Source organism: Mycobacterium sp. E787 (assembly GCF_001668725.1).
Lineage (GTDB): Bacteria > Actinomycetota > Actinomycetes > Mycobacteriales > Mycobacteriaceae > Mycobacterium.
The window spans coordinates 1-56,753 of record NZ_LZKL01000095.1 but is presented as its reverse complement, the minus strand read 5'-3'; the positions used below and the strand labels follow the sequence as shown (position 1 = coordinate 56,753).

The window sequence follows — 56,753 nt, the reverse complement described above, 5'->3', positions numbered from 1 at the left end:
CTGGGCGAGGAATACGTCAACCGAGCGCTGACCAACGCGAACGACTTCACCAAGCCTCTGCAGGATCTCGTCACGGAGTACTGCTGGGGCGCGGTCTGGGGGCGCGAGGGCCTGACGCTGAAGACGCGCAGCATGCTCAACCTGGCCATGATCTCAGTGCTCAACCGGCCCAACGAATTACGCACGCATGTCAAGGCGGCGCTGACCAACGGCGTCACGCGCGACGAGATCCGCGAGATCTTCCTCCAGGTCGCGATTTACGCCGGCGTGCCCGCCGCCGTCGACAGCTTTCGCATCGCGAGTGAGGCGTTCGCCGAAGTAGACGGGGACTAGGCGTCCACGATGCTGATCGGGTCTGTCGGCTTGGGAAACATGGGCCGGGCTGATGGTCAAAGACGTGCAGCTCTACCTCGACGAGGCACACGGGCTCGGCGTCCCGGCACAGATCGCCGAAACGATCGGCCGGCTGTGGGAGGCCACCGCACGCGACCAGGGCGCGGCTCCGACTTCACCGCGGTCATCAAACCCCTTGAAGAGGCGGCCGGCGTGACCGTAGGCCCGTCGCCGGCCTGCCGGGTTGCGGCTCAGGATAGAGGCGGATGGCACTTATCCACGGCCAGGAGAATGGTATTATCCAGTTTTAAGAACCATACTTGCACGACGACCGCGAAAGTGCCCGCGACCAGGGACGATGATTAATCGAAACGCTTACCGGAACCCCGTTGATCGACCGTTGAAGAGAATGTTAGATTATCTATCATATGGCCCGCCTGGGCCCACTTTGGCTAACCGCGCCGAAGGATGGCATTCGTGATCGAACACGCCGACGGAACGCGCACGCCGCTCATCGACGCGAGCGTGCACATCTTCTTCCCGTCCAACAAGGCGCTGCGGAAGGTGCTCCGCGAGCCGTTCAAGAGCCGCGGCTTCCCCGACTACGAGATGGACTGGTACGGCGCCCCGGGCGGCGAGTACGCGCCCAACACCGAGGGCCCGGACCGCCAGTACCCCGGTTCGGATCCCGAATTCGTTGCCCGAGAACTATTTTCGAAGCGCGGTGTCGACGTGGCGGTCCTGCACCCGATGGGGCGGGGCATCATGCCGGACCGGCACCTGGGCAGCGCGCTGCACGCGGCCCACAACGAGATGATGGTGGCCGACTGGCTGGAGTCCGGCGAGTTCGGCGAGCGGTTCCGCGGCACCATTCGGGTGAATCCCGACGACATCGCCGGCGCCCTGCGGGAGATCGAGAAATGGCGCGGGCATCCACGCGTGGTTCAGATCGGCGTTCCGCTGCAGTCGCGAGAGCTCTACGGCAAACCGCAGTTCTGGCCGCTGTGGGAAGCCGCGGTCGACGCCGGCCTTCCCGTTGCCGCGCACATCGAGGTCGGCTCGGGCATCGCCTTCGCGCCGACGCCGTCCGGGAACACCCGCACCTACGAGCAGTACGTGAGTTTCATGGCGCTGAACTACATCTATCACCTGATGAACATGATCGCCGAGGGCGTGTTCGAGCGCTTCTCCGGTCTGAAGTTCGTCTGGGGCGATGGCGCGGCCGACTTCGTGACACCGTTCATCTGGCGGATGGACACGTTCGGCCGGCCGCACCTCGAACAGACGCCCTGGGCGCCGCGGATCCCCAGCGACTACCTGCCCGGTCACGTCTATTTCATCCAGGGCAGCCTCGACGGACCCGGTGACGCCGAGTTCGCCGGCGAATGGTTCGGCTTCACCGGCAAGGACGACATGGTCATGTTCGGTTCCAGTTATCCGCACTGGCAGTGCGCCGACGCCAAAAAGCTGCCCAGTGCGCTGTCGGCAGAACAGCGGGAAAAGTTGTGCTGGCGCAACGCGGCGGGGCTGTACGGCATAGACATCCCCGCCGAGGTGGGCGCACAGTAGAAGTACGACGTGAGACCGAGGAGTTTCAGATGACGTTGACCCATTCGCAGGAGCGGCTTCCCGCCGCCGAGCGCATAGCCGTCCGGTGCGTCGACTCGGATGTCCACCCGTCGCCCAAGCGCGGCGAGCTCGTCCCGTACATCCCCGAGCCCTGGCGCAGCAAGTACTTCCTCACCCGCAACATCGGTGAGCAGATCTACTACGACGCCCCGGACTACGCGCACAGTTACGCCATGCGCGTGGACACGTTCCCCCCCAACGGCGAATTCCCCTGCAGCGACCCGGACTTGGCGTTCCGCCAGCTGATCATGGAGGCCGGCTCCGACATCGCGATCCTGGAACCGGCCGCCTACCCGGCGCGGCTGCCGGAGGCGCAGCACGCGATGTCGCAAGCGTTGAACGACTGGCAGGCCAATCACTGGCTGGACAGCCACAACAACTGGCACGAGCGGTGGCGCGGTTCGATATGCGCCGCCATCGAGGAGCCCGAGGCGTCCGTGCGCGAGATCGAGCGCTGGGCCGGGCACCCCTACATGGCGCAGATCTTGATCAAGGCCGAGCCGCGCCCGTCATGGGGCCACCCGAAGTACGACCCGATCTGGGCGGCGGCGACCAAGCACGACATCACCGTCAGCTGCCACCTGTCGCGCAGCCATTTCGAGGAGCTGCCGATCCCGCCGGTGGGATTCCCCAGCTACAACCACGACTTCATGGTGACCTACTCGCTGCTGGCCGCCAACCAGGTGATGAGCCTGATCTTCGACGGCGTCTTCGACAGGTTCCCGACGCTGCGGATCGTGTTCGTCGAGCACGCGTTCACCTGGATCTTGCCGCTGATGTGGCGCATGGATGCGATCTACGCGGCGCGCAAGTCGTGGGTGGACATCAAGCGCAAGCCGTCCGACTACGTCAAGGACCACATCAAGTTCACCACCCAGCCGCTGGACTACCCCGAGGACAAGACCGAGCTGACCCGGGCGCTGGAATGGATGGAGTGCGAAAAGATCTTGCTGTTCTCGTCGGACTACCCGCACTGGACGTTCGACGACCCGCGCTGGTTGGTCAAGCACCTTCCGAAGGCGGCCCGCGACGCGGTGATGTACAAGAACGGCATCGCGACCTATCACCTGCCCGAGACCGTTCCGGTCCTCGAGGGTCAGACCCGGGTGCTCTGAGTTGACCGAAGAATCCCAACGGCCCGAGCCCCGCCTCGCCCAGGGCCGCGAGCACGTTGTCGCCACCGTGGACGAAATCCCGCCGGGCAAGCACAAGCTGGTACCGATCGGACGGCATGGTGTCGGCGTCTACAACGTCAACGGCAGCTTCTATGCCATCGCGAATTACTGTCCGCACCAAGGCGGTCCGCTGTGTTCGGGACGCTCCCGCGGCCGCACGATCGTCGACGAGACCGCCGCGGGCGACTCGGTCATGGTGCGCGACCTGGAGTTCATCTATTGCCCCTGGCACCAATGGGGTTTCGAGCTGGCGACCGGCACCACCGCGGTCAAGCCCGAATGGAGTATCCGCACCTATCCGGTGCGCGTCGTCGGCAACGACGTTCTGGTGCAGGCCTAACCACAGGAGAATCGGGTGCCTTCAATCGCGATCAACGGGGGAAACGTCGTCTACGAAATCCTCGGCGACTCTGGCGAGCTCATCGCCCTGACCCCCGGCGGCCGGTTCAGCAAGGAGATCGAGGGCTTGCGCCCGCTCGCCGACGCGCTCGCCGCCGGGGGCTACCGCGTATTGCTGTGGGACCGGCCCAATTGCGGCGCGTCCGACGTGCAGTTCTACGGCCAGAGCGAGTCGCACATGCGCGCCGAGACGCTGCACAAGCTGGTGACCGGGCTGGGCTTCGAGCGCTGCATTCTCGCCGGAGGGTCCGGCGGCGCAAGGGATTCCATGCTGACCACGATGCTCTATCCCGAGATGGTCACCAAGCTGGTGGTGTGGAACATCGTCGGCGGCATCTACGGCACCTTCGTGCTGGGGTCCTTCTACATCATCCCGAGCATCCTCGCGGTGCGCGGAACCGGGATGGACGGCGTGGTGAAGGTCCAGGAGTGGCGCGACCGGATCGAGGAGAACCCGAACAACAAGCAGCGGTTCCTCGACTTCGACCAAGACGAATTCCTCAAGGTGATGCTGCGCTGGCTCAACGCCTTCGTTTCCAAACCGGGACAGACGATCCCGGGCGTCGAGGACGAGATGTTCGACCGCATCAAGGTCCCGACACTCATCATTCGCGGCGGCGAGAACGACATGGATCACCCGAAACGGACTTCGCTGGAAGTCAGTTGCCTGATCAAGGGATCGAAGCTCATCGACCCGCCCTGGCCGGAGGACGCGTGGGAGCGCGCGTCCGAGGACCGCGCGGCGGGCAGGGTGCAGCACTTCAACATGTTCGACACGTGGGTCCAGGCGGCACCCGCAATCCTCGAATTCCTGGAATCGTAATGGCCCTACGTCGTTTTTGGAGATTCCTACCGGGTACGGATGTGGACCTCGCAGTTGAGCGACGCCTCGAGGGCGGTGTGAACCCGGCTCTCCGGAATCCGCTCGAGGTCCTCCTCGCGCAGCGTCACGTACACGATGTCGAAGCCGTCGCCTCCCGCGGTCCGCTCGATGTCACCGGCGAGCCCGAACCCGGACAACACACCGCGAGCGTCGTCATCGGTTCCCCGGCTGATGAAGGTGACCACACCCGGCACCGGGGCAACGCCGAACACCTTGGCGCAGAACTCGATCGCGGCGGTCCTGGCCGTGTCGCCGTCCTCGGCCGCGATCAGCAGTTCCACCTCGCGGCGGTCGGCGGGCATGGCCGCGAGGTCGTTGCGAACCACGTCGGCGCCCGACTCGCCGACCACCGCAAGGAGCGCGGCCATGCCGTCTCGTAGTTGCGCAGCGGTCAGTACGCTTTCCGGATCGACGTTGACGCGCACCACCGCAGTTCGCATGCGCGCAAGCCTAACCAAGACGATGGCAGGCCAGCCGTGAACACCGCCCACTCCACGACCGTCACCACCGCCGTCCCGACCGGGTTCGAACCCCGGTTGCTGGCCCGACAACGCGAAGACCTCGCGGCGTATCGAAGCTCGGGCGGATACCACCCCCTCGGCGACCCCGGCGACCTGCTGAGCGAGGTCGACTCCAGCGCGCTGGTCGGCCGCGGCGGTGCGGCCTTTCCGCTGGCGGTCAAGCTGCGTGCGGTGCGCGACAACGGGCTTGTCTCCGGCGGCACCGTCGTCGTCGCGAACGGCGAAGAGGGAGAACCGGCTTCGGTCAAGGACCGGTGGCTGCTGCGTAACCGCCCGCACCTGGTCCTGGACGGCCTGCGGCTGGCCGCGGCGATGGTCGGTGCCGACCGCGCCTACGTTTTCGTGTCCGATCCGGAGTCGGCGCACAACGTCGAGACCGCGCTCGGCGAGCTCGATCCCGTTGCGCTGGGCGGTATCACGGTCGGCATGGTAACGGTGCAGCCCGGATACGTGGCCGGCGAGGAGACCGCCGCGGTCCGCGCGATCAACGGCGGCCCGGCCAAGCCGACCGACAAGCCGCCGCGCCCCTTCGAGGCGGGCGTGGACGATCTGCCCACGCTGGTGAGCAATGTCGAAACCTTGGCCAACCTGCCCTACCTGCAGCGCCACGGTTCGGCGGCGTTCCGCTCGCAGGGCACCGCGCTGTCCCCGGGGACCTTCCTGGCCACCATCACCGGCGCCGGCCGGCCGCCGGTGCTCTACGAGCTGCCGCACGGCCTGCCCTTTACCGAACTGCTTGCGCTGCACCAGGTTTCGCCGGACCAGGTCCGCGGGGCCCTGATGGGCGGGTATTTCGCCGGCCTGCTCAACCGCAGGGTGCTGGAGACGACCCTGGACCACGAGACGATGCGGCGGCTCGGCAGCGGCCTGGGCTGCGGCGCGATCTCGGTCATCACCGACGACTGCCCCGTGGCGGTCGCGGCGTCGGTGCTGGCCTACTTCGACCGCGAAAACGCCGGGCAATGCGGGTCATGCTTCAACGGGACGGCCGCGATGGCCGCCGCCGCCGGCGCGCTGCGGGACGGCGCGGCGACGACGGAAGACGTCGACCGGTTGCGCCGCTGGTCGGTGCTGCTGCGGGGCCGCGGCGCGTGCGCGACGCTGGACGCCGCCACCAACGTGGCCGCCACCCTGCTCGATCAGTTCCCGGGCGAGGTCGCCGCGCATCTCGGCGGCACGTGCCCGGACTGCATCCGTGGCGCCTTCCGCGCCGACCGTCCCTACGAGGCGGAAGCTGTGGGACAAGCATGAGAATTCGTCTGGACCGCACCGTGTGCGACGGCTTCGGCATCTGCGCCAAGTACGCGCCCGGATACTTCTCGCTCGACGACTGGGGATACGCCTCCCTCATCGGGGACGGCACGGTGGCAGAGTCGGATCGCGACGCCGTCATGCGCGCGCTCATGGATTGCCCGGTGCACGCCATCGCCGAGATCGGCGAGCGGATATCCCGCGCCCCCGAACTGCCGCTCGCCGAGGCAGAGGATCCGGCCGAGCACCTCAAGACGGAAAAGAACGAGGCGGAGTGGGGCTTCACGCGCTGACGCGCACGTCCTGGATCGTGCGCACGCGGAAGTGATAACGTAATTCTCCGATTTGTATAACGGCCCTACCAGGACTTCGGCCGACTTCGGAGGTGACGTGTCAGCAGCAGCACCGGGACGGCCGTTGCCCCTGATCACGCTGGACAACGAATTCTTCTGGGCGTCGGGAGCCGACGGCACGCTGCGGTTTCAGGAATGCAGGGCCTGCGACTCGCTGATCCATCCCCCGGCGCCGGTGTGCCGGTATTGCCGCGCCCGCGACGTGGGCGTGCGGGCCGTCTCCGGGAGGGCGACGCTGGCCGGGTTCACGGTGAACCACCGATTCAGCCTGCCCGGCATGCCCGCCCCGTACGTGGTCGCGCAGGTCGCGATCGCGGATGATCCCCGGGTCCGGCTGACCACCAACATCGTCGAGTGCGATCCCGACGGGCTCGAGCTCGGCCAGCAGGTGGAGGTCGTCTTCGAGCACATCGAGGACGTCTGGCTGCCGCTGTTCCGGCCGGTTCCGGCCACCGAACCCGGACCCCTGCCGACCGACGAGATCGCTCCCGAGCGGTTCGGCGAACACGTCAGCCCCATGCTGACGACGGAGAAGTTCGAGGACAAGGTCGCGCTCACAGGAATCGGCATGTCGCCGATCGGACGCCGGCTGATGGAGCCGCCGCTGTCGCTGACGGTGCAGGCGTGCGAGGCGGCGATCGCCGATGCCGGGCTGACGTACGCCGACATCGACGGCCTGTCGACCTACCCCGGCGGCGGCAACCTCGGCGGCTTCGGCGAGGGCGGGGTCACCGCGCTGGAGGCGGCGCTGGGGATCCGCCCCACGTGGCACAACGGCGGCATCGAAACGTTCGGCCCCGGCGGATCGGTGATCGCCGCGATGCTCGCCGTCGCGTGCGGGCTGGCCCGGCACGTGCTGTGCTTCAGGACCTTGTGGGAGGCCACCCACGGCGAGCTGATGAAGCAGGGCAAGATCACCCCCTCGATGGGCCGCATCGCCGGCTGGACGTACCCGTTCGGCGCCACCTCGGCCGCACACACCCTGGCGATGAACGCGCAGCGGCACTTTCACCGTTACGGCACAACGAAAGAGACGCTGGGCTGGATCGCGCTGAACCAGCGTGCCAACGCCGAGCTCAACCCCACCGCGGTCTATCGCACCCCGATGACGATGGACGACTATCTGGGTGCGCGGCCCATCACCACTCCGTTCGGGCTCTACGACTGCGACGTGCCCTGCGACGGCGCGATCGCCGTCATCGTCTCGGCCGTCGACGCCGCGCGCGACCTGGCCAAGCCGCCCGTGTTGGTGGAGGCGGTGGGTACGCAGATCATCGAGCGAATCGACTGGGACCAAAGCACGCTCACCCACGAGCCGCAGGTGCTGGGCCAGGCCGCGCACGTCTGGACCCGCACGTCGCTGCGCCCCACCGACGTCGACGTCGCCGAACTCTACGACGGCTTCACCATGAACTGCCTGTCCTGGATCGAGGCGCTGGGCTTCTGCGGCATCGGCGAGGCCAGGGATTTTCTCGACGGCGGCAAGAACATCGCCCGCGACGGCCTGCTGCCGCTCAACACGCACGGCGGCCAGCTGTCGCACGGCCGCACCCACGGCATGGGGCTGCTGCACGAAGCCATCAGCCAGCTGCGCGGTGAGGCCGGCGACCGGCAGGTCGCCGGCGCCCGTGTCGGCGTCGTCAGCAGCGGCGGCCTCACCCCCAGCGGCGTCCTGCTGCTGCGAGCCCCGGAATGAGGCGAGCATGAGCGCGGTTCGGCCCCGGTTGGTGATCGTCGACGGGGTGCCGATGTCGGCGCTGGTCGCGGAGGCGGCCGACCCGAAGGCCGTCATCGTGGCCATCCACGGGGGCGGCACCACCGCGGTCTATTTCGACTGCCCCGGCCACCCTTCTTATTCGCTGCTACGGGCGGGCGCCGCGGCGGGGTTCACCGTGGTGGCGCTCGACCGTCCCGGCTATGGCAGCTCGGCACCCTATCCCGAGGCGATGGTCGAGGGCGAGCAGCGTGTCAACCTGGCCTACGGGGCGATCGACCGCATCCTCGGCGAAAGATCAAGCGGCGCCGGATTATTCGTGTGGGGCCATTCGGGCGGGTGCGAGTTGACGATGCGGATGGCCGCCGTCGAGCGCGGCGCCGACCTGCTCGGCATCGAGCTCGCGGGCACCGGCCGGCACTATCACCCCGCGGCTCGCGAAATACTGAAAACGGCGACCCGCGAAAGACGCCCGCCGGGCATGCGCGGCCTGCTGTGGAGCCCCGAGGAGCTGTACCCGCCCGAGGTCCTCGGCGGCGCGACGGTTTCCCCCTCGGCGCCGGCCTACGAGGACAAGATGGTGTCGGACTGGGCCCGCCAAACCTTCCCGGAGCTCGCGCCCGCCGTTCGCGTCCCGGTGCACTTCAGCATCGCCGAGCACGAAAAGGTCTGGCAGGCTGATGATTCGGCGGTAGCCGAGATCACCGCCCTGTTCTCCGGTGCGACTCGTTTCGTCGTGCACCGACAACCGGGGGCCGGGCACAACATCAGCCTGGGTCACACCGCCCCGGACTATCACGCGGAGGTTCTTTCGTTCGCGGACGAATGCGTGGCGGCCCGAACGCAAGACGATCTGGAGGCCGGATGAGGGTCGGATTCATCGGGCTGGGCAGCCAGGGCGGCCCGATGGCACGGCGGATCGTCGAGGCCGGCTACCAGACGACGCTATGGGCACGCAGGCCCGCGACGCTCGAGCCGTTCGCCGACACCCCGGCCACCCTCGCCGCGTCGCCGGCCGACCTCGCCGCGGCCAGCGACCTGGTCTGCCTGTGCGTGGTCGGCGACGCCGACATCGAGGAACTCACCGGCGGCGAGGGCGGCCTGCTGGCGGCCATGGAACCGGGCGGCGTCATCGCGGTGCACAGCACGGTGCACCCCGGCACGTGTCGCGGCCTGGCCGAAAAGGCCGAGACACGAGGCATTTCGGTCGTCGACGCGCCGGTGAGCGGCGGTGGTGGGGCGGCGTCGGAGGGGCGTCTGCTGGTGATGGTCGGCGGCGACGCCGACGTCGTCGAGCGCTGCCGCCCGGTGTTCGAAACCTACGCCGATCCGGTGGTTCACCTCGGCGACGTGGGGTCCGGGCAGACCACCAAACTGCTCAACAACTTGCTGTTCACCGCCAACCTGGGCACGGCGGCCGCCGCCCTGTCGCTGTCCGAAGCGCTGGGCGTGTCCGCGGACCGGCTCGTCGACGTCGTCTCGCGCGGCAGCGGAAACAGCTTCGCGCTCAACGCGCTTGGCGATGCCGGTGGCCTCGAGCGGCTGGCCGGCCTGGCGGGGACGCTGCTGCGCAAGGACGTCCGCTTGATCGCCGAACTCGCCGAGCGGGCCGCGGCCGAACCCGGCGCGGTGCTCGATGCCGCCGACGCCACGCTGGCTTCGATGGGGCATCCGCGATGAGAATCGGGTTCATCGGCGCGGGCCGGATGGGGCGCCCGATGGTGGCCCGCCTCGTCGAGGCCGGCCATGACGTCCGCGCCCTGGGCCGCACGGACGAGCGGCGCCGCGACCTCAACGAACTGGGTGCCCGCCCGGTGGGCGACGTCGCCGGGGCCGGCGCGCATGCCGACGCGGTGGTCGTGTGCGTGTTCACCGACGAACAGGTGCGGCGGGTCTGCCTCGACGGCGAGCTGTTGCCCACGATGCCATCCGGTTCGGCGTTGGTGGTGCACACCACCGCAAGCCCGAAGACCATCGAGGCCGTTGCAACCCGAGCCGCCTGTGCCGACGATGTCGGCGTCGTCGACGCGCCGGTCAGCGGCGGCCCGCACGACGCGGCGGCCGGCAGGCTGACGCTGTTCGTGGGTGGCGAAGAAGACGCCGTGGCGCGGGTACGGGCGATGCTGGGCTGCTACGGCGACCCGATACTGCACGTGGGGCCGATCGGCGCCGGCCAAAAGGTGAAGCTGGTCAACAACGCGCTGTTCGCCGGCCAGATCGGGCTGCTGGCGGAGTCGGTCCGGCTGGCCGAACGCCTCGGCGTGCCCGAATCGACCCTGCTGAACGCCCTGCCCCATGGCAGCGCCGCAAGCCGGGTGCTGGACATCGTCGCGGCCACGGGTTCCGTCCGGTCGTTCGTCGAGCTGGCCGGTGAATTCGTCGGCAAAGACGTGGCTGTCGCCCGCGCCGTCGCCGCGGAATTGGGCAGCGATCTGGGGGCTCTGGACGATGTCATCGAGGTCGTCGGCCGCTGTGCGAATAAAGCCTGAGCGTTTGACGAGGCGGCGTTTTGATCTTTCCGGTTCCACACGAAAGCGCTACCGTTAGCGTTACAGTCAGGCAATCCGCTGTAACGGTTCAGCCCGCCGATGAGGAGCACGCAGTGACCAAGCCGAAGGTTGTCTTCGATCCGTTCTCCGAGGAGTATTTCAACAACCCGTTCGACATTTACCGGCGGATGCGCGAGGACGCGCCACTCTATTACGACGAGAAAGAGGACTTCTACGCGCTGACCCGCCACGAGGACGTCGCGGCGGCGTTCAAAGACTTCGAGACGTATTCCTCGGCCCGTGGCTGCGACCTCGCGATGGTGCGCCGCGGCTTGTCCCCCGAACAGAAGTCGATCATCTTCATGGACCCGCCGGAGCACCGGCACATGCGCAGCCTGCTCAACAAGGCGTTCACGCCGCGGGCCATTCAATCGCAGCGCGAGACGGTCATCGAGGTGATCGACAAATACCTGAGCGCGGCCGATCCCGACACGTTCGACGTGGTGCAGGACTTCTCCGGGCCGTTTCCGGTGGAGGTCATCACCCGAATGGCCGGGGTGCCAGAGGAATACCGCCAGCAGGTGCGGCACTGGATCGACACCAGCCTGCATCACGAACCGGGGCAGATCGAGATCAGCGAAGCCGGGATGCAGGCCAACATCGACACCGCGATGTACTACTTCGGCCTCATCCAGGAGCGCCGCGCGGAGCCGCAGGAGGACATGATCAGCAGGCTGATCGCCGCCGAGATTCCCGGCGACGACGGTGCGCCCCGCAAGCTCGACGACATCGAAATCACCGCCTTCGCCACCCTTTTGGGCGGGGCGGGCGCCGAGACCGTCACCAAGTTGCTGGGCAACGCGGCCGTGATCTTCGCGCGCCACCCGGACCAGTGGCAGATGCTGCAGGAAGACCGCGACAAGATCCCCGGCGCGGTGGAAGAGCTGTTGCGCTACGAGGGACCGGTCCAATACAACGTCCGCTACACCCTGAAGGAGGCGCACGTCAGCGGTGGCGTGATTCCCCCGGGCAAGCCGGTGTTCCTCTGCGGCGCCGCGGCGAACCGCGATCCGGATGCCTTCACCGACGCCGAGACTTTCAACATCGAGCGCGACCAGACCGAGGCGCAGCACCTGGGCCTCGGGTACGGGATTCACAGCTGCCTCGGAGCGGCCCTGGCCCGCATGGAGAGCAGGATCGCGCTGGACCGGCTGCTGGACTTCATGCCGCGCTACGAGGTGGACTGGGCGGGCTGCAAGCGGGTGAACATGCAAAACGTCGCCGGCTGGAAGAATGTACCCGTCAAGGTGCTTCGGTAAGGGGGCCGCAATGAGAATCGAAGTCGATTGGGACCTGTGCGAGAGCAACGGCGTCTGCATGGGCATCAATCCCGAGATATTCCACCTGGGCGACGACGACATGCTGACCGTCTTGCAGCCGGAGATCACCCCGGAGACCGAGGGAGATGTCCGCGAGGCCGTGCGCCAGTGTCCCCGCCAGGCGATCTCCATCGTGGAGTAGCGATTCAGCTACCTGCCGAAGGCCTTTCGAACCCGGCGATGATCACCGCGTTGCAGTCGGCCGCCGCTTGGCGCAGCTTCGCCGCCTTCTGATAGGCCTCGGACTCGTACCATTCCCGGGCGGCATCCACCGATTCGAACTCCAGCACGACGGTCTGGTCGCCGTGCCAGGCGCCCTCCAGCAGGGTGGGAGCGGTGTCCACCGCCAGGATGTTGACGCCGCCCATCGCCGCCCCCGCGGCCTGGCCGTAGGCCTTCATGCCCTCGGGGTCTTTGATGGCCTCGGTGAGGATGACATAGCCTTTCGCCACTCACGTCTCCTTCGTCACGTCGCTGATGGCCTGCTCGGGGCAGCATTGGATCGCCTCCTGCGTGGCCGATTCGAATTCCGTTGGCACATCGGCGGTTATCGCCTCGGCGTAGCCGTCGTCGGTCAGGTTGAACACTTCGGGACAGAGCGTCACGCACACGCCGTGGCCCCGACAGCGTTGGTCGTCGACCGAGACCTTCATGCCGGCGTGAACTCCAGGTGCAGTTCGGTCAGGCCGCGCAGGATGTAGGTCGGAACGTATTGGTAGCGGCGGTCGTTCGCCGGCCCGTGCCTGCTCTCGTTGATCCTGATGTCGGACGTCCGGTCGAGCAGGCGCTCGATCGCCACGCGGGTTTCGGCGCGCGCCAGCGGTGCGCCCGGGCAGCTGTGGATGCCGCGCCCGAACGAGATGTGCTGGCGCGCGTTCTTGCGGGCGGGATCGAAGGTGGACGGATCTTCGAACCGGCGCGGGTCCCGGTTGGCCGCCGCCTGCACGATCATCACGGTGGTGCCGGCGGGCAGGTCGACCCCGCCGACGTTGACCGGCCTGCGGTTCAGCCGGAAGTCCCCCTTGACCGGGCTCTCGAAGCGCAGCGACTCTTCGATGAAGTTCGGGATGAGGCTGCGGTCCTTGCGGAGTTGCGCCTGGATGTCGGGCCGCTCCCCCATGGCCTGCAGCGCCGCACCGAGCAAGCGGACGGTGGTCTCCTGCCCCGCCGAGAAGACGTTGCTGGCGACGCGGGCCACGTCTTCCACCTCGGGAATCGAGCCGTCGGGGTAGGTGGCGGTCGCCAGGCCGGTCAGCACGTCGTCCCGGGGTGCGCGCCGGCGGTCGCGGACATACTCGGAGAACAGGCCGTAGAGAAATTCCAGCGGACTGTGGGCCAGGGATCCCTTGGTGCCGCCGATGCCGCCGCCCGCGTGCTGGGCGATGCCCTTGACGAACTTGTCGCGATCCTCCATGGGCACGCCGAGCAGGTCGGCGATGACCAGCAGCGTGAACGGGCTCGCGAAGCCCTTGATGAATTCTCCGCGGCCGGGCGCCAGGAAGTCGTCGAGCGCCTGGTCGGCGAGCACCCACATGGCGTCCTCGTTCTCCTTGAGGCGCTTCGGGGTGATCAGCCGCATCATGAGGGAGCGGTGGTTGGTGTGGGTCGGCGGGTCGAGGGTGGGCAGTTGGTCGCTGAACGGCAGCTCGTCGCGATGTTCCTCGATCAAGTCGGTGATGTCGTCACCTTCGATCGGTACCGGGAATCCCGGGAACGGTCCGGTTACCGAGATGCACGACGACCACGTCTCGGCGTCGTTCAGCACCGCACAGGCTTCGTCCCAACCCGTCACCATGGTGACGCCGTGGTGGTTTTCCCGCGTTACGGGGCATTGCTGCCGCAGCGACTCGTAGTACGGGTAGGGGTCCGCGATGAGCTCGGTTCCCCGAAAGAAGTCCATCTTGGAGAAGTCGTTCGCCATCTTGCTCCGTTCGAATCTCAGCAGTGAGAATGATCCTCTCAGAGATGAGTATTACATTTCCACACGGGCCCGAGCGCAGTCAACGACGGGCCGGACCCGCCGACGGTGAGTCAGGCGAGTCGATCAGCCCGCGGGAACCAGGTCGGCGGCGACCGACGGGCAGGCCAGCAGCCCGCTTCGGAAGGTTTCGAGGCAGCCGATCGATGCCTGCGGCGCGCCGCCGCCTGACAGGGCGGCCGTGAGCGCCTGGGCCTTGAAGATCTTCGCGGCCATGCTCAATCGGTGTTGGACCACGCCGACACTGTCGTCCAGCTCGGCGGGCCAGCTTTCCCCCCACAGCGTCACCTCGGTGACCCCGTGATCGAGGGCCTGCAAGACGCCCTGCCGCACCCGCGGGTCGCATCCGAACAGGTCCGCCGCGGCCGCCAGGGCCTGGGGGCGGGGGTGCGAGTCCACCGCGGCCAGCGCGTCTTCGAGGTCGAGCGGCTGGGCGCCGAGGATCTGCAGCGGCCGGGTGTCGGGGTGGTCGGCCAGGTCGGTGAGCAGCACCGTGACGTCCCAGCCGGCCATCGCCCGGTCGAAGAGCCAGCCGCCGGCGAACCGCACGACGTCGACGACGCTCGAGGCGACGACGTCGAGCCGATACCTCATGTCCGCTCGCTCGTCTTCGGCGGCGCGAAGTCCCGCGCCAACGCCTCCGCGTACTCCTTGAACGCGTCGGTCAGCGGTATCGAAGGGTCGAGCAACCATATTGTTTCCATTCCGTGGACGAAGGCGAGAATTTCTACGGCCTTGACGGCGGGGTCTATGTCGGTGCGATAGCGGCCGTCGGCCTGGCCGCGCCGGATGAGGTCGCCGACGATGTCGATCGCCTCGCGCTGGCGGGACAGCATGCGGTCGTGCAGCGGGGCGTCGGGATCGATGTTCTCGATCAGCAGCACGGTGAACGTGCCCACCATGTCGGGCGCCCGGGTGAAGCGGTCGGCGACTCGGGCGATCTCGACCAGCAGATCACCCGTCCGGTCGGCATGGGAGTCGTCGTCGGCGTCGCGGGCGTCCAGCACCGCGTTCAGCAGCTGCTCCTTGGACTCGAAGTGATGCAGCAGCCCGGCGGGCGTGACACCGGCCTCCCCGGCGATCTGGGCGAGGGTGGTGTTACGCCAGCCGTTGCGGGTGAGCAGGCGCTGGGCGACGTCGAGGATCCGCTGCTTGCGGTCCTCGCCTTTGGCGAGCAACGTGTCGTATCGGCGGGCGACGGGCAAACGGGCTCCCTGGTTCGCGGATCAACCTACTGAACACACAGTAGGTTGGTTTGGTCGCTGTGACAAGGGTCTCGCCGGTCCGCGCGCAGGGCCGTTTTAGGAGACCAGCTCCACCAGGGTGGCATTGGCGGTGCCGCCACCTTCGCACATCGTCTGCAGCCCGTAGCGAATGCCGTTGTCGCGCATGTGGTGCGCCATGCGCGTCATCAGCACCGCACCGGAGGCGCCGAGCGGGTGCCCCAGCGCGATGGCGCCGCCCAGCGGATTCATCCGCCGCGGGTCCGCCCCCGTTTCCGCCAGCCAGGCCAGCGGGACCGGCGCAAACGCCTCGTTGACCTCGAAAACTCCCACGTCCGCCAGCGCGACACCGGCCTTGGTCAGCACCTTCTCGGTGGCCGGAATGGGACCGGTCAGCATGAGCACCGGGTCCGCCCCGGTGACGGCGCCGGCGCGGTAGCGCAGCAGCGGCGTCAAACCCAACTCGACCGCCATCTCCGAGGTGGTCACGAGCAGCGCGGCCGCCCCGTCGGAGATCTGCGACGAGTTGCCCGCGTGGATCAGGCCGTCGTCGACGAAGGCGGGCTTGAGCCCCGCCAGCTTCTCGGCGGTTGTTCCGCGGCGCACCCCCTCGTCGGCCACGACCGTCCCGTCGTCGGTGAAAACCGGGACGATCTGGTCGGCGAACGCGCCGGCGTCCTGGGCCGCGGCCGCCCGCTCGTGGGACTGGACCGAGTAGTCGTCGAGCCGACTGCGGGAAAAACCCCACTTCTTGGCGATCATCTCCGCCGACAGGCCCTGGTTGAACGAGAAATCGTCATAGCGCGCAAGGACTTTCGGGCCGTACGGCATGCCGGTCGCCCTGGCCGCACCGAGCGGGACGCGGCTCATCACCTCGACACCGCCGGCCACGACGACGTCCTGCTGACCGGACATCACCGCCTGCACGGCGAAATCCAGCGCCTGTTGGCTGGAACCGCACGCCCGGTTGACCGTGGTTCCCGGAATGGTTTCCGGCCAGCCGGCGGCCAGGACCGCGTAGCGCCCGATGTTGCTGGATTGGTCGCCGACCTGGGACACGCAGCCCCAGATCACATCGTCGACGATCTCCGGTCCAACCCCGGCACGAGCGAGCAATTCGTTGAGGACCACCGCGGACAGGTCGGCGGCGTGCATGCCGGACAACCCGCCGTTGCGCTTCCCCACTGCCGTCCGTACCGCCTCGACGATGACTGTCTCACGCATGTGCTCTCCGATGGCTCTTGGTCCTTGGATCTTGATATCACCCCGCGGAAGGGGGTCGACCGTCGGTGCGCTGAGCCATGCAATCGGGCTTCTGCGGCGCGCCCTGGTCAATAGCTCCGCGGTAGTTTCAGCACATTGGATCCCAGGAAATTCAGGATCATCTCCTGGCTGACCGGCGCGATCTTCATCAGCCGGGCCTCACGGAAGTAGCGCGTGATGTGGTACTCCTCCGCGTAGCCCATGCCGCCGTGGGTCTGCAACGCCCGGTCAGCGGCGGCGAAGCCGGCGTCGGCGCACAGGTACTTGGCGGTATTGGCTTCGCGCCCACAGGGTTTGCCGTTGTCGTAGAGCCACGTCGCCTTGCGCAGCATCAGCTCGGCGGCGTCGAGGCGGGCCAGGGAATCGGCGAGCGGGAACTGCAGGCCCTGGTTCATGCCGATGGGCCGGCCGAACACCTCACGCTCGTTGCCGTACTTCACCGCCTTGTCCAGCGCCACCCGCCCTATGCCGAGCGCCTCGGCGGCGATCAACATCCGCTCCGGGTTCAGGCCGTCCAGGATGTACTGGAAACCCTTGCCCTCCTCGCCGATTCGGTCCTCGACCGGCACTTCGAGATTGTCGATGAACAACTCGTTGGAGCTGACGGCGTTGCGGCCCATCTTGCGGATCGGGCGGACGTCGACGCGGCTGCGGTCCAGATCGGTGATGAACAGCGTCATCCCGTCGGTCTTCTTGGTGACTTCCTCGTAGCTCTGGGTGCGGGTCAGCAGCAGGATCTTGTCGGACTCCATGGCCTTGGAGATCCACACCTTGCGCCCGTTGACGATGTAGCGATCGCCGTCGCGCTTGGCGAACGTCGTGATGCGCGAGGTGTCCAGCCCCGCACCCGGTTCGGTCACCCCGAAGCAGACGTGCACCTCGCCCGTCGCAACCTTGGGCAGCGTGCGCGCCTTGAGTTCGTCGGAGCCGTGCACCACCACCGGTTGCATGCCGAAGATGGACAGGTGAATCGAGCTGGCGGCGTTCATGGCGCCGCCGGACTTGGCGACCTCCTCGAGCAGGATTGTGGCCTCGGTGATTCCGAGGCCGTGGCCGCCGTACTCGGTCGGGATCGTCATGCCCAGCCAGCCGCCATCGGCGATGGCCTGATAGAACTCCGTGGGAAACTCGTGCGCCTGGTCTTTTTCCATCCAGTACTGGTCGTCGAACTTCCGCGCCAACTCTGCCACCGACCGGCGGATCAGCTGCTGGTCGTCGGTCAGCTCGAAGTTCATTCCGGCGCCGGGCACTGCTGGATCTCCTCTCAGCGCGAGCAGACACAAGTGCCCGACACGCCGACGAATTTGGCGCTTTTGCTGGGGGTACCTCCCGCTTGCGGGGGACTGCTCGGCGCCGGTGCGGCTTAGTCCTTGTTGCCCGTGAGGGCCTTCGCGTTAGCCGCGAATTCCGCGAACGACGAGCCCCCTCGGGAGTCCTTCGCGTGGCCCGCCGCCTTGATGGACACGTCATGCCCCTCGGCGGCCTTGCGCAGCGCACCGACGGTCGCCTGTTCGCGCGAAATGTGCGTGAACGGGTCGAACGAGTACCACCGCATCGCGTTCTCGTGCGTCATCTTGTTGATTTCGTCGTCGGGAACGTTGTTGAGGGACAACACATCCCACAGCTCTTCGGGCGCGCCCGGCCACATCGAGTCGCTGTGCGGGTAGTCGGCCTCCCAGCAGATGTTGTCGATACCGATCATGTTGCGCAGCGCCACGCCGACCTTGTCGCTGATGAAGCAGGTCAGGAAGTGTTCGCGGAAAACCTCGCTGGGCAGCTTGCCCTTGAAGTCCTGGTGCGTCCAGGCGGAGTGCATCTCGTAGGTCCGGTCCGCGCGCTCCAGGAAATAAGGAATCCAGCCCGTTCCGCCCTCGGAGAGCGCGATCTTCAGATCCGGGTATTCCTTGACCGGCCGCGACCACAACAGGTCTGCGGCGGCCTGCACGATGTTCATCGGCTGCAGCGTGATCATGACGTCCATCGGCGCATCCGGCGCCGTGATCGCGAGCCGGCCTGACGAGCCGATGTGCACGTTCATCACGGTGTCGGTGTCCACCAGGGCTTTCCACAGGGGGTTCCAGTACTCGTCGTGGAAGCTCGGGTAGCCCATCGCGGCGGGGTTTTCGGTGAAGGTCAGCGCATGCACGCCCTTCTTCGACACGCGGCGCACCTCGGCGGCGCACGCCTCGGCGTCCCAGATCACCGGGATCGCCATCGGGATGAACCGCGCGGGGTAAGCCCCGCACCACTCGTCGATGTGCCAGTCGTTGTACGCCTGCACCAGCGAGATCGAGAAGTCGTGGTCGTCGGTGACGAACAGCCGCCCGGCGAAGCCGGGGAAAGACGGGAAGCAGATCGAGGCGAGGATGCCGCCGGCGTTCATGTCCTTGACCCGCTCGTCCACGTTGTAGCAACCCGGCCGGATCTCGTCGAGGCCGGTCGGCTCGATGCCGTACTCCTCCTTGGGGCGGCCGGCCACCGCGTTGAGCGCCACGTTCGGGATCACCGTGTCGCGGAACTTCCACATGTCGGAGCCGTCCGGGTTGTGCACGAGTCGCGGCGCATCGTCCAGGTACTTCGACGGTAGGTGATTCTTGAACATGTTCGGCGGCTCGACGGTGTGGTCGTCCACGCTGATCAGGATCATGTCTTCTTTGTTCATGGCCAGTCCTCTCCAAGTCCGATCCAGCTGAGCGATTCGGACGCGCCGCTCCGGCACGGCATCGGCGGGTCACCGCCCGGCGCCAAGATCACTATTTTGAAAACTATCTTCTCGTGCAGAGAGAATCAACATCCAGCACTGCCGCCGGGACAGCGCGCCCGTCTGACCAGCGACTAAGTAACCGGGCCGGGTGCAGTCCCCGAAGCCACGAAGCGCCAACAGAAATGCCGGACTTGCGCGGCCGGCGACGGATCGCCGCAGCGCCGGACCGACAGCATCGCCGCTGACGCAGCACGGCCGATGGGCCGGGGGATATCTTCGCCGCCGGCATTGACCCGCCGACCGAATCGTGCAACTCTGTTAGTTAGAAATGAGAATCTGATTCTCTTTGACCGAGAGTTGGTCGCGAGGACGCCGAGAGGAGACCGCGGATGCGTCTGCAGCCGCTGCCTGCCGATCAATGGGACGACGCCGTCGAGCAGGCGCTGTCGGGCATGCTGCCACCGGAACGGCGTAATCCCGAAGACGCCGGCACGCTCATGTCGACGCTCGCGCGCCACCCGAAGCTGGCGCGCGCATACCTGCGGTTCGGCGGATATCTGCTGCTCGAGTCATCCCTCCCGGCGCGCATCCGCGAGCTGGCCATCCTGCGGGTCGCCCATCGGCGCGAATGCGCCTACGAGTGGTCACACCACGTCGACATCGCCATGAAGGCGGGACTGACCGACGCCGAGATCGCGGCCGCGCGATCCGGCGAAGCCGACGACGAGTTCGAGCGCGCGGTATTAACCGCCGTCGATGAGCTCGACGAGAAGTCGAATATCTCGGACCGGACGTGGGCCACCCTTTGCGAACGGCTTGACGAACGCCAGCGGATGGACCTGGTGTTCACCATCGGCGGCTACATCGCGCTCGCGATGGCCATCAACGCTTTTGGCGTTCAAATCGAGAACACCGAGACCCGGAATAGATAGGTAGAGCCTTGCCCCATTTCCCCAAGCCGGCCGCAGGCAGCTGGACAGAGAACTACCCCGAACTGGGCACCGCGCCGGTCGATTACACCGATTCCGTCGACCCGGCATTCTTCGAGGCCGAGCGCGAGGCGATCTTCAAGAAGACCTGGCTCAACGTGGGTCGGGTGCAGCGGCTGCCGCGCACCGGCAGTTACTTCACCAAGGAGCTGCCCTCGGCGGGCAAGGGCATGTCGGTCATCGTCGTCAAGACCAAGGAGGGGGCGGTCAAGGCGTACCACAACATCTGCCGCCACCGCGGAAACAAGTTGGTGTGGAACGACTTTCCGCACGAGGAGACCGCCGGCACCTGCCGGCAGTTCACCTGCAAATACCACGCGTGGCGTTACAGCCTCGACGGCGACCTCACCTTCGTCCAGCAGGAGGACGAGTTCTTCGACGTGGACAAGAGCCGGTACGGCCTGGTGCCCGTCCGCTGCGAAGTGTGGGAAGGGTTCATCTTCATCAACTTAGACAACAACGCGGCGCCGCTCACCGACTACCTCGGGCCGCTGGCCAAGAGCATCGAGGGCTACCCCTTCGGCGAGATGACGGAGACCTACTCCTACCGGGCCGAGGTCGGCAGCAACTGGAAGCTGTTCATCGATGCGTTCGTCGAGTTCTACCACGCGCCGATCCTGCACCAGGGGCAGTACACCAAGGAAGAAGCCGCGAAGATCCAGAAGTACGGCTATGAGGCGCTGCACTACGAACTGGCCGGCCCGCACAGCCTGCAATCGACCTGGGGCGGTCAGGCGCCACCCGCGGACATGAGCATGGTCAAGCCGATGGACCGGGTACTGCGCAGCGGTTTGTTCGGCCCGTGGGACAAGCCCGAGATCATCGAGAACCTCGAGTTGCCGCCGGGCGTCAACGTGAAGCGGGTGCCGCAGTGGGGCATCGACTCGTTGCTCTTCTACCCGAACTTCATGTTGCTGATCTGGGAGCCCGGCTGGTTTTTGACCTACCACTACTGGCCGACCGCCGTCGACAAGCACGTCTTCGAGTGCACGCTGTATTTCGTTCCGCCGCGCAACGCGCGCGAACGCCTGGCCCAGGAGCTGGCGGCGGTGACGTTCAAGGAGTACGCGCTGCAGGACGCCAACACCTTGGAAGCAACCCAGACGATGATCGGCACCCGGGCCGTCACGGAATTCCTGCTGTGCGATCAGGAAGTCCTGATCCGTCACCTGCACAAGACGACCGGTGACTATGTGGCTAATTGGGCGAAGGAGTACCAGGGCAATGGCAAAGTTACCGTCTGAATTCGCCGACCTGGCACCCTTTTTGGATTGGGACCTGGCCACCGAGCCCGAGCGCTACGCCAAGCGGCTGGCGTCTAGCATGACAGAGATGCAGGCGTTCTACGATGCGGCATTCCCCCGCCTCAACGACGCCATCGCCTACTGCGACAAGTTCCCGCTGGACGATCTGCCCGAGGACGCCCGTACGCTCATGCACATCATGCAGTCGCTGGTCATGGTGTCGTTCCCGATCGAGGCGTGGAAACAGGCGCGGGTACCCGACAGCGGCGCGGCCTGGGTGGAATGCGTCCGGGAACCGGTGATCTAACCGGTGTTGACGCTCAAGGCCACCGGGCTGCTCGACGTCGACAGCGGCGAGATCATCTCGCCCGGCATCGTGCGAGTGGACGGCGACCGGATCGTCGGCATCGGTGGGCAATCCGAGGGCGAACTGATCGACCTGGGCGACCGAATCCTGCTGCCGGGCCTGATGGATATGGAGGTCAACCTCCTGATGGGCGGGCGCGGGGAGAAACCCGGCCTCTCCCAGGTGCAGGACGACCCGCCGACGCGGGTGCTGCGGGCGGTCGGCAACGCGCGCCGCACGTTGCGCGCCGGGTTCACCACGGTGCGCAACCTCGGGCTTTTCGTCAAGACCGGTGGCTATCTCCTCGACGTCGCGCTGGGCAAGGCGATCGACGCGGGCTGGATCGACGGACCGCGGGTGGTACCGGCCGGACACGCCATCACCCCGACCGGCGGGCATCTGGATCCGACGATGTTCGCCGCGTTCGCGCCGCACGTGCTGGACCTCACCGTCGAGGAGGGCATCGCCAACGGGATCGACGAAATCCGCAAGGCGGTGCGCTATCAGATCAAACACGGCGCCGAGCTGATCAAGGTCTGCTGCTCGGGGGGTGTGATGTCCCTGACGGGACCGCCTGGCGCGCAACACTATTCGGACGACGAACTGCGCGCCATCGTCGACGAGGCGCACCGGCGCGGGCTGCGCGTCGCCGCGCACACCCACGGGGCCGACGCGGTCAAGCATGCCGTCGCCGTCGGCATCGACTGCATCGAGCACGGCTTTCTGATCGACGACGAGGCGATCGCGCAGCTCGTGGAGCACGGCACCTTCCTGGTGAGCACCCGGCGGCTGGCCGACGGCGACGCGATGGACGTTTCGCACGCCCCGCCGGAGCTGCAGGCCAAGGCCGCCGAGATGTTTCCCAAGGCGCGCACCTCGATACTGGCCGCCTACCAGGCGGGCGTGAAGATCGCGGTGGGCACCGACGCCCCCGCGATTCCGCACGGCCGCAACGCCGATGAGCTGGTCACCCTGGTGGATTGGGGCCTGCCGCCGCTGGCGGTGCTGCGCGCCGCCACGGTGACCGCCGCCGAGCTGATCAACGCCACCGACCGGGGACGGCTCGCGCCGGGCCAGCTCGCCGATATCATCGCGGTTCCGGGAAACCCGTTGCAAGACATACGGGTTACCCAGAACGTCAGTTTCGTCATGAAAGGCGGCAAGGTCTATGTCGACAAGTCAACCCACCAGAACTGACGACCTGGTCGAGATCCAGCAGCTGCTGGCCCGCTACGCGGTCACCATCACCCAGGAAGACATCGACGGGCTCATCGGCGTCTTCACGCCGGACGGGACCTACAGCGCCTTCGGATCCACCTACAAGTTGGACAGGTTTCCCGAGCTGGTGGCCGCGGCCCCAAAGGGCCTTTTCCTCACCGGAACCGCGTTGGTCGAAAACATCGACGGCGACTCCGCGAGCGGCACCCAGCCGCTGTGCTTCATCGACCATGCCACGCACGACATGCGGATCGGCTACTACCGCGACACCTACTCCCGCACGGCCGACGGGTGGCGGCTGAAGACCCGCGCCATGACGTTCATCCGGCGCAGCGGCGTGCACGATTCCGGGCGCCCGCACGCGGTCGGCCGCCCGCAGCCCTGAAAGCCGAGCCGTGAATGTCGAGGAGTTCCGGGCGGGCCTGCGCGCGTGGCTCGACGAGAACGACCTGACGCCGGGGGCCGACCACTCGCTGCAGGGCCATATGGAGCAATTCGCCCGGGTGAGCCGGGCGCTCTATGACGCCGAGTGGATGCGCTACGGCTGGCCGCAAGAAGTGGGCGGGCTGGGCGGGCCCGCCGTGCTGCGCGCGATCGTCGGCGAAGAGGTCGTCGGCCGGCGTCTCGCCGAGCCGGGTCCGTACTCGATGCTCGAGGTGCTCGCGCCCACGATGATCGATTACGCACCGGCCGAACTCGCCGCCGAGATGGTGCCGCGGCTGCTGAGCGGTCGCGAGCAATGGTGTCAGGGCTTTTCCGAGCCCGGGTCCGGCAGCGACCTCGCCTCGCTGACCACCCGCGCCACGCCCGACGGCGACAACTGGATCGTCAACGGACAGAAGGTCTGGACCAGCTTCGCGCAGTTCTCGACGCGCTGCGTCCTGCTCACCCGCACCGCTCCCGGCCACGATGGCATCACGGCGTTCTTCGTCGACCTGGACACCCCGGGCATCACGATTCGTCCGCTGCGCACTATGCACGGCGTCGACGAGTTCTGCGAGGTGTACTACGACGACGTGGTGGTCCCGGCGGCCCGGATGCTGGGCCGGCCGGGCGATGGCTGGCGACTCGCGATGGACCTGCTGCCCTACGAGCGTTCCACCTGCTTCTGGCAGCGCATCGCCTACCTGTATTCGCGGTTCGACGAACTCATCGCCGAGACTGCGGCAGCCGGGGACACCGACGAATCCGCGCTCGGCGCCGCCTATCTCGCGCTGCACACGGTGCGCTGCCGGTCCCGTGACACCCAGCACCGGCTGGGTGAGGGTGCGCGGCTGGGGGCCGACACCTCCATCGACAAGGTGCTGCTGGCCACCGCCGAGCAACGGCTCTACGACACCGTCCGCGACCTCCTGCCCGCGACGCTTGAACTTGACGACACGCCGTGGCGCGCGGAGTACCTGTACTCGCGCGCGGCCACCATCTATGGCGGAACCGCCGAGATCCAGCGCAACATCATCGCCCGCCGGCTGCTCGACCTCGGGAAGGAGTGATCGTGGACCCCGAGGCGCTGCGCATGCTGGCCGATTCCCTGCGCACCACCATGACCGCCGCGAGCGGCGCCAAGCTCGACGCGGCGCTGTCCGACCTCGGCTGGCGCGACATGCTCGATGAGATACCAGACATCGCAATACCTTTGGTGTTCAGGCTGCTGGGCGAGACCGGCGCGCACGCCCCCGTCCTCAACGACGTCGTGCTGGGCGCGGCCGGCGGCACCCTGCCGCTGCCGTTTGCCGGCCGCGGCTGGGTGGTGTGGGAGCGCAGCGACGGTTCCGGCCCGGCGATCGACGGCGAGCTGCCGATACACCGTGTGGCGCAGGGGGATCCACTGCCGCAGGCCGCACTGGCCGCCGGCCGGCGGGCGGTCGGCTGGTGGCTGATCGGGACCAGCCGGGCGATGCTGTCCCTGGCCCGCCGGCACGCCCTGGATCGCGTCCAATTCGGCAGGCACATCAGCTCGTTCCAGGCGATCCGGCACCGGCTGGCCGAGACCCTCGTCGCCATCGAGGGCGCCGAGGCGACGCTGAACGCCGCCGCTGAGCCGGACGACGCAGACGGTCTGGCCCCCCTGCTCGCCAAGGCCGCCGCCGGTCAGGCCGCGCTGACCGCCGCGCGCCACTGTCAGCAGGTGCTGGGCGGCATCGGTTTCACCGCGGAGCACCCGCTGCACCGTCACGTCAAGCGGTCGCTGATGCTGGATGCCCTGCTCGGCTGCAGCCGGGAATTGACCCGCGAAGCCGGAACGATACTGCGAGCCAACGGCTTTGCGCCACGGCTGGCTCAGCTGTAACCGCCGACCGCGCTCCTGCGCGTACACTCGTCTGGCAACCACGAGGACAGGACGCGATGACTCAGCCCGATGCACCCCGAAACGAGGTCGGAGTCGCTTCGCTGCTTGTGGGCCTCGTCGCGCTCCTCACCTGCTGGCTGCTCATCGGTGTGCCCTTCGGCATCGCGGCGGTGATAACCGGCGACGTCGCACGCCGGCGCGTGCAGCGCGGCGAGGCCGACAATCCCCGAATCGCCCTCGCGGGCATGGTATTGGGCGCGGTGGCGATCGCGGCGGGGCTCGTCGCGATCGGCTACTACGCCTGGTTGGACGCCCGCTAGTTGCGCGGCAGGCCGAGCACCCGCTCGGCGATGATGTTCCGCTGAATCTCGGACGTGCCGCCGGCGATGGTCGCGGCGAAGGTCCGCGCGTATCGATCGAACCAGCTGCGGTAGTGGCTGTCGAGGTTCAGCGGGGCGAACGGGGCGGTGACGGCGTGATAGACGAGCCCGTCGGCGTGCGCGGCATTGAGCGCGTCCTCGGAGGCGCGTTGCAGGGCCTCGGAGCCGAGCAGCTTGAGCACCGACTGCGCGGGCACGTCCTCTTCCCCGCGGGCCGCGCGCGCCAGGGCCGCCGACCCCAACAGCCGCAGCGCATAGGAATCCATCACCAGGGTCGCGTAGCGGTCGCGCTCAAGCGATCCCGACGGGCTGAAATCGATGGTCAGCTCGTGCAATAAGTCGACATAACCCATCCACAGCATGACCCGTTCGTGGCCGAGCGAACCGGTCGCCACGCGCCAGCCCCCGTTGAGTTCACCCACCAGATTCTCAGCCGGCACGCGCGCGTCGGTGAAAAACACCTCGTTGAAGTCGATTTCGTCGTCGTCACACATCGACGCGAAGGGGCGGCGCACCACGCCCGGGGTATCGGTGGGAATCATCAACGCGCTGATGCCCTTGTGTTTCGGCTTGTCCGGATCGGTGCGCACGAACGCCAACAGCACGTCCGCGTCGTGCGCGCCTGACGTCCACACCTTCTGCCCGTTCACCACGAAGTGGTCCCCATCAAGCAGGGCCCGCGTCCGCAACGAGGCCAGGTCCGAGCCCGCGCCGGGCTCACTCATCCCCAGCGATGCGGTGATCTCGGCCCGCAGGATCGGCACCGCCCACCGCTGTTTCTGCTCTCGGGTGCCGAACGTCAGCAACGACGCCGCGATGATGCCCACGCCCTGCGGGTTGAAACTCTGATAGATGCGCCGACGGCCCAATTCCTCCAGATAGACGTACTGCTGCAACAGCGTGGCGTTGCGGCCACCGAATTCAGGCGGGTTCCCGGGCAGCAGCCACCCGCTGTCGAACAGCAGCCGTTGCCAGCGCCGGGCCCACTCGGGGATGTGCGAACTGGACCTTGGCCGCTCGACCGCCTCGGCCTCCGACGGCAGATGTGCGTCCAGAAAGGCCACGAACTCTGCGCGGAACGCCTCGACGTCGGCGTCAAAAGTCAGCTGCACGGCACTCCTTGAAGGACTCTCAGAAAGACTCCCCGAACGGCGGTTCCCGGATTCTCCGGCATGGCGGGGTCTGCTCTTGCGTTTGCGCTTCCATACACGCGTCTAAGAGAATAGTATTCTCGCCGTGAGAAAGTTACAATCTCCGACACGGCGTCCATAGGGGGTCGAGCGAACCGATGGCACGGCGTTCTCCGGTAGAGTCCAACCATGTTCTCCCCACGCGGCAATCGTCTGAGCCGCCCGTGACGAGCCCGAGCGAAGAGCCCGCCTGGAAGCAGCGCGCCGTCGAACGGTCCATCAAAACCGCGAAACTGCGGGCGGCGCAACGCGTTCAGCGCTTCCTCGACGCCGCGCAGGCGATCATCATCGAGAAGGGCAGCACCGACTTTACCGTCCAGGAGGTCGTCGACCGTTCCCGCCAGTCGTTGCGCAGTTTCTACCTGCAGTTCGACGGCAAGCACGAGCTGCTGCTCGCCCTGTTCGAAGACGCCCTGAGCCGTTCCGCCGACCAGATCCGAGCGGCCACGGAGAGCCAGACCGACCCGCTGGAGCGTCTCAAGGTCGCCGTCGAGCTGTTGTACGAGGCGTCGCGCCCCGACCCGACGGCCAAGCGGCCGCTGTTCACCGACTTTGCCCCGCGGTTACTGGTCACGCACCCGGCCGAGGTGAAGGTTGCCCACGCACCGCTGCTGGCGTTGCTCACCGAGCTCATGGAGGCGGCCGCCGACGCCGGCAAGCTGCGCAGCGGCGTCAACGCGCGCCGGATGGCCGCCATGACCATGCAGACCGTCATGTTCATCGCGCAATCCAGCGGCGGCTCCGACGACGCGACGACCCACCCCATCACCGCCGACGAGGTGTGGGATTTCTGCTCACGCGGATTCGTCGGCTGACGCCGCGCGCCGAGGCCCGTCCGCAAGGGATCCGAGCAAATAGCGCACGCCGGTTGCCCAACGAGAATCCTATTCTCTAATATCTAGAACGACGATTGACGGAAACGGATTCGTCGTTGACACCCGCTGTCGGGTGATGACAGAGTCACAGGCGGCACGATCCGCGCTTCCGGGGGAACGCGGTTCCGGCGAGAGGCGATTGACCCCGTGACACTCAGCGCGCCGCACCCATACTGCCTCGGCCCGGCGGGGGCATCGCGCTCGAAGGGACCTTGGAGCGCGTCGAAGAGTGGGGCGCCGACCTCGCCGACGCCAGCTGTCCCCGACTTCCACCGTGCGGGGATGGGAGACCATGCCGGCCGTTCTCGGCTGAGCGAATCAGGAAATGAGGTAGTAGCCAATGACTGGACGTGTCGAAGGCAAAGTCGCTTTCATCACCGGGGCGGCGCGCGGTCAGGGCCGCAGTCACGCGGTGCGGCTGGCGCAGGAGGGCGCCGACATCATCGCCGTGGACATCTGCAAGCCCATCCGCGAGGGCCTCGCTGACACGGCGATTCCGGCGTCGACGCCCGAGGATCTGGCGGAGACGGCCGACCTCGTCAAGGGCCACAACCGCCGGATCGTCACGGCCGAAGTCGACGTGCGCGACTACGCCGCGCTGAAGGCCGCCGTCGACAGCGGCGTGGAGCAGCTGGGCCGGCTCGACATCATCGTGGCCAACGCGGGCATCGGCAACGGCGGTGAAACGCTGGACAAGACCAGCGAAGAGGACTGGACGGAGATGATCGACGTCAACCTCTCGGGCGTGTGGAAGACCGTGAAAGCCGGTGTCCCGCACATCGTGTCCGGCGGCCGCGGCGGGTCGATCATCCTCACCAGCTCGGTCGGCGGCCTCAAGGCCTACCCGCACACCGGGCACTACGTCGCCGCCAAGCACGGTGTCGTCGGATTGATGCGCGCCTTCGCGGTTGAGTTGGGGCAGAAGATGATTCGCGTCAACTCCGTACACCCCACCCACGTGAGCACCGCGATGATCATGAACGAGGGGACGTGGCGGATGTTCCGGCCTGATCTCGAGAACCCGGGCCCCGACGACATGGCGCCGATCTGCCAGATGTTCCACACGCTGCCGATCCCGTGGGTGGACCCGATCGACATCAGCAACGCGGTGCTGTTCTTCGCCTCCGACGAGTCCCGCTACGTCACCGGGGTGACCCTGCCCATCGATGCGGGGAGCTGCCTTAAGTAGCATCCGGTCGGTGACTGGAATTGCCGGATTTGAGGGACGCGGCGCCGTCGTGACCGGCGGGGCGAGTGGCATCGGTCTGGCCACCGCCACGGAATTTGCCCGCCGCGGAGCGCGGGTCGTGCTCGCCGACGTCGACCGGCCCGCGCTCGAACAGGCCGTGGCGCACCTGGGCGCCCAGGGGTACGACGCGCACGGCGTGATGTGCGACGTCCGGCACCTGGGCGAAATGCGTCACCTCGCCGACGAGGCCTTTCGCCTGCTGGGCCAGGTCGACGTGCTGTTCAGCAACGCCGGAATCGTCGTCGCGGGGCCGATCGCGGCGATGACGCACGACGACTGGCGCTGGGTGATCGACATCGACCTGTGGGGCTCGATCCATGCCGTCGAGGCGTTCCTGCCGAGATTGCTGGAGCAGGGCACGGATGGCCATATCGCGTTCACCGCGTCCTTCGCCGGACTGGTGCCCAACACGGGCCTGGGGGCGTACGGCGTTGCCAAATATGGCGTTGTGGGCCTGGCCGAGACGCTGGCGCGTGAGGTCAAGGACAACGGCATCGGCGTTTCGGTGCTGTGCCCGATGGTGGTCGAGACCAAGCTGGTCTCGAACTCGGAACGAATCCGCGGTGCGGATTACGGGCTGGCGTCCTCGCCCGAGGGCGCGTTCGGTCCGCTGCCGGCACAGGACGAGGGCGTGAACGTGGTCGACGTGGCCAGGCTGACCGCCGACGCGATCCTGGCCAACCGCCTGTACATCCTGCCGCACGAGGCGGCGCGCGCCTCGGTCAAGCGTCGGTTCGAGCGGATTGACCGTACGTTCGACCAGCAGGCCGCTGAGGGCTGGGCCCACTAGAGACGCGCACCGGGATGAACAGTGCCGCGGCCGCCAACACGGCCAGCGGCAACAGGATTCCGTTCACGGTGGCATCCCGGGTGTTGTACATCTGCAGCATCGACAGGTGATAAATGCAGTGCAGTGTGTTGAAGACGAGCCACGTCAGCGCGGTGACCCTGACCAGGGTTTGGTTGGCGATCAAGAGGAACGTCACGGCGGTGAGCGTCGCCAATGCCAGAAACATCGCCCCGACGTCTTTGACGAAGTGCTCGTTGTACGGGCCGAGTTGCGGGAGCCAGCTCATGCCCAGACCGGGGAAATCGTCATACCAGTGGCGCGGCGCCACGTAGGCCCACACACCCGTGACGGCGCCGCCGGCGCCAAGAACGGCCAACAAGATTCGATGGAACAGTGCGTTCATACCCTTCAGACACCGCAGCGGTGAAAGATGTGACGACCCGACCGGGACCGGGACCGGCAAGGGCCGCCGTGAGCCCTTCGTACGCCGGCCGGATTCGCCCTACAGTGGACCACGACCGACCAGGAAGGGCACCGGGAACATGGCCGAAGAGCTGACGCCGCATTTCGAGGACGTGCAGGCGCACTACGACCTGAGCGACGACTTCTTCCGCCTGTTCCTCGACCGCACTCAGATGTATACGTGCGCCTACTGGCTTGGGGGCGACGACATGACCCTGGAACAGGCGCAGATCGCCAAGATCGATCTCTCGCTGAGCAAGCTGGACCTCAAGCCGGGCATGACGCTGCTCGACCTTGGCTGCGGCTGGGGAGCGGCCATGATGCGAGCCATCGAGAAATACGACGTCAACGTCGTCGGCATCACGCTGTCCAAGAACCAGGTCGCGCACGTCGAGCAGCTGTTCGCCGCATCGGACAGCCCGCGCTCCAAGCGGGTGTTGCTCGAGGGCTGGGAGCGGTTTCACGAGCCGGTGGATCGGATCGTGGCGATCGGCCCGTTCGAACACGTCGGCTACGACCGGTACGACGCCTTCTTCGAAAGGACTTACGAGCTGTTGCCGAGCGGCGGCACGATGCTGTTGCACACGATCACCGTCCTGTCGGAGAAGGAGATCATCGAGTCCGGCCTGCCACTCACTCCGGCGATCGTCGAATTCAGCGACTTCATGAAGACCGAGATCTTCCCCGGCGGCTACCTGCCGACCATCGACATGGTGAAAGAGTTCTCGGCGAAGGCCGGCTTCAAGCTGAAGCGTCGCCAGTCTTTGCAGCGGCACTACGCGAAGACCCTCGACGTATGGGCCGCGGGCCTCGAGGCACACAAGGCCGAGGCCATCGCGATCCAGTCCGAAGAGGTCTATGAGATGTACATGAAGTACCTCACCGGCTGCGCGAATCTCTTCCGCAAGGGCTACACCGACCTCAACCAGTTCACCCTGCGGAAGCAGTGATTGCGCCCGCGCCGGCGAGCTTTCAACCGCCGGGCTGGTTCACGGCGTGCATCGCGGGTGCGCTGCCGATGACGCCGTCGGCTTCCAGTTGCGCGATCTGCGAGTCGGCCAAGCCGAGCTCCGAGAGCAACTCGCGGTTGTGCTCGCCGAGCAGCGGCGCATGCCGGGTGTGGAAGCTGGCCGGCCCGTCCGAGAACCTCATCGGCACGGTGCTGAGCCTCGCCGGACCGCCCACCGGGTGATCCACCTCTTCGAAGAAGTGGCGAAATGCCAGCTGCTCCAGCTCGGTTTGGCGGTGCGGCTGCATGACCTTGGCCGCGGGCACGCCGGCGTCCCACAGGGTGCCGACGATTTCGTCGCGGCTGCGGGGCCCGCACCAGTCGGCCAGGTGTTCATCGATCAGGTCGTGGTGCGCCGCTCGGCCGGCCGCCGTCGACAGCTCGGGATCCGTTGCCCAAGAGGGCGATCCGAGCGCCTTGCCGAGCCGTTCCCACTGGTCGTCGGTCGCGACCGCGATGGCGACCCAACTGTCCGGGCGGCCGAATTCGTCGATATCGGCGCTGCGGTAGAGGTTTTGCGGCGCCGCCGTCGGTCCGCGGTTGCCGGCGCGCTGCAGCAGCGCCCCGTACGCGGAATACTCGATGACCTGCTCGGCGGAGATGTTCAACGCGGCGTCCACCATGGCCGCTTCCACCAGCGCGCCCTGACCGGTGCGGCGACGGTGCTCCAGCGCCAGCAGCAACGCGTTGAGGGCATGTATGCCCGCGTTGGGATCGCCGATCGAATACGGGTCGTACGGGGTCCGGTCGGCGTAACCGGTCATCCAGCTCACACCGGCCGCCGCCTCGATGACATACGCGAACGCCGGATTGTCGCGCCAGGGGCCGTCCAGGCCGAACCCGGGCATCCGCACCAGCACCGCGTCGGACTTGATCGCCTGAATCGCAGCGAAATCGAGCCCGATCTGGTCCAGCACCCGGGGCGTGAAGTTCTCGGCGATCACGTCACACGTGGCGATGAGCCGGCACAACAGCTCCCGGCCGCGCGGACTCTGCAGGTCCAGCGTCAGCCCCTTCTTGTTGGTGTTCAGCGCCGCGAATATCGGTGACTTCTCCCACCATTGGGCTTCGGTGACCGGTAGGCCGGCGATCAGCCGGGTGCCGTCGGGGCGGCGGGCGGATTCCAGGTGGATGACCTCGGCTCCGAGCATGGCCAGGAAGTGGGTGCCGCACGGGCCCGCCCAGAACGTTGTCATGTCCAGCACGCGAATCCCGCTGAGCGGCAATGGATTTACTGGTCGGGGAGTTCCCGGTGCGGCACGGGGAGCGCGGCGGGCAGCCCGGTAGCGCGACGTGTGCTCGCCCAGCCGCGGCGCGGGGGCCGGCGGACGAAGCCGGGCCGGCCGCATGCGGTACGGATGTCCCGGCTGCGCAAACCCGTCGCGCGGGTTGCGGACGAACGAACCGCGTTCGCGGAAGTGGTCCAGCGTTGCGACGTTGGCGCCGTTGGCAACCGGGGCGTTCGGGATTCGGAACGCCGTCGCCAATTCCCGGATGTCGTCAACCCTGTTGCTCTCGACCCACGCGTAGATCTCGTCGGCATGGATGTTGGCCTGCTCGGTGATCGTCAGCGGGGATTCCTCGTCGATCCATTCGGGGTGACCCACCATCGCGCACAGGTCGAACCACTGCTGCGCGGTGCCGCACCCGAGGTCCACCAGCCCGTCTTTGGCGCGGGCCACGCCCGGCACGGTCAGTCGCCGCTGGTCTCGCCATGGCCGCCCGAGCATTTCGAAGTAGGTGACCGGATAGTAGGTCAGGCTGAGGATCTGCGTTTCCAGCATCGACAGGTCCAGCAGCCGGCCCGGACCGCCGCCGTTTCGGCCGTGCCGCGACGCCAGCAGGGCGACGCTGGCGTAGACCCCGGCCAGGTATTCGCCGACCTGTCCGCCGACGAAGACCGGTGCGCGGTCCGGCTCGCCGCGTCCGAGTCCGATGATCCCCCCGGACCAGGCCTGCAGGGTGAACTCGGTGGCCGCCCGGTCCCGCCAGGGTCCCTCGAGGCCGAAGGGGGTGATCGACATGATGTCGAGGTGCGGGTGGCGGCCGCGGATGGCTACGGGCGTAAAGTGTGGACTTTCAACCACTTTCGAACCGCCGGACCACACCACCGCGTCCGCGGTGGCAAGCAGGCCGTCGACCAGATCGACGTCGTCGTCGACGCCGGGATCGGCGACGACGCTGTGCTTGGCGCCGGCGAGGAAGCTGAACAGCGCACCATCCGCGCCGGGCGGGATGGCGGCGCCGGAGGCCGACCACGAGCGCAGCGGATCACCTTCCGGCGGTTCGACTTTCACGATGTCGGCGCCGCCGTCGGCCAGCAGCTTCGTACAGTAGGCGCCCGCTATCCCGGTGGACAGGTCGACCACCGTGTAGCCGGCCAGCGGGAATCCGGGCGGGGGCTGCGGCACTAGCGCTTTCTCTTCCGCTTGACGTCCTTCTTGCTGCGCCCCTTCTTGCTGAGGCGCCAGTCCGCCGGGAACTTGCCGTCGTTGTCCTTGACCGCGTCGCTCAGGCCCCGCCGGATCGCGTCATCGAGCATGAAGTCGCCGTCGGAATCCGGCCGGACCTTCCCGCCCACCGACTCGAAGAAGCCGCCGAGCATGCTGCCCAGATATTCACCCTGGAACTGCTTCATGATTTCGAAGAACACCTTCTGCATGAAGACCGTGTCGGTGGGCCTGTTGCGCGCGCACGCCAGGGCGTACTTGTGCACCTCCGCCTCGAGCTGATCTCGCGGCACAACCCTGTTGAGAAAGTTGCAGTCGTACATCTCGGCGGCGGTGAAAGCCCTTCCGGTGAAGACCATTTCCTGAAACTTGCGAATGCCCATGGTCTGCGCCCACCACCACATGCGGGGGCCCCAGCCGAAGTATCGGAAGGAGGGATGCCCGAACAGGGCATCGTCGCTGGCGATCACCAGATCGGCGTCGGCCGCCTGGTAGAAGTGCCAGCCGTAGCAGTAGCCCTTGGCCTCGAGGATGCTGATCTTCTTGAAGTCCTGCAGGCCGCGGATGCCGGAGTTCGGGTTGGCATACCACTGGCCGAGGGTGCCGCCGTTGCGAAACGAACCGGGTGGGGGGAAAGTCACTTCGTCGCCGCCTACGCGGTATTCGGCGAGCCGCGGGCCCTGGTCGTCGGAATCCCGTACCCGCATTTCCTCGGTCAGGTCGGCGCCCGACCCGAGGTCGTCACCCTCGCCACGGATCACCAGGACCTTGACGTCGTCGTCGATGCCGGCGCGGTGCAGCAGGTCGGCATAGCGCAGCCGCGCGGCGATCGTGGGCGCGTTGAGGTGGCTCGGCCGGTCGAAGGTGATCGTCGCGATGCGCGTCTTGGCGTCCTTCTCATACCGGATGACCTTGTCCACCTGGTCATCCGGTTCGGATGGCGCGTCAGGGCCGCGAGACATAAGTGGTTGCGAAGGTCATCGGCGGGTCGTCGCAACGGTTTATGTGTCGCGACATCATCCCTGCCGATGCGGGCTGGTGGTCAGCACTTCGGGGCCGTCGGCGGTGATCAGCACCGCCTCGCGCCCGAACACCGCCCCGACGCCCCGCTCCCAGACGTAGCCCGTCACGGCGAGCACCATGCCCGGCTCCAGTCGCTCGCCGGCCGCGGTGCGTGGCAGGTGCTTGGACACCACCGGCGGGTCGAAGCCCATGCCCAGGCCCCGGGCCACCGGCATCGGGGGCTCGGGCTCACCCGCGGCGTCGTAGGCGGCCAGCAGTTCGTTGGCCGCGGCGCCGGGCCGGCATGCCCCTAACAGCCTGGCCCACAGGCCATCCCAGCGCCGATAGAGCGCCGCGCCGCCGGCGCCGTCCGCCGGCCACGTCCGGCCGACCTCGCCCATGTAGCCCCCGGCAAGCACACCCGCCGAGAACGCCACCAGATCACCGCCTTTCACGCGGCCGTCACCGTTGACCCGCCGCCACGAGCTCTCCGGCGAAGTGATCCAGGCGAATTCCTGATTGGACGGCGTACTCACGCCGCCGGCCGCCATGGCCTCAAGCATGACGCCGGCAAGCGTTTGTTCGCGCACGCCCGGATGCAGCTCGGCCACCGCGGCGGCCAGGCCGGATTCGGCGATCGTTATCGCCGCCCGCAGTGCCGCCACCTCCTCGGCCGTCTTGATGCGCCGGGCGGCGCGCATGGCTGGTTCCCCGTCGACCAGCTCGGCATTGGGGAACGCGGTCGGCAGCAGCTGCGCGAAAGCCGGTGAGATGGCGTCGGTTCCGACGCGGTGCGCGGCGGCCGCACCGTCGATACGCTGCAGCGCGGATATGGTGTTCCCCGGGTTCCACGAGATGCCATAGAGATTCTCGTGCGGGATGTCGTCGGGAACGCCTTCGTCCCAGGTGCTGAGCAGGTGGATGGCGCCGGTTTCGCGCACCAGCACGCAGGACGGGCCGAAGGGCCGGGTGCCGGCGACCCAGAGCTGCGGGGCGCCGGTGACGTAGCGGATGTTGGCCTGGCGCCCGAGGACCAGGACGTCGAGGTCGTGGGCCGCCATCTGCTCGAGCACCCGCGCGCGGCGGCCCAGGCGCAGCGTCCGATCGTCAGGGCGAACTTCAACTGACATGGGGGCCATAGGGGGCATAGGGATAGTCGGTCAATCGAGTCGAGCCTTCCTCCGTGATCACCACGACCTCTTCGCTGCGGTAGCCGCCGGTGCCGTCTTCCCAGACCACCGGCTCGAGCACCAACACCATGCCCTGCTGCAGGACGAAGTTGTCGTCGAACTCCTGCCCGAGATCGGTTCCGATCATCGGCATCTCGGCCGCGTTGACGCCGATGCCGTGGCCGAGGTAGAAGTGCGGCAGCCAGGGCCGGCTGCCGCCGTTGGCCGCGATGGCCGCTCGGCCGAGGTCACCGGCGGTTGCCCCGGCGCGCGCCACGCTCTCGACGGCGGTCATGATCTCCTGCCACTTGTCGAACTGGGCCTGCTGACGCGGCGACGGGTCGCGGCCCACCAGCCAGGTGCGCCCGAAGTCCGAGCAATAGCCGTGGTAGGTGATGCTGACGTCGGTCCACAGCACGTCGCCTTCGACCAGTTCGCGCTCGGTGCTCAGCAGCGGCAACGCCAGATCGCCGTGCGTCGTCCACACCCCTTCCGCCTTGCTGGGCGGCATCACCTGCCAGATCGGTTCCAGCATGCTGGCCATGGCGCCCAGTTCGAAGGCTCGCCGCAGAAAGCCGGCGGACAGGTCGATCTGCCGGACGCCGGGCGCCAGGGCCTTGTGCACATCGACCATCGCCTCGTCGGTGATGCGAACGGCGGTGCGGATGCAGGCCAGTTCGTCCGGGGTCTTGATGACCTTGGCGGCACTGACGATGGCCGACGCGTCGGCGGGACCGCCGTTGGGGAACAACGACTTCGTCGCGCGCGACATGGCACCGGTGCACTCGTCGACCGCGACCACCGCCCCTGCCGGAATGAGATCGGCCAGCTTGCGGGCGAAATCGCTTACCCCTTCTTCGAATTCGAGATAGACAGGCCCATGCAGGTGGTCGGGCGGCAGCTCCGACTCGTGGGCCGCGCCCTCGCGGAACGGCAGGAACAGGTGCGGCCACTCATCACCGGCGACCACCACGGCCACGGGCCGCTCGACGTAGGAAAGCCCGGCATCGCCCAGCGGCCAGCTCGTCCCGGTGGCGTAGACCACCGCGCTGTTGCCCAGCAGGATCAGCGCGTCCACACCGCGCTCGGCCATCGCCGCCCGCAGCCGAGTTCCCGTCTCGCGGCGCATGCGCGTCAGGTCGGGCGCCTCGGGGATCGCCAGCCCGCCCGCTTGCGCGAAGGCCGTCACTACAACCCCAGGAACTTCGTGACGTTGCCGCTGACGATGCGCGCCGCGTTCTCCGGCCCGACCGCCTCGACGACCGCGGCGAGCGACTTTTCCGAATAACCGTAGGTGCTTTCGTTGTGCGGGTAGTCGCTGGACCACATCACCTTGTCCACACCGATCTTGTCGATCAGCTGCAACCCCAGTGGGTCGACCATGAACGATGCGCTCATGTGGTTGTCCCAGTAGTAGCGCACGTCGTGCTCCAAAGGCCGATTGAACATGTGTTGATAGGAGGCCACCAGATGCTCGGCATCCTGCAGCGCCCAGGGCACCCAGGCGATTCCGCCCTCGAACCAGCCGAGGCGCAGCGAGGGGTGCCGGTCCAGAATGCCGCCGAAGATGTACTTGGCGAACGTCTCCCGGAATCCGTCGATGTTGATCATCATCCCCACGACGACGCTGTTGAACTCGGTCGGGCTCTTCGGCGGCGTCTCCCCGATGTGGTGAGTGATCGGCAGGCCGGAGGCTTCGATCTCGTCCCAGACGGAGTCCATCGACGTGCTCGAGTAGTCGATCGGGTTGCCGTCGTCGTCCTTGCCCGGGTTCAGCGGCATCAGGAACGTCTTGAGGCCCAACGACTTCAGCTCGTCCAGCGTCCGGCGCGCGCCCTGCGGATCCCACCAGTTGATCAACCCGGCGCCGTAGAAGTGCCCGTCGGAGCGCTCCTGCAGCTCCGCGATGTACTCGTTGTAGATGCGAAATGCGAGCTCGCGAAGCTTCTTGTCCGGGTAGTGGAAGAGCGCGAGCACCGCGTTGGGGAACGCCAGTTCCTTGTCGACTCCGTCGTCGTGCAGCTCCTGGATGCGGGCCTCGATGTTGGTGCTGGCGGCGCCGGGCAGGTCGTCGTATTGCATCAGCACCGCACTGAAGTCACCCGGCAGGAACGACTGCCCCTTGCGCCCGACCTGATAGGCGCCGTCCTCATACCAGATTCGTGGCGCCTTGTCCTTCAGCTCCTCCGGGAAGCGCTCGTAGAAGATGTCGGCGGCCAGCGACACGTGGTTGTCGGCGGAAAAAACCACCGTCCCTTCCGGCAGCCCCACGTTGCTGCCGCTGGCGTGCCCGCGGCGATCCTTCGGTGCGCCAAAGCCTCCGGGCGGGTAAAGCGAAACGGTGCTTGTTTGAGTCGTCATCATTGACCCTTCCATTCGGAATTGAAATCGGCGCGGTTACCAGGTCACCGGCAATTCGTAGACGCCGTAGGCGAGCCGGTCATGCTTGAACGGCACCTCCTCGAACGGGATGCCCAACGCCAGCGTCGGGATTCGGCGGAACAGCGTGCGGTAGACGATCTGCAACTCCGCGCGGGCGAGTTGCTGACCGACGCACTGGTGCCTGCCGTATCCGAACGCGACGTTGCGATCCGCCCCCGACCTGTGCAGGTAGAGCCGATCGGGCTCGGTGAAGACGCGCGCATCCCAGTTCGCCGGGGCCAGGTCGATGATGATGCCCTCGCCGGCGCGGATGACCTCGCCGGCGATGGTGATGTCTTCGAGGGCCACGCGGCGCTGACCGTTCTGGATGATGCTGAGGTAGCGCAACAGTTCCTCGACGGCGTTGGCGACGATCTTGGGCTCCTCGGCGTCGCGGATCACGGCCAGCTGGTCCGGATTCTGCAGCAGCGCAAGCACACCCAGCCCGATCATGTTCGACGTCGTCTCGTGGCCCGCGATCAGCAGCCCGGTGCCCAACTGCGCGGCCTCATTGACGCTGAGCTCGCCGGCCTTGACCCGCTCGGCCAGGTCGGAGACAGCATCTTCGGCCGGGTTTTCCATCTTCGCCTCGACCAGCCGGGCCAGGTACTTGTTGAGGCTCATCGCGCCCTTGACGGTGTCCTCCCCCGTCGCGTAGCGCGCGAGCCCGACGTTGGCGTGGTGCTGGAACATGTCGGCGTCTTCGTAAGGCACGCCGAGCAGCTGGCTGATCACCAGCGACGGGACCGGCAGGGCCAGCGCGGTGACGAGGTCGGCCGGCTGCGGCCCGGCGAGCATCGCGTCGATGTGGTCGTCGGTGATCTGCTGGATGCTCGGGCGCAGTCCCTCGACTCGCTTGAAGGTGAACGGCTTGGACAACATCCGCCTGAATCGCGTGTGTTCCTCGCCGTCGGATGTGAAAACCGATCGCGGGCGCTTGTGCACGGTGGACAACATGCCCGCGTTCCAGTGCGGAAACCCGGGCGTGCGGTCGTCGACGCTGACCCGTGAATCGGAGAACAGTTCCCGCACTTGGTCATAGCCGGTGATGAGCCAGGGGGTGCTGCCGTCCCAGATTCGGACCCTGGACAGCGGCTTCGCTCCGGCGAGCGCCATGACGTCCGGAGGCGGGGCGAACGGGCAGCCCGCGTCCCGCGCCATCGGATAGTCCGGAATCTGGCGATCCGCTTCGGTTCTCGTGCTCGTCAACGTGTCCGACATTTCATTCCTCGATGTGAATGGCCAGCGCGGGGCAGGCCGCGGCGGCGCGGCGAGCGCCCTCGGCCTGCTCGGGTGTTGGATGGGAATTGAGCAAAACGACCACGCCGTCGTCGTCGCGCTGGTCGAACACCTCGGGCGCGTTCATCACGCAGTTACCCGACGATGCGCAGATACCTTGGTCCACGGTCACTTTCATCGCGGTCCCCCTACTCGTCCGCCGTCACGGGCGCCAGCCACAGGCCGACGATCGCGTCGATGAGCCCGGACGCGGCCGCGCGCCAAGACGACTGGTGCATCGACGAACCCGTCGCGAGCGCCCGCTCGCGGTCGGCGCAGGTGTGCATCAACAGGTTGCGAGCCATGATGTTGCGTTCGAATCGCACCTCGGCCGGCAGGTCGGGCAGGCAGGCGTTGATCCCGTCGACGACCTCAACCAGCGACCGAGAGCTGAGCGCACCCTTGACGATGATGTTGTAGTAGGCCGGATCGGTCATCGCCTGCGCGGCGAAGCGCGCGTACCAGGTGGGATTTCCGAGCTCCTCGAGATGGTCGGTCAGCGGGCGCACCAGGCAGGCCACCCAGCCCCGCATGTCGGCCGAGCCGCCCGACTCCAGCAGGTCGGCCACCATGTCTTCGCGCAGCCGCTCGACGGGACCGCGGTGTTTCTGCTCGATGGCGCGCACCAGGTCGGCCTTGGTGCCGAAGTGGTAGCCAACCGCGGCGTTGTTCCCCTGCCCGGCGGCCTCACTGACCTGCCGGTTGGACACCGCGAACATGCCGTGCTCGGCATACAACCGCTCGGCCGCCGCCAGGATCGCCTCCTGGGTGGAGCTGGCCCGCTCGGTGCGAACGGTGCGGCCCGCGGTCGTCATTCCGCCAGTCAACCCCGCCCCGCGCTTTAAGTCAAGCGCTTGATTTAAACGTTTGACGGCGGACGTCGCATCATCAGCCCTCGCGCTTCTTGGAGCGGATCGGCTTGCCCGCGGACGTGCCCCCGTCCACCGGCAGCACGGTGCCCGTCACGTACCGCGACCGATCGGTGGCGAAGTACAGCGCCGCCTCGGCGACGTCCTCGGCCGTTCCCTCGCGCTTCAGCGGCCGGTCGTCCCGCATCGTCTGGCGGATCGCGGCCTCGAACCGCTCGAGCTCCTGCGGGTCCACGTCCGCCGCCGACTTCGCCACCAGCGGCGTCGGGATGCTGCCCGGCGCGATGGCGTTGACGCGAACCTCGAAGTACGCCAACTCAATTGCCGCGCACTTGGTGAATTGGTTGACGGCCGCTTTGGACGCGCGGTAGCTCATCACGCCCCCGCCGGCCTGGATCCCCCCGATCGAGCTGATATTGATAATCGATCCCCCGCCGTGAGCGGCCATGTGCCGAGCGGCATCTCGGGTTCCCGCCATCACGCCCAGGACGTTGACGGCCATGACCCGGTGAAAATCGGCCAGATCGTCGTCGAAGAATCGGCGATGCATCTTGCTCGAGACGCCGGCGTTGTTGACCATCACATGCAGACCGCCGAATTTCTCGACGGCCGCGGCCACCAGGGTCCCGACCTGCTCGGGATCCGAGACGTCCGTCCACCGGAAGACGGTGTCTTGTCCCAACCCTGTCGCGAGCGCCTCGCCCCTATCCGTTTCGACATCGGCGACGACGACCCGCGCGCCCTCGGCCACAAACTTCTCCACGATGCCGCGACCGATGCCCGATGCGCCGCCGGTGACGATTGCTACCTTGCCGGCGAGTTCGTTGACCACACGACGAGTTAATCGGCGACGGTGGGGTTAAGTCAAGCAGTTGATTTAAGCCCTCGCCCGGCACCTGGAGGCATATCAATCCACTTTCGGAAGTGGAAGGCTGAGTGCACCGCTTAATCGGCTACTTTGGGAGGGCTTGATCATGAAGATCTTGGTTATCGGCGGCACCGGACTCATCGGCTCGCAGGTCATCGCCAATCTGACCGCGCTGGGACACGAGGCGATCTCGGCCTCACCGCGTTCGGGCGTCGACTCCGTCACCGGCGAGGGCCTCGCGGAGGCGGTGGCGGGGATGCACACCGTCGTGGACGTGTCCAACTCGCCCTCGTTCGATGACGACCCCGTCATGCACTTCTTCACCACGTCGACCCGAAACCTGCTCGCCGCCGAGCGCGCGGCGGGTGTGCGGCACCACGTCGCGCTCTCGATCGTCGGCGCCGACCGCGCCCCGGACAGTGGCTACATGCGGGCCAAGGTCGCCCAGGAGAAGCTGATCGAGGAATCGGGGGCCCCGTATTCGATCGTGCGGGCGACCCAGTTCTTCGAATTCGTCGGCGCCATCGCGGATTCCGCGACCGACAGCGACACCGTCCGCCTGCCGGTCGGCGCATTCCAGCCGATCGCGGCCAAGGACGTCGCCACCGCCGTCACCGGGGCGACGATCAGCGACCCGACCAACGGCAGGACCAACATCGCCGGGCCCGAAAAGCGCGGCATGGACGAGTTCATCCGGACCGCGCTTGCCGCAGCCGACGATCCCCGCCATGTGGTGGGCGACCCCGAGGCGCAATATTTCGGCACCCGGCTCGATGAGCACACCATCGTTCCCCTCGACAGCGAGGACGCGACGATCTACCCGACCCGCTTCAGCGATTGGACGGCCACCCGGGCGACCAGCGGTGCGCATTAGGCGCCGCGGGACTGACCGGGGGGTGTAGCGATATAAGGCGCCGGGGCGGTTCGACGCCAGACGAGGAGCGCTCAATGCCCGTGCTGCCCATAAGGGGCGTCCCCTTCGACGGGGCTCAGTTGACCAGGCGCGGCTTCATGGCCGCCGGCATCGCCGGCGGCCTGGCGCTGGCGGGCTGCAGCCAATCCGACACCCAGGCATCCGGCGCCGCCGCGAAGATGGCCGCCGCCATCGCCGCCGCCGAGAAGGCGCGGCCGCACAGCGGGCGCACCGTGACCGCCAGCCTGACCCCCCAGCCGGCCCAGGTCGATCTCGGTGGGCCCATCGCCCGTACGTTGGCCTACGGCAACGCCATCCCGGGACCGCTGATCCGGGCCAGGGTCGGTGACGAGCTGGTCGTCACCGTCTCGAACCGGCTCGATCATCCGACGTCGGTGCATTGGCACGGCATCGCGTTGCGCAACGACATGGACGGCGCCGCGCCGGCCACCCCGAACATCCCGGCCGGCCGGGACTTCACTTACCGGTTCTCCGTGCCGGATTCGGGCACCTACTGGGGCCATCCGCACACCGGCCTGGACGCCGACATGGGCCTCTATCTGCCGGTCATCGTCGACGACCCGAGTGAGGGCGACTACGACGCCGAATGGGTTGTCGTCCTTGACGATTGGACGGACGGCATCGGGAAGAGCCCGCAGCAGCTCTACAGCGAGCTCACCAGCCCGAACAAGCCGAGCCGGTCGAGCATGCCGACGACGTCGTCGACGAGACCGACCACCGCGACAACCCCCAGGTCGGCCGCCGGCTCCGCGACCTCGACGACGCCGACATCAGCTATGCCCGGGATGCCGGACAACGGCGGCGGGACGAGCGATCTGCTCGGCGGCGACGCCGGAGACATCGACTACCCCTACTACCTGATCAACGGCCGCATCCCCGCGGCGCCCACGACTTTCAATGCCAAGCCGGGCCAGCGCATCAGGATCCGCTTCATCAACACCGGCTCCGACACCGCCTTTCGCGTCGCGCTGGCCGGCCATTCGATGACGGTCACCCATACCGATGGTTACCCCGTGGTGCCGACCGAGGTCGACGCACTTCTGATCGGGATGGCGGAACGCTACGACGTGATCGTCACCGCGGCCGACGGCGTCTTCCCGTTGGTCGCGCTCGCCGAAGGGAAGAACGATTTGGCGCGCGCGCTGCTGTCCACCGGAACGGGCAGCCCGCCCGACGCGGGATTTCAACCGGCCGAACTGGGCAAGCGGGTGGGCACCATCGAAATGTTCACGGCCACAACACCCGTCAATCTGGGCCCGCCCCAGCCCGATCTCAACCTCCCGGTCATGCTGGGCGGCAACATGATGCAATACAACTGGATGATCAACGGGCGGCCCTACAGCGACACGGATCCGCTGCACGTTCGACTGGGCGAACGGCCCACCATCACGTTCGACAACCCGACGATGATGTATCACCCGATTCACCTGCACGGACACACTTTTCAGCTGGTCAACGCCGACGGTAGCCCGGGCGCCCGCAAGGACACCGTGATCGTGCTGCCCAAGCAGAAGGTGCTCGCCGTGCTGGTCGCCGACAATCCGGGGTTGTGGCAGTTGCACTGCCACAACACCTACCACCAGGAGGCGGGCATGCAGACCCGGCTGGACTACGCCTTCTGACGCCCCGCCGCCGCGAAAAAGTCCAACAGCAACCCGTTGACCGCCGACGGCCGCTCGATCTGCGGGCAGTGACCGGCGCGGGCAATCACCTCCGAGCGGCCGCCCGCGATCTGTTTGGCGATCTGCTCGCCCCACCCGGACGGCAGGAGCTTGTCGTCTCCCCCCTCGACGACAAGCGCTGGCACGTTGATGCGCTCGTAGGCCCGCGCGCTCGACGGGGTCGACGACGGTGTTGCACCGGGGCGGCGGAATCGGGCCGCCGCCACGGCTTCCCATGCCCCGGGCGCGGTGCTCGATTCGTACCGGCGTCGCACGTAGTCCTCGTCGGCCGGGTAGCCGGGGTCGTGGAACAGCGCCTCGACGATGCGCCGCATCGCCGGCAGGGTCGCGTCGTACTGCTGCAGCGCGTCGAAGTGCCGGTTCTGCTGGATCTCCCCGCCCCCGCAGATCGCGACCAGGCTGCGGATCGGCAGCCTCGGCTCGTCCGCCGTGGCGTCGGTGAGCAGGTTGATGGCGCCCATCGAGTTGCCGACGAAGTGCGCCGAGTCGATGCCGAGCAGCTCACAGAACCGCGCCACGTGCCGAATCCGCATGCCGCGACCATCGACGAAATCGATGACCTTGGCCGATTGTCCGAAGCCCAGCTGGTCGGGCGCCACCACACGGTGCCGCGTGGCGAGGGCGGCGATGTTGCGCTCCCACCCGAGTTCGGCGCTGCCGCCGAACTCCCCGCCGTGCAGCAGGACCACCGGGTCGCCTTCGCCCGCCTCGAGGTAGCTGGTGACCAGCCCGTCGACCAGCATCGTCCTGCGTTGGACGTCCATCACTTGATCGCGATCGGATTCACCGGGGAGCCCACGGCGCCAACGACTCTCAGCGGCGGCGCGATGAGCTGGAACTCGTAGACGCCGTCGGCCGCGCAGTCGTCCGCCAGCGCTTTGAGGTCCCAGTACTCGCCGAAGATCAACCCCATATCGCGCAGGCAAAGCAGGTGCAGGGGGAAGGTGATCCCGTCGACGCCGGATACCAGGTCCTCCACCTGGAGGTTGTCGGCCGCGACCGCCGCGACCTCGTGATCGTGCAGCCACGGCGCGCAGCGCCAGTCCAGCCCGGAGTAGCCCTCCGACTTGTTGCCGGTCATGAGAAACCTTGTCCACCAACCGGTGCGGATCAACACGATGTCGCCGCGCCCGACGGTCACCCCCTGGGCGCGCACCACGTCGTCCAGTTCCTCCGGGGTGATCGGGTTGCCGGCTTCGAGGAAGACCTCGGCGCCACGATGCCGAACCAGATCGAGCAGCACGCCGCGCGACGTGATGCCCTTGACGTCGACCTTGTCGATGCCGCAGTGGTAGGCACCCATGCTGGTCACCGAATCCGCCGGGAAGCCGTTGTAGAGCTGGTCGTCGTAGTAGACGTGTGACAGCGCGTCCCACTGGCTGGCCGCCTGCAACGGCATGATGATCATGTCGTCGTTGAAGCGGAAGGGGTTGTCGGCGGTCATGTATCCACTCAGCTGTTTCGCCAACGGATTCCGCGCCCACTCTGCTCCGTACTTGGCCAGCGTGTGCACGTCGCCGCCGTCCACCGTCATGACGTGCACCGGGTTGTGCCGAAACTCGAAGGCGCCCTGCGGCCCCGACGCACCGAAGTCCACGCCGAGCGGAAACACCTTGCCGTGCCGCACCAGGCCCGCGGCCTGGGCGACCTTGTCCGCGGTGATGAAGTTCAGCGTGCCCAGCTCGTCGTCGTCTCCCCACCGCCCCCAGTTGGACACGTCGCGAGCGACCTTCCGAAAGTCCGTCAAGCCGGCCACGGAGCGCGTCCTTCCTCGAGTTCCCGGGCGATCGCGGCGCCCACGTTTCCGCCGTCGACCCACAACACCTGGCCGGTAATGTAGCTGGCCGCATCGCTGTTGAGAAACAGCAGAACCGAGGCCTGTTCGGCCGGCCCGGACACGCGTCCCAGCGGCTTGGGGATGTCGTCGAGGAAGCCCTGCCCGTACGCGGTCCGCAGCTGATCGAGGATCGGGGTTTCGGTGACGCCCGGGCCGGTGCAGTTGATCCGGATGCTCCGCGCGCCGAGGGGCGCGGCGTTTTGCATGGTGTACAGGATGATCGCCTCTTTGGACAATTGGTAGCCGGTGCCCACCGCGTCGGGGTGGGCATGACACCAGTCGACGCCATCCCGCATCGTCGCGGTCTTGAGCAGCGGCGCCACCGCCCGCAGATGGTCGCGGTAGCCCGCCGCCGCGAGCGAGGAGACGCTGACGATCGACGACCCCGCGGGCATCTTGCCGATCAGCGCCTCGGTGACCTGCCGCAGCCCCAGGAAGTTGATGGTGACCACCAGCGGCGGGTCGCCGATCCCGGACGAGACGCCCGCCACGTTGAACAGCGCGTCGACCGGCCCGTCGATGGACGCCACCGCGCGATCGATCGAATCCGGGTCGGCGAGATCGACCTCGTGAAAACCGCTGAGCTCCAACGAGGGGCGGCGCTTATCCAGCCCGACGACGTCCGCCCCGGCTTCGGTGAGCTGCCGCACCACGTGCTCTCCGATGCCCGATGCGCATCCGGTCACCACCGCACGGCGGCCGTCGTAGCGCCACAGCTCCTCGATTCGTCCCAAGGCTCAAACCGCTTCCGGTATCGCGCGCGTCCTACTGCTCCTTGGCGCGCTGCTGCTCCTTCAGGCGCTGCGCCGCCTGGACGCGGCCCTCGTTGATTTCCGCCATGGCTTCGGGGATCTCGCTGGCGGTGAACTTGTCGCGGCCGGTGGGCAGCCCGCCGAACGCGTAGGTTTCATCGAACAGCGGTGCGGCCGAGGCCGGTCGGCGCGCCTCGACCTTCTCGATGACCGGTGCGAGCCGCTTGGCCTTGGCGGCCACGGCCTTCGCGTCGCGTTCGATGAACTCGGGCAGCACCTCCTTGCCCATCAGCTCGATGGATTCCATCGTGCCCTCGTGGCTGCGCGGGTTGAGCAGCAGGATGATCTCGTCGACGCCGCTGTCCTCGTAGCCGCGCAGGAACTCGCGGACGGTGGCCGGGGATCCGATCGCGCCGCGCCCGGGGCCGTAGGCCAGCGTGGGGTCCTTCTCGACCTCCTCGAGGTACCGCTTCCACACCCCGGTGCGGCCCGGCGTGTGCATCCCGGTCAGGTAGTAGTGCATGATCCCGAACGAGAAGAATCCACCGCCCTGGCCCAGGCGTTGCAGGGCCTCCTCTTCGGTCTTGGCGACCATCATCGACAGGTCACCACCGATGGCCAGGATGTTGGGATTGATCTGCGGGGTGATCGGCACGCCGTTCTCCTCGAACTCCTTGTAGTAGCCGTTGACCCGGTCGGTCAGCGGCCCGGGACCGGTGTAGGCGAAACTCAATGCCCCGATGCACTTCTGGGCGGCCATCTGGACGCTGGCCGGCCGCGTGCAGGCCACCCAGACGGGGGGATGCGGCTTTTGCATCGGCTTGGGGATGACGTTGCGGGGCGGCATCTGGATCTGCTCGCCCTTGAATCCCGTGAACGGCTCCTCGATCATGCAGCGGATCGCCACCTCGAGGGCCTCCTCCCACTGCGCGCGCTTGTCGGCGGGATCGACGTCGAATCCGCCGAGTTCACCGACGGAGGAACCTTCGCCGGTGCCGAACTCGACCCGCCCGTTGGACAGCAGGTCGATGGTGGCGATGCGTTCGGCCACCCGGGCGGGGTGATTGACCGCGGGCAACAGGTGCATGATGCCGAACCCCAGCCGGATGTTCTTGGTCCGCTGGCTGGCCGCGGCCAGGAAGATCTCCGGCGCGGTGGAATGGCAGTACTCCTCGAGGAAGTGATGCTCGGTGAGCCAGACGGTGGAGAAGCCGGCCTTGTCCGCGGCCTCGACCTCATCGAGGCAGTCCTGCAACAAGACCCGCTCGTCGTCCGGCGCCCACGGCCGCGGCAGGGCGAATTCGTAGAACAGCGATATTTTCATGTGCTACCTCCTATGAGAACTAAGGGATTGGCTCGCAAGGTGTTTCGCGGCGACGAAACCGAAGGTCATGGCCGGTCCGATGGTCGCCCCGGCGCCGGCGTAGCTGCGGCCCATGACCGGTGCCGCGGTGTTGCCGACCGCGTACAGGCCCGGCACCACCGTGTCGTCGGTGCGCAGCACCCTGGCGTACTCGTCGGTGCGCAGGCCACCCGAGGTGCCGAGATCGCCGAGGACGATGCGAAACGCGTAATACGGCGGGTCGCCCAGTGGGTACAGGTTGGGGTTCGGCAGGGTCGGGTCGCCGTAATAGTTGTCGTACACGCTGTCGCCCCGGTTGAAATCGTCGTCGTGACCCCTGCGTGCGAGTTCGTTGAAGCGGCGCGCGGTTTCGGAGAGTTGGCGCGCTGGAACGCCGATCTGCGCGGCCATGTCGTGCCAGCTCGCCGCCGCCTTCACCACGCCCGACTCCAGCCAGGCCCGCGGGACCTTGCGCCCGGTGGGAACGGGCGCGCCCGGGATCTTCGGTATCGGCAGGTGCCCGCCGATGACGTAGCGGTTCCACGACCGGTTGTCGGTGATGAGCCAGCACGGGATGTGGGTGACCCCGGACCTCTGGCCGTCGATCATCGCGTGACCGAAGTCCATGTAGGGCGCCGCCTCGTTGATGAAGCGCTTCCCGTCACCGTTGACGATGAACTGCGCCGGCATCATCCGCTCGTTGAGCATGAACTGCATGCGGCCGTCCGGCCACTGGATCGCCGGGAACCACCACGCCTCGTCGAGCAAGTCCGTTGCCGCGCCCACCTTTTGGCCGGCGCGGATGCCGTCGCCCATGGCGGCCGGGTTGCCGAAGCTCCAGTCCTGGTCAACCTCGGGCAGCTGCTCCTTGCGCCAGGCGAGGTCGTGGTCGAAGCCGCCCGACGCCAGGATCACCCCGAGGCGGGCGCCGATCCGCCGGACGTCGCCATCCGTTTCCACCAGCGCGCCGGTCACCGATCCGTCGGCGTCGGTGAGCAACTCGGTCATCGGCGCGCCGAGCCACAACGGGATCCCGCGATCCCGCATGGCCAATCGGAGCCGGGCCGCCAGCGACTGCCCGATCGCCGCCATCCGCTCGCCGAGGACCCGGGCCCGCACCATGCGCGAAATCAGCTTCAGCAGCACGCCCTTGCCGGTCCACGACTGCCGGATCCGGTAGAACGTCCGCAACTCCTTGGGCCCCAGCCAGATTCCCTTCGGGGCGAGCGCCAGGGGCTTGAGCAGCCTCTGTTCGTCGACGCCCAGCTTGCGCAGGTCGATGGGCGGCACGTTGATCGTGCTGCCCAACTCCGACCCGCCGGGCAGCTCCGGGTAGTAGTCCGCGTAGCCGGGCTTCCAGACGAACTCGAACCAGCCCGAAAGGTTTTCGAGGAACTCGAGCATTCGCGGCGCGTGCTCGACGTACTGCCGGATGCGTGCCTCGCTGACGAGGCCGTCGGTGATCCTCGAGAGGTATTTCACGACGTCGTCTGGCGACGGCGTGTAGCCCTCCCTGCGTTGCGCGGGCGCGCCGGGCACCCAGATGCCGCCCCCCGACAGGGCCGTGGAACCGCCGAAGTACGGCGACTTCTCGATCACCAACGCGTCCAGCCCGGCGGCCTGCGCGGTCAACGCGGCCGTCATGCCACCGCCGCCGGACCCGACGACGAGCACGTCGACCACGTGGTCGAAGCCGTCGGCTGTCGAAGGGGCCGCGCTCATCCCGGCACCGCCGTGCGGATGGCGAAGCCGGCGATGAGCTCGGCGGCCGGCTTGTAGTAGCGCACCGTGGTCCGGTAGGGCCCGGCGGTCTCCAACGCCGCGAAAGCCGCCACCCACGTCCTGATTTCGTGCGCCGAGCTGCCGCCCTCGTACGCGACGAACGAATTCGACCACTGATCGAGCTCCGCCAGTCGCCCCTCGTCGACGATCTCGAGAAATCGGTGGTCCCAGACCGGGTTGAGCGGCTGCAGGTCGCTGTCGCCACCGGCGAAGTTTCTGGCCGCGTCGATCACGGCCGCCTGCCGAGCCCGTCGCTGCTCGGACGTCATCGGCCGGCCGTCCACGATCCGCTCGAGAACCGCCGGGGGCGCGGTCGCGAGCGTCGGCACCGGCGGGCTGTGGGACAGCCCACCGGAACCTATGATCAGCACCCGCTTGTCCAGCCCCGCCAGGTAGGTGCCGACGGCGGCACCCAGCGCGCGGCAACGGTGCAACGGCCCCAACGGCACCGCAATCGCGTTGACGAAGAGCGGGATCACCGGCCGCGCAGTGGCATCGCCGAACAGCTTCTCCAGCGGCTGCACCGTGCCGTGGTCGACGTCCATGCCGGCCGACACCGCGACGTCGACACCGGCGTCGAGGATGGCTTGCGCACATTCGGCCGCCAGGCGCTCGGGAACGTCAAGCGGCCCGGCGTGGGTGCCATAATCACCAACGCCGTTGGCGCGCATGCCGATGCAGAAGGGCGGCATCACCTTGTAGAAGAACCCGTTGTAGTGGTCCGGCGAGAAGATGACGACGAGTTCGGGGTCGACTGCTTCGACGAACTCGCGCGCCTGCGCGATGGCGCCTTCGATGTCGTCAAGCAGGTCCCGCGACGGCCCCGGAAGATTCAGGAGCGGGCTGTGGGACATGCAGCACAGAGCCAGTGTCATGGTGGAGGTCACCCCCTCCCGGCGTGAGGGCGAGGGCGTCCAGCAGCGAGGCGCTCAGCTCGGGCGCGAGCTGGGCGATGCAGGCGCCCGCGATGCACCGATCGGGTCGCAAGAACAGCACCGACTCCTGATGCGTATCGAACCAGGACTTCACTGCGCCACCGCGATCACCGACCACCACGACGTCGGGATCGTCGTGGCCGGTCCAGTGCAGCTGGGTCAGCGGCCGCAGCGCAACGAACCGCGCGCCCAGGGCCTTCCACTTCGCGAACGCCTCGTCGCCGAGGATCTTGCGCGGGTTGTTGTTCCAGCACAGCACGGCGAACCAATCACCCAGCACGTCGTCCAGGAGGACGTCCCGCTCGGTGCGGGTGTCCACCCGTGGCTGGATGAACAGGGTGCCCACCGGGGATTCGGCGCGGCGCGGCGCGGAGTGCGCGGGGTTATGAACAACGGCGCCCTGCTCGTAGCGCGGCATCGGCTTGAACCGCATTTCGAGCACATATCGCTTGAGGGACGGCACAATTGACGCCGAACGCACCAGGAGGTCCCGCGCGGTGGTGATCCTGCGGTCGGTCGGTGAGATAACCCGGCCCACCATGGTGGAGAGGTCGATCATCGCCCGGGCGTGCTTGCGCCGCTCGATGTCGTAGGTGTCCAGCAACCGGCCGTCGGCCCGGCCGGTCACCACCGCGGCGAGCTTCCAGCCCAGGTTGGCCGCATCGCGGATGCCGCTGTTGTAGCCCTGCCCCTGCCACACCGGCATCAGGTGGGCCGCGTCCCCGGCCAGCAGCAGTCGGCCGCTGCGGAAGGCCCCGGCGATCCGCGAGTGATGGGTGTAGACCCGCCGCCGGATCACGTCGACACGCTCGGGGTGCGGCACCATCCGCGCCAGCATCCGCGTCAGGAACGCCGGGTCCTCGGCCTGCTCGTCGGTCTCGTCGGCGTGAATCATGAACTCGAAACGGCGAATTCCGTGCGCGATCGAGATCGAGGCGTATGGGCGTTCCGGGTCGGCACCGACCTCGCTGTTGGGGTGGCCCAGCGGATCGTTGGCGACGTCGACCACCAGCCACCGCGTCGATGACGTCGTCCCGTCGAAGGACACTCCCATCATGCGGCGGGTCATGCTGCGCCCGCCGTCGCATCCGACGACGTAGCGCGCCCGCACATGCTCGGTATCGCGGTCGGTGCCGCATTCGACGGACACGCCGTCGTCGTCCTGCACGCACGAGGTCATAGGGCGGTTCCACCGCACCTCGACGTGCTCGAATCTGTCGAGCCCGCACAGCAATTCGGCATCGACGAGCGGCTGCACGAACCCATTGCGCTTCGGCCAGCCGAAACGCGCATCGGGCGGGGCCATTTCGGCCAGCACGCGACGCTTGCCGTCGACGAACCTCAAGATCTGGTTGGGCACGGTGTGCGGCAGGATCCGGTCGACCAGCCCGATCGACTGGAAGGTGCGCAACGCCTCGTCGTCCAGGCCCACCCCGCGCGGGTAGTCGATGAGGCTGTCGCGTTCGTCGACGACCAGCGTCCGGACGCCCCGCAGGCCAAGGATGTTGGCGAGGGTCAACCCGACCGGGCCGGCGCCGACGACCACAACATCGAAGTCGACGTCGAAGTCCGGGTGCTGACCGCCGCTTCCCATCACCGCCCCAGCAGGAAGTCGAGATGGAGGCGGTTGAAGGTCTTGGCGTCCTCGTACTGCGGCCAGTGGCCGCAGCCGGGCATCACCTCGAAGCGCGCGCCGGGGATCATCGACGCGATGCGGCGGCCCTCGGTCACGTCGGCGGTGGGGTCGTCGCTCGTCCACAGCACCAGCGTCGGGGCGATGATGGCGCCGTACTCGTCCGGCCCGAGCAGATTGCGCGCCCGGATCTCGGGATCCTGCAACGCCATGATGTCGCGCATGGCATCGACGAAACCCGGTTGGCGGTATACCCTTTGGCGGCTGGCCACCAGATCGTCGTAATCCTTGGACTTGTCGGCCATCAGCCATTTGATCCGCGCCTGGACCGTCTCCCAGGTCGGGTTCTCGGCGGCCGCCATGGACAGCGTGACGATCCGTTGCATCACCACCGGGTCGGCCTGGGAGCCGCCGGCGGTGTTGAGGACGAGCCGGTCGACCACGTCAGGATGGTCGACTGCGGCGCGCGCCGCCACCCATCCCCCGAGCGATTCGCCGCTCAGGCAGGCGCGATCGACGCCGATGGTGCGCAGCACGGCCATCAGATGCTCAACATAATGGCGGACTTCCAGCGGATGGCCCGGCTTGTCGGTGTACCCGTGGCCCAGCATGTCGATCGACCAGGTCCAGAAGTGCTCGCCGTGCGCCGCCAGGTTGCGGACGTAGGCCTCGGCGTGGCCGCCGGATCCGTGCAGCAGCATCAACACCGGCTTGCCGGGGTCGCCGGCGCGCAGGTACCGGGTCCGCACCCCGCCCGCGTCGAGGTAGCCCTGCTCGAAGGCAACGCCCTGGAGATCGCTCCATACGCTCTCGAACTCCGCCACGGTTCCTCTCTGGCCCCTCGCATTGACTCGGCTTGTGTGCTAATATCGCACGCTGATGTGCGATATGTATAGAGCTTCGCTCCCGCGTGCAGGGATGTCAAGGCCATGACGGCTTCTGGGACGGGTTCTCAGACGCTCGCCCGCGGACTTACCGCGCTGCAGATGGTGGCCGATTCCCCGAGCGGGCTGACGGTGCAACAGCTGGCCGACCAGGTCAGGGTGCATCGCACGATCGCCTACCGCCTGCTGTCGACGCTGGCCCAATTCCGGTTGGTGGCCAAGGGAGAGGACGGGCGCTACCGCCCCGGGTCCGGGCTTGCCGTGCTCGGCGCGTCGTTCGACCGCAACGTGCGACAACTGAGCCTGCCGACGCTGCGCGCGCTGGCCGACGAACTCGGCACCACCGTGTCGTTGCTCATCGCCGAGGGTGACCAGCAGGTCGCGATCGCGGTGATCGTGCCAAGCCATGTCGCCTACCAACTGTCCTTCCATGAGGGCAGCCGGTATCCGCTCGACCGCGGCGCGGCCGGCATCGCGTTGCTTGCGAGCATGCCGCCGCGCCCCGGGGAACGAGATCTCGTGGCGCGCACCCGCGAACGCGGCTGGGTGATGACGCACGGTGAGATCGAACCGAATACCTACGGCCTGGCCGTACCCGTCCGCCGCCACACGCCGTCGCCGCCCACCTGCATCAACCTCATCTCCCATCGCGAAGACGTGGTGATGCGGGGCAGGGACGCGGTCGTCAGGGCCGCGACACGGTTGTCCGAGCTACTGAATTAGCCACCGAGTTGGAGGGATTACTGTCCATGCCTTGGGACCATGAAGTCGACGTCGTCGTACTCGGCAGCGGCGCCGCGGCGCTCACGGCCGCGCTGACCGCGGCGGTCGCCGGCGCCTCGGTGGAGGTCTTCGAGAAGGCGCCGACGGTGGGCGGGACCACCGCCGTGTCGGGCGGGATCGCCTGGATCCCGGCCCACAACCGTTCCCCCGATGGGGAATTGACGGTAGCGGACGCCCTGCGCTACCTGCGCGCGCAGGCCCTGGGAACGATGGACGACACCCTGGTCGAGACGTTCGTGCGGACGGGCGCGGCGATGCTCGACTTCGTCGAGGCGCACAGCGGCGTGCGCTTCGAGATCGCGGCGGGCTTCCCCGACTATCGGCCGGAATTGCCGGGCGGACGGCCGACGGGCGGCCGGTCGCAGAGCCCGATTCCCTATGACCTCAGCGAGATAGGTGAATGGGCCACGCGGATCACGTCGTTTCCCGCCGACTGGTCCAACGTCGGCTTCGACGCCGAGACCAGGGCCCGCCTGCACGCGGCGATCGACGAGCGAACCGGCCATCTCTGCGTGGCCGGCACCGCGCTGATCGCCGGGCTTTTGAAGGGTCTGCTGGATGCGGGGGCGGCGGTACGGGTGAACGCGCGGGCCGAAGAGCTCATCGCCGAGGCCGGTGAGATCACCGGGGTGCGGGTCGAGTCGTCCGGCAAGAGCATCAGCGTGCGGGCCCGCCGCGGGGTCATCCTCGGCACCGGCGGCTTCGAGTGGGATCCGGCTCTGGCGCAAGCTTTTCTGCGCGGCCCCATGTACGGCGCGGTCTCCCCGCCGTACAACACCGGCGACGGGCTGCGCATGGCGATGGCACACGGCGCGGACCTGGCGAACATGGGTGAAGCGTGGTGGGTGCCGATCGTGCAGATCCCCGGCGACACCATCGACGGCAAACCGCGCAGCCGCAGCGTCCGCCTGGAGCGAACCCGGCCGCGTAGCATCATCGTCAACTCGGCCGGCAAGCGCTTCGTCAACGAGGCATGCGATTACAACTCGATGGCCGGAGCGTTCCAGTACCTCGACCCCCGCGGCGGCTACGTCAACGACCGTGCGTGGATGGTGTTCGACTCGGTTCACCTGCAGCGCTACGGATTCCTGGGGGTCGAACCGGGCCAGCCCGCACCGGAATGGTTCTGCGAGTCGGCGGACCTGGCCGAATTGGCCACCAAGACGGGCATCGACGCCGACGGGCTCGCCCGCACCGTCGAGGAGTGGAACCGCCAGGTTGCGGCCGGCGCAGACGCCGATTTCGGGCGCGGTTCCAGCGCCTACGACGGATACTGGGGCGATGATAGCGCCACCACCCTGGCCGGCAAGACCCTCGGCCCGATAGACACCGCCCCGTTCTACGCGGTGCCGATCTGCATCGGCGCGATGGGCACCAAGGGCGGCCCGCGCACCGATCCCGACGGGCGCGTCCTGCACGTCAGCGGTGAGCCGATACCGGGCCTGTTCGCGGCGGGCAACGCCATGGGCGGCGTGACCGGCCGAGCCTACGGCGGGGCCGGCGGAACGATCGGCCCCGCAATGGTTTTCGGCTACCGGGCGGGTCACGCGGCCGCTACGGGGAAGTCGGTCGATTTACAATAGTTCCATGACGTCGCTCCTATGGGACCAGCACACCTGTCTGCCGCTGCAGACGGACACCGACGTCGACCCGTTGACTCGCTACCGGCGCCCCGCCGGCGCGTTGGTTTCGGTCAATGCGGGGTATTCGCCCCAATCCTTCGACGACGCGGTCGCCCTGCTGCGGCACTATCGTTCGGCGGTTGGTGTCCACCCGCAGCTCGCGTTGGCCGACGACCTGGAGGATGTCGAGGCCATCACCCGCGGCGGCCGCATCGCGGTGGTGTTCGACCTCGAGGACTCCGGCCCCCTTGAGGGCGATCTCGCCAACCTCGCCACCTTCGCCGGGCTCGGCGTGCGCACCATGCTGCCGACCTATAACCACGCCAACCGCGCGGGCAGCGGCTGCCTGGACGCCACGGACGGCGGCCTCACCGCATGGGGCCGTTCGCTGGTCGGCGAAATGAACCGCGTGGGCATCGTCCCCGACGGATCGCACTGCAGTGCCCGCACCGGGCTCGACATGTGCGAAATGTCCGCTGGCCCGGTCGTTTACAGCCATTCCTGCATGCGTGCGGTCTGGGAGCACCCGCGTAACATCACCGACGACCAGGCTCGGGCCTGCGCGGCCACCGGCGGCGTCATCGGGATCACCGGCGTCGGCATCTTCCTGGGGGCCAACACCCCGACTCTCGACGCGATGGCACGGCACCTGGAGTACGCCGTCGAGTTCGTCGGCATCGACCACGTCGGTGTCAGCACCGACTTCTCGTTCGATTTCGCGGATTTCGTCGACGAAGTCACCCGCAACCCACACCTGTTCGACGAGAGCTACACCCGTTGGGGACCGATCCAGTGGATGCCGCCCGAGACGTTTCTGGGGCTCGACGAGCACCTCCGCGCACGCGGCTGGAGCGACTCCGATATCGAGGCCGTCCTCGGCGGAAATTTCCATCGTGTGGCGCGTCAGGCGTGGCGCGCCTAGCGCGCGTGCTGGCCGTATTCGGCGCGCGTAGCGCGGGTGACAGCGTTTTCGGCGCGTAGCGCGCGGATGCGGGCCGTGTTCGGCGCGCGTAACGCGGTGACAGCATTTTCGGCGCGTAATCCCTTGCGTCACAGTTGTTTCGCTGGTCACAAGGCGGCGGTTTTTGTCGGTGGGTGTTCGTAGGGTTTGGGGTATGGGTGCGAGCAGTCGTGAGGAGATCGTCGAGGTCTTTCGCGCGCTCGATGCGGCCGT

The 56,753-nt window shown here is 67.5% G+C and carries 58 protein-coding genes and 1 pseudogene (1 of these 59 running past the window's edge); 31 read left to right on the top strand and 28 right to left on the bottom strand.

Annotation, left to right across the window (positions count from 1 at the left end; translation table 11 throughout):
* The 6 genes and pseudogenes from A5705_RS18925 to A5705_RS18905 form a co-directional block, all read left to right on the top strand.
* Nucleotides 1-333 carry the 3' portion of a carboxymuconolactone decarboxylase family protein gene (locus tag A5705_RS18925; RefSeq protein ID WP_067875091.1) on the top strand. It extends 48 nt beyond the left edge of the window, so the window shows 333 of its 381 coding nt (coding positions 49-381); the start codon falls outside the window, past its left edge; the stop codon is at nt 331-333.
* Between the two features lie 46 nt (nt 334-379).
* A pseudogene (locus A5705_RS27355) lies at nt 380-564 on the top strand (NAD-binding protein); the annotation flags it as partial.
* A gap of 246 nt (nt 565-810) precedes the next feature.
* Nucleotides 811-1,902 carry an amidohydrolase family protein gene (locus tag A5705_RS18920; protein ID WP_067875293.1) on the top strand — a complete coding sequence of 364 codons (1,092 nt, stop codon included), beginning with the start codon at nt 811-813 and terminating at the stop codon, nt 1,900-1,902.
* Nucleotides 1,903-1,931: 29 nt separating this feature from the next.
* Nucleotides 1,932-3,077, top strand: a complete 1,146-nt coding sequence (locus A5705_RS18915; RefSeq protein ID WP_067875095.1) for an amidohydrolase family protein — start codon at nt 1,932-1,934, stop codon at nt 3,075-3,077.
* 1 nt (nt 3,078) lies between these two features.
* A complete protein-coding gene (locus A5705_RS18910; protein WP_067875099.1) occupies nt 3,079-3,477 on the top strand; it encodes a Rieske 2Fe-2S domain-containing protein in 399 nt (132 codons plus the stop codon).
* A gap of 15 nt (nt 3,478-3,492) precedes the next feature.
* Entirely contained in the window at nt 3,493-4,359 is an 867-nt protein-coding gene (locus A5705_RS18905) for an alpha/beta fold hydrolase (RefSeq protein ID WP_067875101.1), read from the top strand.
* Nucleotides 4,360-4,385: 26 nt separating this feature from the next.
* On the opposite strand, the gene A5705_RS18900 is transcribed toward A5705_RS18905, so the two are convergent.
* Nucleotides 4,386-4,859 carry a hypothetical protein gene (locus A5705_RS18900; RefSeq protein ID WP_067875111.1) on the bottom strand — a complete coding sequence of 158 codons (474 nt, stop codon included), beginning with the start codon at nt 4,857-4,859 and terminating at the stop codon, nt 4,386-4,388.
* A 36-nt stretch (nt 4,860-4,895) separates the two neighbouring features.
* Between A5705_RS18900 and A5705_RS18895 the strand changes: the two genes are divergently transcribed.
* From A5705_RS18895 to A5705_RS18860, 8 genes are all read left to right on the top strand, one after another.
* Nucleotides 4,896-6,191 (top strand): NADH-ubiquinone oxidoreductase-F iron-sulfur binding region domain-containing protein, encoded by a 1,296-nt coding sequence (locus A5705_RS18895; protein ID WP_067875114.1) that lies wholly within the window; start codon nt 4,896-4,898, stop codon nt 6,189-6,191.
* Complete coding sequence (locus A5705_RS18890; RefSeq protein ID WP_067875117.1) at nt 6,188-6,484, top strand: ferredoxin; 297 nt, start codon at nt 6,188-6,190, stop codon at nt 6,482-6,484. The genes A5705_RS18895 and A5705_RS18890 overlap by 4 nt, the downstream gene beginning before the upstream one ends.
* Nucleotides 6,485-6,581: 97 nt before the next feature.
* Nucleotides 6,582-8,240: an OB-fold domain-containing protein gene (locus A5705_RS18885; RefSeq protein WP_067875120.1), complete on the top strand. Its 1,659-nt coding sequence runs from the start codon at nt 6,582-6,584 to the stop codon at nt 8,238-8,240.
* Nucleotides 8,241-8,247: 7 nt separating this feature from the next.
* The gene (locus A5705_RS18880; protein WP_067875123.1) at nt 8,248-9,126 is read left to right on the top strand and encodes an alpha/beta hydrolase; all 879 of its coding nucleotides are present in this window, start codon (nt 8,248-8,250) and stop codon (nt 9,124-9,126) included.
* Nucleotides 9,123-9,938: an NAD(P)-dependent oxidoreductase gene (locus tag A5705_RS18875; protein WP_067875127.1), complete on the top strand. Its 816-nt coding sequence runs from the start codon at nt 9,123-9,125 to the stop codon at nt 9,936-9,938. Before A5705_RS18880 ends, A5705_RS18875 begins: the two co-directional genes overlap by 4 nt.
* Complete coding sequence (locus A5705_RS18870) at nt 9,935-10,747, top strand: NAD(P)-dependent oxidoreductase (RefSeq protein WP_082956555.1); 813 nt, start codon at nt 9,935-9,937, stop codon at nt 10,745-10,747. The genes A5705_RS18875 and A5705_RS18870 overlap by 4 nt, the downstream gene beginning before the upstream one ends.
* Nucleotides 10,748-10,860: 113 nt before the next feature.
* Nucleotides 10,861-12,066: a cytochrome P450 gene (locus tag A5705_RS18865; protein WP_067875130.1), complete on the top strand. Its 1,206-nt coding sequence runs from the start codon at nt 10,861-10,863 to the stop codon at nt 12,064-12,066.
* A gap of 10 nt (nt 12,067-12,076) precedes the next feature.
* Nucleotides 12,077-12,268 carry a ferredoxin gene (locus A5705_RS18860; RefSeq protein ID WP_067875133.1) on the top strand — a complete coding sequence of 64 codons (192 nt, stop codon included), beginning with the start codon at nt 12,077-12,079 and terminating at the stop codon, nt 12,266-12,268.
* A 4-nt stretch (nt 12,269-12,272) separates the two neighbouring features.
* Here the strand turns inward: A5705_RS18860 and A5705_RS18855 are convergent, their stop codons facing one another.
* The 8 genes from A5705_RS18855 to A5705_RS18820 all read right to left on the bottom strand — a co-directional run bounded on the left by A5705_RS18855 (nt 12,273) and on the right by A5705_RS18820 (nt 19,252).
* On the bottom strand, nt 12,273-12,527 hold the full coding sequence (locus A5705_RS18855) for a DUF1330 domain-containing protein (RefSeq protein ID WP_231964247.1): 255 nt from the start codon (nt 12,525-12,527) through the stop codon (nt 12,273-12,275).
* A 51-nt stretch (nt 12,528-12,578) separates the two neighbouring features.
* On the bottom strand, nt 12,579-12,779 hold the full coding sequence (locus A5705_RS18850; protein WP_067875139.1) for a ferredoxin: 201 nt from the start codon (nt 12,777-12,779) through the stop codon (nt 12,579-12,581).
* Entirely contained in the window at nt 12,776-14,047 is a 1,272-nt protein-coding gene (locus A5705_RS18845; protein ID WP_067875141.1) for a cytochrome P450, read from the bottom strand. The genes A5705_RS18850 and A5705_RS18845 overlap by 4 nt, the downstream gene beginning before the upstream one ends.
* 123 nt (nt 14,048-14,170) lie before the next feature.
* Entirely contained in the window at nt 14,171-14,698 is a 528-nt protein-coding gene (locus tag A5705_RS18840) for a hypothetical protein (protein WP_067875143.1), read from the bottom strand.
* Complete coding sequence (locus A5705_RS18835) at nt 14,695-15,309, bottom strand: TetR/AcrR family transcriptional regulator (protein WP_067875146.1); 615 nt, start codon at nt 15,307-15,309, stop codon at nt 14,695-14,697. The genes A5705_RS18840 and A5705_RS18835 overlap by 4 nt, the downstream gene beginning before the upstream one ends.
* A 96-nt stretch (nt 15,310-15,405) precedes the next feature.
* Nucleotides 15,406-16,551 (bottom strand): thiolase family protein, encoded by a 1,146-nt coding sequence (locus tag A5705_RS18830; protein ID WP_067875149.1) that lies wholly within the window; start codon nt 16,549-16,551, stop codon nt 15,406-15,408.
* A gap of 107 nt (nt 16,552-16,658) precedes the next feature.
* Nucleotides 16,659-17,825, bottom strand: a complete 1,167-nt coding sequence (locus tag A5705_RS18825) for an acyl-CoA dehydrogenase family protein (RefSeq protein WP_067875151.1) — start codon at nt 17,823-17,825, stop codon at nt 16,659-16,661.
* Between the two features lie 128 nt (nt 17,826-17,953).
* Entirely contained in the window at nt 17,954-19,252 is a 1,299-nt protein-coding gene (locus A5705_RS18820; RefSeq protein WP_067875156.1) for an amidohydrolase family protein, read from the bottom strand.
* Between the two features lie 431 nt (nt 19,253-19,683).
* On the opposite strand from A5705_RS18820, the gene A5705_RS18815 reads away from it, so the two are divergent.
* From A5705_RS18815 to A5705_RS18780, 8 genes are read left to right on the top strand one after another with little or no spacing between them, the layout of a single operon-like run.
* On the top strand, nt 19,684-20,226 hold the full coding sequence (locus tag A5705_RS18815; protein ID WP_067875159.1) for a carboxymuconolactone decarboxylase family protein: 543 nt from the start codon (nt 19,684-19,686) through the stop codon (nt 20,224-20,226).
* 8 nt (nt 20,227-20,234) lie between these two features.
* A complete protein-coding gene (locus A5705_RS18810) occupies nt 20,235-21,527 on the top strand; it encodes an aromatic ring-hydroxylating dioxygenase subunit alpha (RefSeq protein WP_067875161.1) in 1,293 nt (430 codons plus the stop codon).
* Nucleotides 21,508-21,834, top strand: coding sequence for a hypothetical protein (locus tag A5705_RS18805; RefSeq protein WP_067875166.1), 327 nt, complete (start codon nt 21,508-21,510; stop codon nt 21,832-21,834). Before A5705_RS18810 ends, A5705_RS18805 begins: the two co-directional genes overlap by 20 nt.
* Before the next feature lie 3 nt (nt 21,835-21,837).
* A complete protein-coding gene (locus A5705_RS18800) occupies nt 21,838-23,070 on the top strand; it encodes an amidohydrolase family protein (RefSeq protein ID WP_067875169.1) in 1,233 nt (410 codons plus the stop codon).
* Nucleotides 23,042-23,476 carry a nuclear transport factor 2 family protein gene (locus A5705_RS18795; RefSeq protein ID WP_067875172.1) on the top strand — a complete coding sequence of 145 codons (435 nt, stop codon included), beginning with the start codon at nt 23,042-23,044 and terminating at the stop codon, nt 23,474-23,476. Before A5705_RS18800 ends, A5705_RS18795 begins: the two co-directional genes overlap by 29 nt.
* Nucleotides 23,477-23,486: 10 nt before the next feature.
* Nucleotides 23,487-24,584 carry an acyl-CoA dehydrogenase family protein gene (locus tag A5705_RS18790; protein ID WP_067875175.1) on the top strand — a complete coding sequence of 366 codons (1,098 nt, stop codon included), beginning with the start codon at nt 23,487-23,489 and terminating at the stop codon, nt 24,582-24,584.
* A 23-nt stretch (nt 24,585-24,607) separates the two neighbouring features.
* Nucleotides 24,608-25,381, top strand: coding sequence for an acyl-CoA dehydrogenase family protein (locus tag A5705_RS18785; protein WP_068279460.1), 774 nt, complete (start codon nt 24,608-24,610; stop codon nt 25,379-25,381).
* A 56-nt stretch (nt 25,382-25,437) separates the two neighbouring features.
* On the top strand, nt 25,438-25,701 hold the full coding sequence (locus A5705_RS18780) for a DUF4190 domain-containing protein (protein WP_067875177.1): 264 nt from the start codon (nt 25,438-25,440) through the stop codon (nt 25,699-25,701).
* Here A5705_RS18780 and A5705_RS18775 read toward each other — a convergent pair.
* Complete coding sequence (locus tag A5705_RS18775) at nt 25,698-26,873, bottom strand: acyl-CoA dehydrogenase family protein (protein WP_068279254.1); 1,176 nt, start codon at nt 26,871-26,873, stop codon at nt 25,698-25,700. The genes A5705_RS18780 and A5705_RS18775 overlap by 4 nt on opposite strands.
* Nucleotides 26,874-27,115: 242 nt before the next feature.
* On the opposite strand from A5705_RS18775, the gene A5705_RS18770 reads away from it, so the two are divergent.
* The 3 genes from A5705_RS18770 (at nt 27,116) to A5705_RS18760 (ending at nt 29,865) form a co-directional block, all read left to right on the top strand.
* Complete coding sequence (locus tag A5705_RS18770) at nt 27,116-27,766, top strand: TetR/AcrR family transcriptional regulator (protein ID WP_067875183.1); 651 nt, start codon at nt 27,116-27,118, stop codon at nt 27,764-27,766.
* A gap of 400 nt (nt 27,767-28,166) precedes the next feature.
* Nucleotides 28,167-29,015 (top strand): mycofactocin-coupled SDR family oxidoreductase, encoded by an 849-nt coding sequence (locus A5705_RS18765; protein WP_067875186.1) that lies wholly within the window; start codon nt 28,167-28,169, stop codon nt 29,013-29,015.
* A gap of 19 nt (nt 29,016-29,034) precedes the next feature.
* On the top strand, nt 29,035-29,865 hold the full coding sequence (locus tag A5705_RS18760) for an SDR family NAD(P)-dependent oxidoreductase (protein WP_156738280.1): 831 nt from the start codon (nt 29,035-29,037) through the stop codon (nt 29,863-29,865).
* On the opposite strand, the gene A5705_RS18755 is transcribed toward A5705_RS18760, so the two are convergent.
* Complete coding sequence (locus tag A5705_RS18755; protein ID WP_067875189.1) at nt 29,798-30,268, bottom strand: hypothetical protein; 471 nt, start codon at nt 30,266-30,268, stop codon at nt 29,798-29,800. The two genes, A5705_RS18760 and A5705_RS18755, sit on opposite strands and share 68 nt — an antisense overlap.
* Nucleotides 30,269-30,407: 139 nt before the next feature.
* On the opposite strand from A5705_RS18755, the gene A5705_RS18750 reads away from it, so the two are divergent.
* Nucleotides 30,408-31,277 carry a cyclopropane mycolic acid synthase family methyltransferase gene (locus tag A5705_RS18750; RefSeq protein WP_067875192.1) on the top strand — a complete coding sequence of 290 codons (870 nt, stop codon included), beginning with the start codon at nt 30,408-30,410 and terminating at the stop codon, nt 31,275-31,277.
* A 22-nt stretch (nt 31,278-31,299) separates the two neighbouring features.
* On the opposite strand, the gene A5705_RS18745 is transcribed toward A5705_RS18750, so the two are convergent.
* From A5705_RS18745 to A5705_RS18705, 9 genes are all read right to left on the bottom strand, one after another.
* Nucleotides 31,300-33,747, bottom strand: a complete 2,448-nt coding sequence (locus A5705_RS18745) for a CoA transferase (protein WP_068279251.1) — start codon at nt 33,745-33,747, stop codon at nt 31,300-31,302.
* Nucleotides 33,747-34,748, bottom strand: coding sequence for an enoyl-CoA hydratase/isomerase family protein (locus A5705_RS18740; protein ID WP_067875198.1), 1,002 nt, complete (start codon nt 34,746-34,748; stop codon nt 33,747-33,749). Before A5705_RS18740 ends, A5705_RS18745 begins: the two co-directional genes overlap by 1 nt.
* A 54-nt stretch (nt 34,749-34,802) precedes the next feature.
* A complete protein-coding gene (locus tag A5705_RS18735; RefSeq protein ID WP_068279458.1) occupies nt 34,803-35,918 on the bottom strand; it encodes a Xaa-Pro peptidase family protein in 1,116 nt (371 codons plus the stop codon).
* Nucleotides 35,908-37,086: a Xaa-Pro peptidase family protein gene (locus A5705_RS18730; protein WP_197516904.1), complete on the bottom strand. Its 1,179-nt coding sequence runs from the start codon at nt 37,084-37,086 to the stop codon at nt 35,908-35,910. Before A5705_RS18730 ends, A5705_RS18735 begins: the two co-directional genes overlap by 11 nt.
* 59 nt (nt 37,087-37,145) lie before the next feature.
* On the bottom strand, nt 37,146-38,207 hold the full coding sequence (locus A5705_RS18725; RefSeq protein ID WP_197516905.1) for an amidohydrolase family protein: 1,062 nt from the start codon (nt 38,205-38,207) through the stop codon (nt 37,146-37,148).
* A 147-nt stretch (nt 38,208-38,354) separates the two neighbouring features.
* On the bottom strand, nt 38,355-39,599 hold the full coding sequence (locus A5705_RS18720; RefSeq protein WP_067875205.1) for a cytochrome P450: 1,245 nt from the start codon (nt 39,597-39,599) through the stop codon (nt 38,355-38,357).
* A 1-nt stretch (nt 39,600) separates the two neighbouring features.
* Nucleotides 39,601-39,795, bottom strand: coding sequence for a ferredoxin (locus tag A5705_RS18715; RefSeq protein ID WP_067875208.1), 195 nt, complete (start codon nt 39,793-39,795; stop codon nt 39,601-39,603).
* Nucleotides 39,796-39,805: 10 nt separating this feature from the next.
* On the bottom strand, nt 39,806-40,471 hold the full coding sequence (locus A5705_RS18710; protein ID WP_067875211.1) for a TetR/AcrR family transcriptional regulator: 666 nt from the start codon (nt 40,469-40,471) through the stop codon (nt 39,806-39,808).
* Between the two features lie 73 nt (nt 40,472-40,544).
* The gene (locus tag A5705_RS18705) at nt 40,545-41,357 is read right to left on the bottom strand and encodes an SDR family NAD(P)-dependent oxidoreductase (RefSeq protein WP_067875214.1); all 813 of its coding nucleotides are present in this window, start codon (nt 41,355-41,357) and stop codon (nt 40,545-40,547) included.
* A gap of 142 nt (nt 41,358-41,499) precedes the next feature.
* Between A5705_RS18705 and A5705_RS18700 the strand changes: the two genes are divergently transcribed.
* Together A5705_RS18700 and A5705_RS18695 are read left to right on the top strand one after the other, a co-directional pair.
* On the top strand, nt 41,500-42,267 hold the full coding sequence (locus tag A5705_RS18700) for an SDR family oxidoreductase (RefSeq protein WP_068279248.1): 768 nt from the start codon (nt 41,500-41,502) through the stop codon (nt 42,265-42,267).
* Nucleotides 42,268-42,341: 74 nt separating this feature from the next.
* On the top strand, nt 42,342-43,949 hold the full coding sequence (locus A5705_RS18695; RefSeq protein ID WP_067875217.1) for a multicopper oxidase family protein: 1,608 nt from the start codon (nt 42,342-42,344) through the stop codon (nt 43,947-43,949).
* Here A5705_RS18695 and A5705_RS18690 read toward each other — a convergent pair.
* From A5705_RS18690 to A5705_RS18655, 8 genes are read right to left on the bottom strand one after another with little or no spacing between them, the layout of a single operon-like run.
* Nucleotides 43,937-44,773, bottom strand: a complete 837-nt coding sequence (locus A5705_RS18690; protein WP_067875220.1) for an alpha/beta fold hydrolase — start codon at nt 44,771-44,773, stop codon at nt 43,937-43,939. The genes A5705_RS18695 and A5705_RS18690 overlap by 13 nt on opposite strands.
* Nucleotides 44,773-45,765: a cyclase family protein gene (locus A5705_RS18685; protein WP_067875224.1), complete on the bottom strand. Its 993-nt coding sequence runs from the start codon at nt 45,763-45,765 to the stop codon at nt 44,773-44,775. Before A5705_RS18685 ends, A5705_RS18690 begins: the two co-directional genes overlap by 1 nt.
* Nucleotides 45,753-46,580 (bottom strand): coniferyl-alcohol dehydrogenase, encoded by an 828-nt coding sequence (locus A5705_RS18680; protein WP_067875227.1) that lies wholly within the window; start codon nt 46,578-46,580, stop codon nt 45,753-45,755. Before A5705_RS18680 ends, A5705_RS18685 begins: the two co-directional genes overlap by 13 nt.
* A gap of 31 nt (nt 46,581-46,611) precedes the next feature.
* The gene (locus A5705_RS18675; RefSeq protein WP_067875230.1) at nt 46,612-47,922 is read right to left on the bottom strand and encodes an LLM class flavin-dependent oxidoreductase; all 1,311 of its coding nucleotides are present in this window, start codon (nt 47,920-47,922) and stop codon (nt 46,612-46,614) included.
* A gap of 3 nt (nt 47,923-47,925) precedes the next feature.
* Complete coding sequence (locus tag A5705_RS18670; RefSeq protein ID WP_068279244.1) at nt 47,926-49,662, bottom strand: FAD-binding protein; 1,737 nt, start codon at nt 49,660-49,662, stop codon at nt 47,926-47,928.
* On the bottom strand, nt 49,659-50,576 hold the full coding sequence (locus A5705_RS18665; RefSeq protein WP_068279241.1) for a 3-carboxyethylcatechol 2,3-dioxygenase: 918 nt from the start codon (nt 50,574-50,576) through the stop codon (nt 49,659-49,661). The genes A5705_RS18670 and A5705_RS18665 overlap by 4 nt, the downstream gene beginning before the upstream one ends.
* On the bottom strand, nt 50,524-52,251 hold the full coding sequence (locus A5705_RS18660) for a bifunctional 3-(3-hydroxy-phenyl)propionate/3-hydroxycinnamic acid hydroxylase (protein ID WP_068279238.1): 1,728 nt from the start codon (nt 52,249-52,251) through the stop codon (nt 50,524-50,526). Before A5705_RS18660 ends, A5705_RS18665 begins: the two co-directional genes overlap by 53 nt.
* On the bottom strand, nt 52,251-53,114 hold the full coding sequence (locus tag A5705_RS18655; RefSeq protein WP_068279235.1) for an alpha/beta fold hydrolase: 864 nt from the start codon (nt 53,112-53,114) through the stop codon (nt 52,251-52,253). Before A5705_RS18655 ends, A5705_RS18660 begins: the two co-directional genes overlap by 1 nt.
* 105 nt (nt 53,115-53,219) lie before the next feature.
* Between A5705_RS18655 and A5705_RS18650 the strand changes: the two genes are divergently transcribed.
* From A5705_RS18650 to A5705_RS18640, 3 genes are read left to right on the top strand one after another with little or no spacing between them, the layout of a single operon-like run.
* Nucleotides 53,220-53,897 (top strand): IclR family transcriptional regulator, encoded by a 678-nt coding sequence (locus A5705_RS18650; protein ID WP_068279233.1) that lies wholly within the window; start codon nt 53,220-53,222, stop codon nt 53,895-53,897.
* A gap of 26 nt (nt 53,898-53,923) precedes the next feature.
* On the top strand, nt 53,924-55,540 hold the full coding sequence (locus A5705_RS18645; RefSeq protein ID WP_068279230.1) for an FAD-dependent oxidoreductase: 1,617 nt from the start codon (nt 53,924-53,926) through the stop codon (nt 55,538-55,540).
* Nucleotides 55,541-55,544: 4 nt separating this feature from the next.
* Nucleotides 55,545-56,501 (top strand): dipeptidase, encoded by a 957-nt coding sequence (locus A5705_RS18640; protein WP_067875253.1) that lies wholly within the window; start codon nt 55,545-55,547, stop codon nt 56,499-56,501.
* Nucleotides 56,502-56,753 lie beyond the last annotated feature (252 nt).

Coding starts and splice junctions, on each gene's coding strand:
- A5705_RS18915 (WP_067875095.1), top strand. CDS start 1,932: ATGACGTTGACCCATTCGCAGGAGCGGCTTCCCGCCGCCGAGCGCATA.
- A5705_RS18900 (WP_067875111.1), bottom strand. CDS start 4,859: ATGCGAACTGCGGTGGTGCGCGTCAACGTCGATCCGGAAAGCGTACTG.
- A5705_RS18890 (WP_067875117.1), top strand. CDS start 6,188: ATGAGAATTCGTCTGGACCGCACCGTGTGCGACGGCTTCGGCATCTGC.
- A5705_RS18880 (WP_067875123.1), top strand. CDS start 8,248: ATGAGCGCGGTTCGGCCCCGGTTGGTGATCGTCGACGGGGTGCCGATG.
- A5705_RS18875 (WP_067875127.1), top strand. CDS start 9,123: ATGAGGGTCGGATTCATCGGGCTGGGCAGCCAGGGCGGCCCGATGGCA.
- A5705_RS18870 (WP_082956555.1), top strand. CDS start 9,935: ATGAGAATCGGGTTCATCGGCGCGGGCCGGATGGGGCGCCCGATGGTG.
- A5705_RS18860 (WP_067875133.1), top strand. CDS start 12,077: ATGAGAATCGAAGTCGATTGGGACCTGTGCGAGAGCAACGGCGTCTGC.
- A5705_RS18855 (WP_231964247.1), bottom strand. CDS start 12,527: ATGAAGGCCTACGGCCAGGCCGCGGGGGCGGCGATGGGCGGCGTCAAC.
- A5705_RS18850 (WP_067875139.1), bottom strand. CDS start 12,779: ATGAAGGTCTCGGTCGACGACCAACGCTGTCGGGGCCACGGCGTGTGC.
- A5705_RS18845 (WP_067875141.1), bottom strand. CDS start 14,047: ATGGCGAACGACTTCTCCAAGATGGACTTCTTTCGGGGAACCGAGCTC.
- A5705_RS18840 (WP_067875143.1), bottom strand. CDS start 14,698: ATGAGGTATCGGCTCGACGTCGTCGCCTCGAGCGTCGTCGACGTCGTG.
- A5705_RS18830 (WP_067875149.1), bottom strand. CDS start 16,551: ATGCGTGAGACAGTCATCGTCGAGGCGGTACGGACGGCAGTGGGGAAG.
- A5705_RS18825 (WP_067875151.1), bottom strand. CDS start 17,825: ATGAACTTCGAGCTGACCGACGACCAGCAGCTGATCCGCCGGTCGGTG.
- A5705_RS18820 (WP_067875156.1), bottom strand. CDS start 19,252: ATGAACAAAGAAGACATGATCCTGATCAGCGTGGACGACCACACCGTC.
- A5705_RS18815 (WP_067875159.1), top strand. CDS start 19,684: ATGCGTCTGCAGCCGCTGCCTGCCGATCAATGGGACGACGCCGTCGAG.
- A5705_RS18805 (WP_067875166.1), top strand. CDS start 21,508: ATGGCAAAGTTACCGTCTGAATTCGCCGACCTGGCACCCTTTTTGGAT.
- A5705_RS18795 (WP_067875172.1), top strand. CDS start 23,042: ATGTCGACAAGTCAACCCACCAGAACTGACGACCTGGTCGAGATCCAG.
- A5705_RS18785 (WP_068279460.1), top strand. CDS start 24,608: ATGCTGGCCGATTCCCTGCGCACCACCATGACCGCCGCGAGCGGCGCC.
- A5705_RS18780 (WP_067875177.1), top strand. CDS start 25,438: ATGACTCAGCCCGATGCACCCCGAAACGAGGTCGGAGTCGCTTCGCTG.
- A5705_RS18765 (WP_067875186.1), top strand. CDS start 28,167: ATGACTGGACGTGTCGAAGGCAAAGTCGCTTTCATCACCGGGGCGGCG.
- A5705_RS18755 (WP_067875189.1), bottom strand. CDS start 30,268: ATGAACGCACTGTTCCATCGAATCTTGTTGGCCGTTCTTGGCGCCGGC.
- A5705_RS18750 (WP_067875192.1), top strand. CDS start 30,408: ATGGCCGAAGAGCTGACGCCGCATTTCGAGGACGTGCAGGCGCACTAC.
- A5705_RS18740 (WP_067875198.1), bottom strand. CDS start 34,748: ATGTCTCGCGGCCCTGACGCGCCATCCGAACCGGATGACCAGGTGGAC.
- A5705_RS18735 (WP_068279458.1), bottom strand. CDS start 35,918: ATGTCAGTTGAAGTTCGCCCTGACGATCGGACGCTGCGCCTGGGCCGC.
- A5705_RS18730 (WP_197516904.1), bottom strand. CDS start 37,086: ATGCGCCGCGAGACGGGAACTCGGCTGCGGGCGGCGATGGCCGAGCGC.
- A5705_RS18720 (WP_067875205.1), bottom strand. CDS start 39,599: ATGTCGGACACGTTGACGAGCACGAGAACCGAAGCGGATCGCCAGATT.
- A5705_RS18715 (WP_067875208.1), bottom strand. CDS start 39,795: ATGAAAGTGACCGTGGACCAAGGTATCTGCGCATCGTCGGGTAACTGC.
- A5705_RS18710 (WP_067875211.1), bottom strand. CDS start 40,471: ATGACGACCGCGGGCCGCACCGTTCGCACCGAGCGGGCCAGCTCCACC.
- A5705_RS18700 (WP_068279248.1), top strand. CDS start 41,500: ATGAAGATCTTGGTTATCGGCGGCACCGGACTCATCGGCTCGCAGGTC.
- A5705_RS18695 (WP_067875217.1), top strand. CDS start 42,342: ATGCCCGTGCTGCCCATAAGGGGCGTCCCCTTCGACGGGGCTCAGTTG.
- A5705_RS18690 (WP_067875220.1), bottom strand. CDS start 44,773: ATGGACGTCCAACGCAGGACGATGCTGGTCGACGGGCTGGTCACCAGC.
- A5705_RS18675 (WP_067875230.1), bottom strand. CDS start 47,922: ATGAAAATATCGCTGTTCTACGAATTCGCCCTGCCGCGGCCGTGGGCG.
- A5705_RS18670 (WP_068279244.1), bottom strand. CDS start 49,662: ATGAGCGCGGCCCCTTCGACAGCCGACGGCTTCGACCACGTGGTCGAC.
- A5705_RS18665 (WP_068279241.1), bottom strand. CDS start 50,576: ATGTCCCACAGCCCGCTCCTGAATCTTCCGGGGCCGTCGCGGGACCTG.
- A5705_RS18660 (WP_068279238.1), bottom strand. CDS start 52,251: ATGGGAAGCGGCGGTCAGCACCCGGACTTCGACGTCGACTTCGATGTT.
- A5705_RS18650 (WP_068279233.1), top strand. CDS start 53,220: ATGACGGCTTCTGGGACGGGTTCTCAGACGCTCGCCCGCGGACTTACC.
- A5705_RS18645 (WP_068279230.1), top strand. CDS start 53,924: ATGCCTTGGGACCATGAAGTCGACGTCGTCGTACTCGGCAGCGGCGCC.
- A5705_RS18640 (WP_067875253.1), top strand. CDS start 55,545: ATGACGTCGCTCCTATGGGACCAGCACACCTGTCTGCCGCTGCAGACG.